Origin of the sequence: Blautia massiliensis (ex Durand et al. 2017) (assembly GCF_001487165.1) — a bacterium.
Classification (GTDB): domain Bacteria; phylum Bacillota; class Clostridia; order Lachnospirales; family Lachnospiraceae; genus Blautia_A; species Blautia_A fusiformis.
In genome coordinates this window covers 743,267-800,937 of record NZ_LN913006.1, presented here as the reverse complement: position 1 = coordinate 800,937, position 57,671 = coordinate 743,267, and the positions used below count along the sequence as shown (strand labels likewise).

56 protein-coding genes and 1 riboswitch (2 of these 57 running past the window's edge) are annotated in these 57,671 nt (G+C 42.9%); of the genes, 11 read left to right on the top strand and 45 right to left on the bottom strand.

From position 1 onward, the window contains the following. From ribE to BN3261_RS04545, 20 genes are all read right to left on the bottom strand, one after another. Window positions 1–133: the beginning of a riboflavin synthase gene (gene ribE, locus BN3261_RS04640; protein ID WP_004844978.1), read on the bottom strand. Its footprint begins 521 nt before the window's first position; the window shows 133 of its 654 coding nt (coding positions 1–133); its start codon is at window positions 131–133; its stop codon lies off the left edge, out of view. Further along, a complete protein-coding gene (ribD, locus tag BN3261_RS04635) occupies window positions 115–1,242 on the bottom strand; it encodes a bifunctional diaminohydroxyphosphoribosylaminopyrimidine deaminase/5-amino-6-(5-phosphoribosylamino)uracil reductase RibD (RefSeq protein ID WP_059085571.1) in 1,128 nt (375 codons plus the stop codon). The genes ribE and ribD overlap by 19 nt, the downstream gene beginning before the upstream one ends. A 275-nt stretch (window positions 1,243–1,517) precedes the next feature. Next, a riboswitch (FMN riboswitch) is annotated at window positions 1,518–1,632 on the bottom strand. A gap of 119 nt (window positions 1,633–1,751) precedes the next feature. Beyond that, window positions 1,752–2,519, bottom strand: coding sequence for a zinc ribbon domain-containing protein (locus BN3261_RS04630; protein ID WP_059085570.1), 768 nt, complete (start codon window positions 2,517–2,519; stop codon window positions 1,752–1,754). A gap of 183 nt (window positions 2,520–2,702) precedes the next feature. Then, on the bottom strand, window positions 2,703–3,641 hold the full coding sequence (tsf, locus tag BN3261_RS04625) for a translation elongation factor Ts (protein WP_015524668.1): 939 nt from the start codon (window positions 3,639–3,641) through the stop codon (window positions 2,703–2,705). A gap of 36 nt (window positions 3,642–3,677) precedes the next feature. After that, entirely contained in the window at window positions 3,678–4,421 is a 744-nt protein-coding gene (rpsB, locus tag BN3261_RS04620; RefSeq protein WP_044960678.1) for a 30S ribosomal protein S2, read from the bottom strand. 179 nt (window positions 4,422–4,600) lie between these two features. Further along, window positions 4,601–5,368: a pseudouridine synthase gene (locus BN3261_RS04615; RefSeq protein WP_059085569.1), complete on the bottom strand. Its 768-nt coding sequence runs from the start codon at window positions 5,366–5,368 to the stop codon at window positions 4,601–4,603. Further along, complete coding sequence (locus BN3261_RS04610) at window positions 5,368–7,551, bottom strand: DUF6449 domain-containing protein (protein WP_059085568.1); 2,184 nt, start codon at window positions 7,549–7,551, stop codon at window positions 5,368–5,370. Before BN3261_RS04610 ends, BN3261_RS04615 begins: the two co-directional genes overlap by 1 nt. Beyond that, window positions 7,526–8,428 carry an ABC transporter ATP-binding protein gene (locus BN3261_RS04605; protein WP_059085567.1) on the bottom strand — a complete coding sequence of 301 codons (903 nt, stop codon included), beginning with the start codon at window positions 8,426–8,428 and terminating at the stop codon, window positions 7,526–7,528. Before BN3261_RS04605 ends, BN3261_RS04610 begins: the two co-directional genes overlap by 26 nt. Continuing rightward, window positions 8,421–8,795: a GntR family transcriptional regulator gene (locus BN3261_RS04600; RefSeq protein ID WP_015524662.1), complete on the bottom strand. Its 375-nt coding sequence runs from the start codon at window positions 8,793–8,795 to the stop codon at window positions 8,421–8,423. Before BN3261_RS04600 ends, BN3261_RS04605 begins: the two co-directional genes overlap by 8 nt. 279 nt (window positions 8,796–9,074) lie before the next feature. Beyond that, a complete protein-coding gene (locus BN3261_RS04595) occupies window positions 9,075–9,869 on the bottom strand; it encodes a CPBP family intramembrane glutamic endopeptidase (RefSeq protein WP_235812341.1) in 795 nt (264 codons plus the stop codon). 32 nt (window positions 9,870–9,901) lie between these two features. Continuing rightward, a complete protein-coding gene (locus BN3261_RS04590) occupies window positions 9,902–10,549 on the bottom strand; it encodes an HAD family hydrolase (RefSeq protein ID WP_059085566.1) in 648 nt (215 codons plus the stop codon). Window positions 10,550–10,595: 46 nt separating this feature from the next. Further along, window positions 10,596–11,579 (bottom strand): hypothetical protein, encoded by a 984-nt coding sequence (locus BN3261_RS04585; RefSeq protein WP_059085565.1) that lies wholly within the window; start codon window positions 11,577–11,579, stop codon window positions 10,596–10,598. Continuing rightward, on the bottom strand, window positions 11,557–12,822 hold the full coding sequence (locus BN3261_RS04580) for a serine/threonine protein kinase (RefSeq protein WP_199874100.1): 1,266 nt from the start codon (window positions 12,820–12,822) through the stop codon (window positions 11,557–11,559). The genes BN3261_RS04585 and BN3261_RS04580 overlap by 23 nt, the downstream gene beginning before the upstream one ends. Before the next feature lie 249 nt (window positions 12,823–13,071). Further along, window positions 13,072–14,838, bottom strand: a complete 1,767-nt coding sequence (argS, locus tag BN3261_RS04575) for an arginine--tRNA ligase (protein WP_059085563.1) — start codon at window positions 14,836–14,838, stop codon at window positions 13,072–13,074. A gap of 39 nt (window positions 14,839–14,877) precedes the next feature. Next, complete coding sequence (locus BN3261_RS04570; RefSeq protein ID WP_015524658.1) at window positions 14,878–15,747, bottom strand: DegV family protein; 870 nt, start codon at window positions 15,745–15,747, stop codon at window positions 14,878–14,880. 284 nt (window positions 15,748–16,031) lie between these two features. Beyond that, the gene (gene ptsP, locus BN3261_RS04565) at window positions 16,032–17,648 is read right to left on the bottom strand and encodes a phosphoenolpyruvate--protein phosphotransferase (RefSeq protein ID WP_059085562.1); all 1,617 of its coding nucleotides are present in this window, start codon (window positions 17,646–17,648) and stop codon (window positions 16,032–16,034) included. A gap of 269 nt (window positions 17,649–17,917) precedes the next feature. Then, window positions 17,918–19,180, bottom strand: a complete 1,263-nt coding sequence (locus BN3261_RS04560; protein WP_059085561.1) for an ABC transporter permease — start codon at window positions 19,178–19,180, stop codon at window positions 17,918–17,920. 21 nt (window positions 19,181–19,201) lie between these two features. Further along, entirely contained in the window at window positions 19,202–21,283 is a 2,082-nt protein-coding gene (locus BN3261_RS04555) for a hypothetical protein (RefSeq protein ID WP_059085560.1), read from the bottom strand. 4 nt (window positions 21,284–21,287) lie between these two features. Continuing rightward, window positions 21,288–21,959, bottom strand: coding sequence for an ABC transporter ATP-binding protein (locus BN3261_RS04550; protein ID WP_015524653.1), 672 nt, complete (start codon window positions 21,957–21,959; stop codon window positions 21,288–21,290). Next, window positions 21,956–23,398 carry an efflux RND transporter periplasmic adaptor subunit gene (locus tag BN3261_RS04545; protein WP_021650386.1) on the bottom strand — a complete coding sequence of 481 codons (1,443 nt, stop codon included), beginning with the start codon at window positions 23,396–23,398 and terminating at the stop codon, window positions 21,956–21,958. Before BN3261_RS04545 ends, BN3261_RS04550 begins: the two co-directional genes overlap by 4 nt. Window positions 23,399–23,616: 218 nt before the next feature. On the opposite strand from BN3261_RS04545, the gene BN3261_RS04540 reads away from it, so the two are divergent. Then, complete coding sequence (locus BN3261_RS04540; RefSeq protein ID WP_059085559.1) at window positions 23,617–24,750, top strand: hypothetical protein; 1,134 nt, start codon at window positions 23,617–23,619, stop codon at window positions 24,748–24,750. A gap of 84 nt (window positions 24,751–24,834) precedes the next feature. Here the strand turns inward: BN3261_RS04540 and BN3261_RS04535 are convergent, their stop codons facing one another. From BN3261_RS04535 to BN3261_RS04460, 16 genes are all read right to left on the bottom strand, one after another. Then, complete coding sequence (locus tag BN3261_RS04535) at window positions 24,835–25,590, bottom strand: sulfite exporter TauE/SafE family protein (protein ID WP_021650384.1); 756 nt, start codon at window positions 25,588–25,590, stop codon at window positions 24,835–24,837. Window positions 25,591–25,596: 6 nt separating this feature from the next. Then, window positions 25,597–27,396, bottom strand: a complete 1,800-nt coding sequence (aspS, locus tag BN3261_RS04530) for an aspartate--tRNA ligase (protein ID WP_015524642.1) — start codon at window positions 27,394–27,396, stop codon at window positions 25,597–25,599. A gap of 77 nt (window positions 27,397–27,473) precedes the next feature. Further along, window positions 27,474–28,727 carry a histidine--tRNA ligase gene (gene hisS, locus BN3261_RS04525; protein WP_059085558.1) on the bottom strand — a complete coding sequence of 418 codons (1,254 nt, stop codon included), beginning with the start codon at window positions 28,725–28,727 and terminating at the stop codon, window positions 27,474–27,476. Continuing rightward, entirely contained in the window at window positions 28,660–29,295 is a 636-nt protein-coding gene (locus tag BN3261_RS04520) for an HD-GYP domain-containing protein (RefSeq protein ID WP_268872673.1), read from the bottom strand. Before BN3261_RS04520 ends, hisS begins: the two co-directional genes overlap by 68 nt. 21 nt (window positions 29,296–29,316) lie before the next feature. Beyond that, the gene (gene hemZ / locus BN3261_RS04515) at window positions 29,317–30,846 is read right to left on the bottom strand and encodes a coproporphyrinogen dehydrogenase HemZ (protein ID WP_059085557.1); all 1,530 of its coding nucleotides are present in this window, start codon (window positions 30,844–30,846) and stop codon (window positions 29,317–29,319) included. Next, entirely contained in the window at window positions 30,818–31,447 is a 630-nt protein-coding gene (locus tag BN3261_RS04510) for an MBL fold metallo-hydrolase (protein WP_059085556.1), read from the bottom strand. Before BN3261_RS04510 ends, hemZ begins: the two co-directional genes overlap by 29 nt. Before the next feature lie 22 nt (window positions 31,448–31,469). Continuing rightward, on the bottom strand, window positions 31,470–33,794 hold the full coding sequence (locus BN3261_RS04505; RefSeq protein WP_015524639.1) for a RelA/SpoT family protein: 2,325 nt from the start codon (window positions 33,792–33,794) through the stop codon (window positions 31,470–31,472). 78 nt (window positions 33,795–33,872) lie between these two features. Next, window positions 33,873–34,397 (bottom strand): adenine phosphoribosyltransferase, encoded by a 525-nt coding sequence (locus BN3261_RS04500; RefSeq protein ID WP_021650378.1) that lies wholly within the window; start codon window positions 34,395–34,397, stop codon window positions 33,873–33,875. A gap of 202 nt (window positions 34,398–34,599) precedes the next feature. Next, the gene (gene recJ, locus BN3261_RS04495; protein WP_059085555.1) at window positions 34,600–36,318 is read right to left on the bottom strand and encodes a single-stranded-DNA-specific exonuclease RecJ; all 1,719 of its coding nucleotides are present in this window, start codon (window positions 36,316–36,318) and stop codon (window positions 34,600–34,602) included. Between the two features lie 166 nt (window positions 36,319–36,484). Then, window positions 36,485–38,908 carry a protein translocase subunit SecDF gene (locus BN3261_RS04490; RefSeq protein ID WP_059085554.1) on the bottom strand — a complete coding sequence of 808 codons (2,424 nt, stop codon included), beginning with the start codon at window positions 38,906–38,908 and terminating at the stop codon, window positions 36,485–36,487. A 15-nt stretch (window positions 38,909–38,923) separates the two neighbouring features. Further along, window positions 38,924–40,288: a thioether cross-link-forming SCIFF peptide maturase gene (gene scfB, locus BN3261_RS04485; RefSeq protein WP_129975275.1), complete on the bottom strand. Its 1,365-nt coding sequence runs from the start codon at window positions 40,286–40,288 to the stop codon at window positions 38,924–38,926. Between the two features lie 143 nt (window positions 40,289–40,431). Beyond that, window positions 40,432–40,572, bottom strand: a complete 141-nt coding sequence (gene scfA, locus BN3261_RS04480; protein WP_015524633.1) for a six-cysteine ranthipeptide SCIFF — start codon at window positions 40,570–40,572, stop codon at window positions 40,432–40,434. Between the two features lie 82 nt (window positions 40,573–40,654). Next, window positions 40,655–41,005, bottom strand: a complete 351-nt coding sequence (locus BN3261_RS04475; RefSeq protein WP_059085553.1) for a TIGR04086 family membrane protein — start codon at window positions 41,003–41,005, stop codon at window positions 40,655–40,657. 50 nt (window positions 41,006–41,055) lie between these two features. Beyond that, on the bottom strand, window positions 41,056–42,780 hold the full coding sequence (locus BN3261_RS04470; RefSeq protein WP_059085552.1) for a hypothetical protein: 1,725 nt from the start codon (window positions 42,778–42,780) through the stop codon (window positions 41,056–41,058). 208 nt (window positions 42,781–42,988) lie between these two features. After that, window positions 42,989–43,582, bottom strand: a complete 594-nt coding sequence (locus tag BN3261_RS04465) for a YdcF family protein (RefSeq protein ID WP_059085551.1) — start codon at window positions 43,580–43,582, stop codon at window positions 42,989–42,991. A 144-nt stretch (window positions 43,583–43,726) separates the two neighbouring features. Next, window positions 43,727–44,491 (bottom strand): N-acetylmuramoyl-L-alanine amidase, encoded by a 765-nt coding sequence (locus tag BN3261_RS04460; RefSeq protein ID WP_044960663.1) that lies wholly within the window; start codon window positions 44,489–44,491, stop codon window positions 43,727–43,729. Between the two features lie 226 nt (window positions 44,492–44,717). On the opposite strand from BN3261_RS04460, the gene BN3261_RS04455 reads away from it, so the two are divergent. The 3 genes from BN3261_RS04455 to BN3261_RS04445 all read left to right on the top strand — a co-directional run bounded on the left by BN3261_RS04455 (window position 44,718) and on the right by BN3261_RS04445 (window position 47,496). Further along, complete coding sequence (locus BN3261_RS04455) at window positions 44,718–45,695, top strand: ABC transporter substrate-binding protein (RefSeq protein ID WP_044960660.1); 978 nt, start codon at window positions 44,718–44,720, stop codon at window positions 45,693–45,695. Between the two features lie 89 nt (window positions 45,696–45,784). Then, window positions 45,785–46,699, top strand: a complete 915-nt coding sequence (locus BN3261_RS04450; RefSeq protein WP_015524626.1) for an ABC transporter permease — start codon at window positions 45,785–45,787, stop codon at window positions 46,697–46,699. A gap of 2 nt (window positions 46,700–46,701) precedes the next feature. Then, the gene (locus BN3261_RS04445) at window positions 46,702–47,496 is read left to right on the top strand and encodes an ABC transporter ATP-binding protein (RefSeq protein ID WP_021977269.1); all 795 of its coding nucleotides are present in this window, start codon (window positions 46,702–46,704) and stop codon (window positions 47,494–47,496) included. Window positions 47,497–47,659: 163 nt separating this feature from the next. Here BN3261_RS04445 and BN3261_RS04440 read toward each other — a convergent pair whose 3' ends face one another. The 6 genes from BN3261_RS04440 to BN3261_RS04415 form a co-directional block, all read right to left on the bottom strand. Continuing rightward, window positions 47,660–48,592, bottom strand: a complete 933-nt coding sequence (locus BN3261_RS04440; protein WP_015524624.1) for a DUF5688 family protein — start codon at window positions 48,590–48,592, stop codon at window positions 47,660–47,662. 306 nt (window positions 48,593–48,898) lie between these two features. Continuing rightward, on the bottom strand, window positions 48,899–49,369 hold the full coding sequence (locus BN3261_RS04435) for a low molecular weight protein-tyrosine-phosphatase (protein WP_044960656.1): 471 nt from the start codon (window positions 49,367–49,369) through the stop codon (window positions 48,899–48,901). Window positions 49,370–49,584: 215 nt separating this feature from the next. After that, window positions 49,585–50,799 (bottom strand): site-specific integrase, encoded by a 1,215-nt coding sequence (locus BN3261_RS04430; protein WP_022214379.1) that lies wholly within the window; start codon window positions 50,797–50,799, stop codon window positions 49,585–49,587. A 104-nt stretch (window positions 50,800–50,903) separates the two neighbouring features. Further along, complete coding sequence (locus tag BN3261_RS04425; RefSeq protein ID WP_021650362.1) at window positions 50,904–51,125, bottom strand: excisionase; 222 nt, start codon at window positions 51,123–51,125, stop codon at window positions 50,904–50,906. 423 nt (window positions 51,126–51,548) lie between these two features. Beyond that, window positions 51,549–51,821, bottom strand: coding sequence for a helix-turn-helix domain-containing protein (locus BN3261_RS04420; RefSeq protein WP_059085550.1), 273 nt, complete (start codon window positions 51,819–51,821; stop codon window positions 51,549–51,551). Then, a complete protein-coding gene (locus BN3261_RS04415) occupies window positions 51,808–52,245 on the bottom strand; it encodes an RNA polymerase sigma factor (RefSeq protein ID WP_005426505.1) in 438 nt (145 codons plus the stop codon). Before BN3261_RS04415 ends, BN3261_RS04420 begins: the two co-directional genes overlap by 14 nt. A 504-nt stretch (window positions 52,246–52,749) precedes the next feature. Here BN3261_RS04415 and BN3261_RS04410 point away from each other — a divergent pair. Continuing rightward, window positions 52,750–53,109, top strand: a complete 360-nt coding sequence (locus BN3261_RS04410) for a helix-turn-helix domain-containing protein (protein WP_015524620.1) — start codon at window positions 52,750–52,752, stop codon at window positions 53,107–53,109. Window positions 53,110–53,172: 63 nt separating this feature from the next. On the opposite strand, the gene BN3261_RS04405 is transcribed toward BN3261_RS04410, so the two are convergent. Next, window positions 53,173–53,508, bottom strand: coding sequence for a hypothetical protein (locus tag BN3261_RS04405; RefSeq protein ID WP_059085549.1), 336 nt, complete (start codon window positions 53,506–53,508; stop codon window positions 53,173–53,175). Between the two features lie 171 nt (window positions 53,509–53,679). On the opposite strand from BN3261_RS04405, the gene BN3261_RS04400 reads away from it, so the two are divergent. From BN3261_RS04400 to BN3261_RS04395, 3 genes are all read left to right on the top strand, one after another. Continuing rightward, complete coding sequence (locus BN3261_RS04400; protein WP_015541275.1) at window positions 53,680–53,943, top strand: helix-turn-helix domain-containing protein; 264 nt, start codon at window positions 53,680–53,682, stop codon at window positions 53,941–53,943. Between the two features lie 94 nt (window positions 53,944–54,037). Next, window positions 54,038–54,211, top strand: a complete 174-nt coding sequence (locus tag BN3261_RS17645; protein WP_005426514.1) for a hypothetical protein — start codon at window positions 54,038–54,040, stop codon at window positions 54,209–54,211. After that, window positions 54,198–54,536: a type II toxin-antitoxin system RelE/ParE family toxin gene (locus tag BN3261_RS04395; protein ID WP_019162149.1), complete on the top strand. Its 339-nt coding sequence runs from the start codon at window positions 54,198–54,200 to the stop codon at window positions 54,534–54,536. Before BN3261_RS17645 ends, BN3261_RS04395 begins: the two co-directional genes overlap by 14 nt. A gap of 47 nt (window positions 54,537–54,583) precedes the next feature. Here BN3261_RS04395 and BN3261_RS04390 read toward each other — a convergent pair whose 3' ends face one another. Continuing rightward, entirely contained in the window at window positions 54,584–54,943 is a 360-nt protein-coding gene (locus BN3261_RS04390) for an MmcQ/YjbR family DNA-binding protein (protein WP_019162150.1), read from the bottom strand. 400 nt (window positions 54,944–55,343) lie between these two features. On the opposite strand from BN3261_RS04390, the gene BN3261_RS04385 reads away from it, so the two are divergent. Together BN3261_RS04385 and BN3261_RS04380 are read left to right on the top strand one after the other, a co-directional pair. Next, window positions 55,344–55,685, top strand: a complete 342-nt coding sequence (locus BN3261_RS04385) for a plasmid mobilization protein (protein WP_005426517.1) — start codon at window positions 55,344–55,346, stop codon at window positions 55,683–55,685. Continuing rightward, window positions 55,634–57,013: a relaxase/mobilization nuclease domain-containing protein gene (locus tag BN3261_RS04380; RefSeq protein WP_015541272.1), complete on the top strand. Its 1,380-nt coding sequence runs from the start codon at window positions 55,634–55,636 to the stop codon at window positions 57,011–57,013. Before BN3261_RS04385 ends, BN3261_RS04380 begins: the two co-directional genes overlap by 52 nt. Before the next feature lie 23 nt (window positions 57,014–57,036). Here BN3261_RS04380 and BN3261_RS04375 read toward each other — a convergent pair whose 3' ends face one another. Then, a complete protein-coding gene (locus BN3261_RS04375; RefSeq protein WP_019162151.1) occupies window positions 57,037–57,450 on the bottom strand; it encodes a winged helix-turn-helix domain-containing protein in 414 nt (137 codons plus the stop codon). A gap of 118 nt (window positions 57,451–57,568) precedes the next feature. Here BN3261_RS04375 and BN3261_RS04370 point away from each other — a divergent pair, with 118 nt between their 5' ends. Further along, on the top strand, window positions 57,569–57,671 hold the beginning of the coding sequence (locus BN3261_RS04370) for a BlaI/MecI/CopY family transcriptional regulator (protein WP_026077000.1). 272 nt of this gene lie beyond the right edge of the window; only the first 103 of its 375 coding nucleotides appear in the window; it begins with the start codon at window positions 57,569–57,571; the stop codon falls past the right edge of the window.

The following is a 57,671-nucleotide window of genomic DNA, read 5'->3' as shown; positions in this document are numbered from 1 at the left end:
CATTCACAGCAATACTGTCACCGATCCTTGTCCCTTCCAGGACTTTCCGGGCTTTCACTGCCAGGATCCCTGATTCTCCTGTCAGCTGTATATAACGGACTTTTCCTTTCTCTTCTACGATTCCTGTAAACATGATTCCTCCTGTTTTTTCTCACACACCTGACATCTTATCCGGATGTCCTCACCGATCTGGCAGATATCTGTATATTTCAGTTCTACTGCTTCAGACGGGAATTCAACTCCGATACCTTCTACCGGTGTCTTCCCGGCCACACCACCAAACAGCTTTGGTGCCACAAAAGCCTGTACTTCCTTTACAATTCCGGCTCGCAGGGCACTGTCATTTAACGTACCGCCTCCCTCCAGGAGGATGCTGTCAATACCCCTGTTTCCAAGATCTGTCATCAGCTTCTTAAGGTCTATCTGATCCTTTTCATCCGGACAGTAAATGGTCTCAACTCCCATGGTATGTAATATTTTTATTTTTTCTTCTGTATTTTTCTGATCTGCATAAGCCACGATCGTCCGGTACTTTTCCGCACTTTTTACGATCTGACTGTCCGGCGGGATCCTGAGCTTACTGTCGCACACAATCCTGACAGGACTTTTCCAGCCTTCTACCCGGACGTTTAACATCGGATCATCTGCAAGCACAGTTCCAATACCTGCCATGATCCCCATGTACTGATGCCGCATATGCTGTACTTCTTTTCTTGCCGCTTCTCCGGTGATCCATTTTGATGCTCCTGTCTTCGTTGCGATCTTCCCATCCAGTGTCATGGCATACTTCATCACCACGTATGGGGTTTTCGTAGTAATATAATGGAAAAACACCGGATTCAGCTGATCACATTCTTCTCTCATAAAATCTTCAACTACTGTTACACCGGCTTCCCTTAACATCTGTACACCTTTTCCTGCCACTTTCGGATTCGGATCTCGGGAACCGATCACCACTTTTCTGATCTTCTGTTCAATGATCGTTTCCGTACATGGAGGTGTTTTTCCATGATGACAGCAAGGCTCCAGTGTAACATAAATCACCGCACCTTCTGCTGGTTCTGTAAGAGAAGCAATAGCATTACGTTCTGCGTGAAGTTCTCCATACTTTTTATGATAGCCTTCCCCGATGATCCTTCCGTCTTTTACGATCACTGCCCCTACCATCGGATTGGGATTCGTCCAGCCTTCTCCTTTTTTGGCCAGCTGAATCGCCCGAAGCATATATTCCTGATCCGTCATTTCTATTCCTTCTTTCTTATTCCTGTTCTTTGTCTGGTACGCTAAGGCTTTTAGACCTGTGCAATCGGATTCACAGACAAGTGAGTGGTATATTTATTTCAAAAACGATGTGCCAAATACAAAAAAAGCCTGCAGAAATATCTGCAGGGTGGAATTGATCTGTTACATATGATCAATAAATGAATGTCTGATTATTTCCTACATAAAAAGCTCTGAAATGGATCACCATCTCAGAGCTCTGATACTACATTCATTCATACAAAAATCAACTGTACTATCATCTTCTTCCATCCAGACTATACTGTCGGCCCCGGAATCTCACCGGATCATACCTTTCGGCTCGCGGGCTCTACCGCCGGTAGGGAATCACACCCTGCCCTGAAGATATTTTTTTGTTTATTTTAATACTTTATCTGTTATTTGTAAAGCGGAATTTTTATTTTACTCATTCCATGCGGAATATTATCAGTGAACGGTAACGAAACTAATCACTAATCCGCATACTATACTCATCTTTTTTTGTATATAACCAATTCAGGATTTTCACCGTCTTTCTCATATGTACATATCATAATAAAATCCATATTTGCCAGAATACCGAAGTATCTGTCCCCTCCGAATTCAGATTCCATTTGATTTCCCAGATAAGTTTTCTGGTCATCCAGAAATTTCACTTTTTGTCCATTTGGCAGTGCATATTCCAGATTTACATATTTACCTACAAGTGCATTCAGTCTGTCTACCCTTGGAAGTCCATCTATATGTAAATCATTTATTTCATTTATCAATTGCTTTTTAAACTCTTCAAACTGCCCATTGTCACTAAGTTCCTCATACCTTTTCCAGTAATCTAACTTTGGAAGCATTTCTTTCAGATAAGTGCGTGCCTGTTCTTCGGTAAAGCTTTCATTTACCATATTCTTTACACAAACATCAATCAATTCATCCATATCATTATATGTGTATGTTCCATCTGCATAGCACCACTTACAATACTCCTCATTTAATGTGCCATCCTTATCACGTCCCAATATGGAATCATCATCAATTGGCATCCCGCAGCACTGGCAGATCAGCTTTCTCGGTTCTCCCAAAAGCGTATTGATCGAGACATCAAATTCTTTCGATAAGAGCTTAAGTGTATCAGTATTCGGAACGGTATCTCCATTTTCCCAGCGTGATACAGCCTGTCTCGTTACCATGATTTTATCTGCCAGCTCGTCCTGTGACATTCCTCTTTCCGTTCTAAGTTTTAAGATTACATTTTTTGTTTCCATAGCCGTCACCTCCATTATCCTATTATAAAGATAGATCCATGTTCTGAAAAGCAACTTCCTGTTACTATAGTCTATCCATATTTTATAATGTAGTATATGAAGTGGATAATATAAGAAAAACCCTTGAAAATACTGGATTTTCAAGGGTTTTATGGATCTTATTAAAGATCTGCAGATATCAGATTATTTACCCATCTGCTTTGCAACTTCCTCAGCGAAGTTCTCTTCTTTCTTCTCAAGACCATCGCCTGTCTCGTAGCGAACGAAGCCTTTGATCTGGATCTTAGCGCCGTTCTCTTTTGCTACCTGCTCTACGTATTTAGCAACGGACTGTTTTCCGTCCTCTGCTTTTACGTATGTCTGGTCAAGAAGGCAGATCTCTTTGAGCTCTTTCTTGATACGTCCTGTGATCATTCCCTCGATAACCTTAGCCGGTTTCTGGGACTCCTTCGGATCGTTCTGGATCTGAGCCATAAGGATCTCTTTCTCATGCTCGATATAGTCAGCGCTTACTTCCTTGTCGCTTGTGTACTGCGGTTTCAGAGCTGCGATCTGCATAGCTACGTTCTTAGCCATCTCTTTAACAGCATCGTTAACAACATCTGTCTCAACGTCTACAAGAACGCCGATCTTTCCACCCATATGAGTGTAGGAAGCGATGAATCCGTTCTGCTCCTCAACCTGAGCAAATCTACGGATGTTCATGTTCTCGCCGATTACTGCGATCTGAGCTGCAAGAGCCTCTTTTACAGTCTTAGTTGTATCAAGTGCCCATGCCTCAGCAAGGAAAGCATCGATATCAGCTGCTGTTGTGTTAAGTGCCTGTGCTGCAACATCTGCAACATAGCTCTGGAATTTCTCGTTCTTTGCAACGAAGTCTGTCTCAGCATTAACCTCAACAACGACTGCTTTCTTTCCATCCTCTGTTACCAGAGTTTTGCAAAGACCCTCTGCTGCGATACGGCTTGCTTTCTTCTGTGCTGTAGCAAGACCCTTCTCACGCAGGAACTCAACTGCTTTATCCATATCGCCTTCTGTAGCTGTAAGAGCTTTCTTACAATCCATCATTCCGGCGCCGGTCATCTCTCTTAACTCTTTTACCTGTGCTGCTGTAATAGCCATTGTTCGTTTCCTCCTGAAATATTCTGTTTATACGAATTATTCCTCTGTAGCTGCAAACTCCTCAGACTCAGCCTCGATCTCGCCATCTGCCTCAGCAGTTCCCTGCTTAGCCTCGATAACAGCGTCAGCCATCTTGGAAACGATGAGTTTTACTGCACGGATAGCATCGTCATTTCCCGGGATCACATAGTCAAGCTCTTCCGGATCACAGTTAGTATCGCAGATACCGATAAGCGGGATTCCAAGTGTATGAGCCTCCTGTACGCAGATTCTCTCTTTCTTAGGATCTACGATAAAGATAGCATCCGGGATTCTCTTCATCTCTTTGATTCCGCCAAGGTTCTTCTGAAGCTTAACAAGCTCTTTGCGAAGCTCGATAACTTCTTTCTTAGGAAGTACGTCGAATGTTCCGTCAGCTTCCATTGTCTCGATCTCTTTCAGTCTTGCGATACGGCTCTGGATTGTCTTGAAGTTTGTAAGCATACCACCAAGCCATCTCTCATTTACGAAGAACTCTCCACAACGCTCTGCCTCTGTACGGATAGCATCCTGAGCCTGTTTCTTAGTTCCTACGAAAAGGATGTGTCCACCGTTGGCAACGATATCTGCTACTGCATTGTAAGCATCGTCAACCATTCCTACAGACTGCTGAAGATCGATGATATAGATACCATTTCTCTCTGTGTAGATGTACGGAGCCATTTTAGGGTTCCATCTTCTTGTCTGATGTCCGAAATGAACACCTGCCTCTAAAAGCTGCTTCATTGAAATAACGCTCATGTCTTTTCTCCTTTTTGGTTAAATTCTTCCGCACAGGTCGCCTTCTCTCTGGACCCATCCTCACACCGTAGGGCACCATCCTTATAGAATCGCCGTGCGTGCTTATTTTTGCAACTTCTGAATTATAGCATAGAAAATCCCCTTATGTAAAGGGGATTTTTCCAATTTTTTTCTGTTTTTCAGCGGTTTCCGGCAGACTTCAGAAGCTCCAGCTCTTTTTCGGTGAGTGAACGATATTTTCCTGTCGGAAGATCTGAAGGAAGCTCCAGCGGCCCCATGGATAGTCTTTCCAAATAAGTTACTTTTTTTCCCAGTGCCTCCATCATCCGTTTTACCTGATGGAATTTTCCCTCGTGGATGGTAAGTCGGATCTCAGATTCCCAGTTCTTACCGGCTTCTGCAGATTCTGTACCGGACTCCCAGGTAGAAAGGATCTCCAGCCTTGCCGGTCGTGTGAGATCTTTTTCCCCGATATCCACGCCTTCTGCCAGCTTCACGACATCTTCTTCTGTCACTTTCCCGGATACTTTTGCATAGTAGGTCTTATCCACATGCTTTTTCGGAGAAAGAAGCTCGTGTGCCAGAGGACCGTCATCTGTGATCAGAAGAAAGCCTTCTGTATCTTTATCCAGGCGTCCCACCGGAAAAAGACCCTTTCTTCTGTCTTTCTCTTCAATGTAGTCAAGAACCGTTTTATCTCTGAAGTCCTCCGTTGCGCTGACACAGCCTGCCGGCTTGTTAAAAAGATAGTATACATATTCCGGTGCAGCATGGATCTCCTGCCCGTTCATAACCACCTGATCTTCTTCTGTTACTTTCAGCTCCGGTTTCTTCACAGATTTCCCGTTAACCTGCACCTGACCCTTCTGTATGTATTTTTTTACCTCGCTTCTTGTACCTGCGCCGGCATCTGCCAGAAATTTATCCAGCCGGACTGGTTTTTCCATTAATCATTTACCTCCCATTCTGTTACATGGGCTGCCTTTGCATCTGCTTTGATGAAATCCGGGATCTCTCCGGTAAATGTCATATAAAGTCCGGAATCCCCGCCGGTGCTCTCCTGTCCTTCCAGAACCACTTCCATTGTGGCATCTGCATTCCAGATAGTCCATCCGTTTACCAGCTGTGATGGACGGATACATTTTTTCAGAGCTTCCAGCTGTTCCTTTTTATCGTAACGGACTTTATAACCGTTCTCTGTTTCTTCAAGATCCGAAATGGGCTCAGTGTCGGAAAAAACCTCATCATCTTCGCCGGCAGCTTCGGAGCTGAAGTAATAAACATCAATATACTCAACAGACAGCTCATCCATAGAAAGAGGATATCCTGTTTCTTCCAAAATTGCAAGTGTTCTCTTATATGACGGATACACCAGAACGGAGGTAGACACATTCTCTCCTTCCTGCACAGCCGGTACATTCATTCCCCATTCATCCATGTAGCCTTCTGACGGAATTCCCGTATAATCGAACATCAGCATTGCACATGGCTGGTCTTTTACTGTCTGACCGCCGTTTTCCAGAATGTCCTTTCTCAGTGCCTCTGCCAGTGCCTGACGCTTCTCTGCATTTTTTTCAAATAAGGTTTGAATATCTCCGTCACAGAAAATACCGGTGACCTCTTTCAGATACTGTTTGTCCAGCTGAAAAAATGAATATCTGTCTTCTTTCCATGTCTGCTCATCATACAGGGCTTCCATAAGATTCTGTGCCTGTGCAGAGGATACAATATAGCCTCTGCATACACTGAATCCCTGTTTATTTATGTAGCGCACATACATGCGCCTTCCTGATTTTTTTCCTTTTTCATTCTGAAGCCTGATATCCTTCAGACTGTTATATAATGCTTTACTTTTCATCACCGGCTGATCCAGCAGACCGGAACTATTGTCTGAGGTGGCAGTATACCGGATCTTATAGATTCCGTTTTCTTTTTTTTCCACATTGCAAAGCTGCTCTGTATATGAAAGATTGCTTACATTTATCACAACTCCCTGAAGATTGTCATAAGCCGGAAAATAACTGTCATATCCCAGAAGATCCATTTTCATGGTCAGCGCACAGATTGCCACAACACCTCCAAGGATCATAAGCTGCACTTTTCTGCGGAAAAATCTGCGAAAATCCATTTCATAGATCACTTCCAGAATTCCATGGACCAGGATCGTTCCCAGTATCATTCCGAAGATCCACCATGCTGTTTTGGATGAATCTTCCGGAATCATATAAAAGATCAGACCGATCCCCAGTCCGAATGGTATTGTGATCAGGGCACTTAAGACCGGCTCCATCCAGGTATATACCAGAGCTTTTCCGGTATTCTCTGACCTTCGTCTGCAAAATGCCATCCAGGAAAGTGCTGCCATGATAAACAGCGTGAGGATCAGTATCAGCAAATGCTTTCCAAAGCTTCCGCTGCTGTATCTATCTATAAAGCTTACGATCACCATAAGAGGAGATCCCAGATTCCGCACTGCTGCCAGAATTCCGTAACTGCCCTCGTACCAGGTATCAAAAAATAAATGTCCGCTTAACTGCAGCATCACTGCCAGAACGATACTGTAGGTAAACAGCCCTGCCCATGCAAGTGCTCCCATCAACATGGTACCGGTGCAGGCGATCACCAGCACTGTGGAAAAATACACCAGAAGATACATCAGGAGATGGAGCACCAGCAGGATCAGTGCCTTTTTCATAATGGAAAGGCTGTAATATCCTCTGGCTGCCCCGATGCATACCGCAGCAAATTCCATGATCACATATGGCACCAGATAATAAAGAACAGCCAACAATACTCTGTGCAGAAACAGTGCACTTCGCTTTACCGGAAGGCTGTGATAGAAATCCACTTTTCTCGGGGAATACAGATACCAGAAGCCGCTTACTGCTGCAAAAAATGCGGTTACCGCAGCCACAGCTGCTCCCATTGTGAGAAAGTCACTGCTCCACAGGCTGGAATACAGATAGGAAAGCTGACTCTGAGTATAACTGCGCTCATTCCATTTTCCCATCAGAATAAGTTCCGCTACCGGAAATGCAAGGAGAAATGCGATCATGGCAAATGCCGGGATCCATCTTTGTCCTTTGGAAGAGGATTTCATATACTCACTGGAATAAATTTTTGACTTCATAGCCTGCCACCTCCGTTTCGCTGATAAATATTTCTTCCAGAGTCAGTGGGAGCACTTCGCAGAAAAGAGGATTTTTTGCCTGTATCTTCTCCATGATTTCTCTTCTTGTTCCCCTCGCAGTAATAAGCAGCAGGGAGCCCTGATGCTCTGTTTTCAAAACCTCCAGCTCTTTCTTTAATTCTTCTTCTTTCTTTTTGTCAGTAAGTACACACTGGATCTTATGGATGTGGAATTTCATATCCTCCAGATCTCTGGAAAGGAGAATTCCTCCCTGATGAAGAAGCCCGATGTGATCGCAGATATCTTCCAGCTCACGGAGATTATGGGAAGCGATCACCGGCGTAAATTCACGACTCATGATCTCCGATGCAAAAATACTTTTTACTGCCTGGCGCATTACCGGGTCCAGGCCATCAAAGGTTTCATCACAAAACAGATATTTCGTTCCTGTACTGATTCCCAGGATCACCAGAAGCTGTTTCTTCATTCCCTTGGAGAAAGTGCTGATTTTTCGTTTTCCATCCAGATGAAACTGCTTCATCATTGTCTCAAAACGCGCCTGCTGAAATCCCGGATAAATACAACGGTAAAATTCTGCCATGTCCAGAGCATTGTAATTTGCCGGAATATATGCATCGTCCGGTATGTAGAAAAAATGCTCTTTGATCCTTTCATTTTCAAAAACCGGTTCTTCATCCATCAGCACCTCTCCTCTGTCCTGACGGATGATCCCGGCCATGATACGGAGCAGAGTACTTTTTCCCGCACCGTTGGAGCCGATCAGTCCAAAAACCTCCCGTTCCCCGATATCCATGGTGACCTTATTTACTGCCTGTATCTTACCAAAAGCTTTGCTGCAGTTTTTTATCTCAATCATTGTTTCCCTCCTTATAGCATAAGCGGATCACACCGATCATTTCTTCCTCCCCTACTCCCAGAGCCATTCCCTTTTCTGTGATCTTTTTCAGCTCACTTAAGGTTTCTTCCATACCGATCTGCCTGATCCTGCTGCTGTCTGTGACAAAACTGCCTTTTCCCTTCACCGGACAGATCAGCCCCTGCTGCTCCAGTTCCATATATGCCCGCTGGATGGTATTGGGATTGATGGATAATTCCACGGCCAGCTGCCGCACAGACGGCATCTTGGAAGATGGCTCCACAGCTCCTGACAGGATCAGCATCCGGAATTTCTCTACGATCTGCTCGTAAATGGGACGTCTGTCCTGATAGTCCAAGAATAACATACGACGCTCCTTTCTCTGTAATCTGTGTATTAAGTGTATTAATTCTTTTAATACACTTATGATAGCACATGATACAAAGGTACGCAAGAAATGGTCTCTTAAATAAATATAAAATCTATATAAATTTACCGGCAGCAAAAGATTCCGGCATATTTTTATAAAAAAATCTGTAATGGCATCCTTATACTATGATTCCACTACAGATTCTCTGTAAAGCAAATATTCATCTATCACTCTGCCTGATCCAGTAGCAGGCAGATATTCGTGATCCACATTGGATCAAACAGCCCGGTAGCCACGTTTTTCTCCCCGGCGTGCAAAATACTGATATCCTCCAATCATCGTTGCCGCAAAAACACCATAGATCATCAGAAGGCTTCCTGCTCCGGCTTTTTCCACCAGAGTCTGGGCATATTCACTGAAAATAAGTATCCAGGTATTGGCTCCGATGTGCATCAGCACACTGGTCCACTTATTACCGCCCATCTCCAGAAACCACGCAGAAATCCCTCCCAGAACAAACGCATACACAGCCTGCAGGACATTTCCGTGATAAATTCCGAAAAACGCCGCAGAGATCACAGCGGAAAACAGTACAGAAAAGTGATCCCGAAGTCGCAGATAGATCAGCCAGCGAAAGATCATTTCTTCTGCAACAGGCGCTATGATCCCCATCCAGAAGATCATCATAAACAAACTCTTTCCTGAGGTAATCTTCGTCATCGTCTCTCCATAGCTAGATGAGATCCAGTTCTGCAGGATCGCCACCAGCACATTGGCATACTGGGCAAATCCGGCTCCAGCAGCAAGAAGAAGCAGCATTTCAGGAATAGATAGCCTTTGTTCCTCAACGGAAGTCAAACCGCCGATCAGCCTTCCTATACGATCCTTCCGGTAAAAATATACTGCTGGAAACATAACCAGCACTCCGGTAAGTCCGGTGATCACCAGCGTATAACTATAGTACCTTTCCTGTGCGTTGCCGACATGCCCTGCCAGCCAGAGAAGCACGGCGCTTCCGAGGATCTGTCCGATAAGATAATGGATTCCTGCCGGATAAAGCTCCCTCCACACTATTTGAAAAATATTCTGTCTGTGCAGAGGGGTCAGACGAAAAAATTCAGAAGTTCATCTGCGGAAGCTACGATCTGAAGAGGCTGTGCCTTTTCCAGTTCTTCTCTGCTTCCATATCCGTAAGATACAGCCACACACTGGATCCCGCATCGTCTGGCTCCGAGAATGTCATGTTCTCTGTCGCCCACCATGATTACCTGGTCACGGTGGTCAGAAAGGCTCATTCTTTCCAGAGCTTCCTCGATCACCTGAGATTTGGTTACTTTCGGTCCATTGAGGTCCGTCCCGGCGATCACCTCAAAATACCGACTCAGATTAAAATGGTCCATGATCTGTGTTACGTAAAAGGTCGGTTTCGCAGACGCCACAGCCAGTCTGTAGCCACGACGTTTCAGTTCTGCCAGAGTGTTTTCCACGCCCGGATAAACGGTATTCTCATACATTCCTTTTTCTGAATACCGCTCTCTGTAATATTCAATTCCCTTCTGTGCTGTCTCTTTATCAAATCCCGCATATTTCATAAACTGTTCCAGAAGCGGCGGACCCACAAAAACCTTCAATGGCTCCAGCTCCGGTGCCGAAACTCCAAGTTTCTCCAGTGCATACTGTACAGATTTCGTAATCCCCTCTCCGGATTCTGTCAGTGTTCCGTCCAGATCAAAAAAGATTGCCTTATACATAAATTCCTCCTGTTGTATAAAATAATCAGTAAGTATGCCTATTGTATCACTGTTTTTCTGGTAAGTCCATGGTTTCATAGTACAGCTTCCCGGATTTCACAAAACCCATGAGTTCTGCTTTCCAGGGATTTCTGCTTTTTTTCGGTAATTCCGCCAGAAGCTTTTTTCCTTGCCAGTAAAAATCACATTCTTTTCCATTGATCCGAAATGAAAGGATCTGGAACGGAATATCCGGACTGATCTCTATCCGGATCCTGTTACCGTCTGTTTTCATTCGGATCACCGGTTTTTGCTCTTTTTCTTTTTTCCTATCCGACGTTCCTGTTGGTTCTGTCCGATAGTAAGATAATGCCGGATTTTGCTTCTTCTCACTCCTTGATGCATCTGTCACTGACTTTCGAACTGGTTTTTGAGTCAACGTTACAGATGGACTTGCTGTCACTGTCTGTATGGGGATTGGTTGTTCAGTCAGTATTGGCAGTTTTGTTGGTATCGGCGTTTCCGTCAGTTTTTCCGCAAGCGTATCAGCTATCTCTGCTTCTTCCGGAATAGTTATCCCCGGATTTTCATCTTGTCTGATATCCGGTTCCTGAACTTCATAGCCTTCTCCCCCGACCCCCGGATCTTCTCCATTTTCCATAAAGCTTTCTTCCTGAGAACGTACCTCATCTGTCTGAAAATCTAAATTCCATTGTGCAGACTCCTCCTGATCATTCTCTGATTCTGCCCAGGCAGCGGAATACTCCTCAGTATTTCCTTCTTCTCTGTTCCAATTACTATCATCACTTTCTTCTCCTGCATAGCTTTCTTCCCAGTCTTCCGGCAGCTGTCCGGTTCCTTCTCCCACATTCATATCAAATCCGCCGGTATCAAAACTATCCATGCCTGACACATCAAATCCATAGACAGCAATGGAAGGGATCATCCAGCTGCATAAAACCAGCAGAAACAAAACAATAAAACAGGTTTTCCTACTAGTAATTTTCATTTCTTTTGGTTTTTTCTGATCACTTTCTCTTCTTTTTCTCATTGATCTCCTCCCAAAGCTGCAGATTTCTGCTTTCACTGTCATCCAGTAATTCCGCTTTTTCTTTCTCTTTATAATCTTCCCACAGCTTTCTGCTGGCCTCTTTCTGACCGGTCCGAATAAGAAACATTCCATATTCTCCGTAAGCCACAGGATATTCTGCATCATACAGAAGAAGATTTTCATAATATAAAGCCGCTTTTTCCGGTTCACACAAAAGCTCCGCATTCCATGCCAGCAATAGCTCAATACGACGCTGCTGTTCTTTTTCCCCATAATTTCTACTTAACCTCTGGAGTCTCTTTTCCGCTGCCATACAGCACTTTTCCCGATCTTTTGAGTCTTCCGGATACTGTCTGGCTTCGTAATACAAATCTGTTACTTCTGAGATCGCCACAGAAAATTCTTCCGTTTTCAGCAATCCTGCTATCAAGATCAGTGTTCCTATCAGAATCCCTGCAGCTGCCGCTTCCAGAAATCGTTTTCTCCAAGTGATCATCCGATATCTGTTTTCCAGCTTTTGGATTTTCTTCTGAACCACTGACATATCCGAATATCTGTATTTTTCCTGTTTTCTGGTACATCGGAACAGGAGCAAGAAAAAATCCGGATATAAAATCCACTGCCATTTCTTTTTTCCGCAAAGCTTTTCCAGGGTCTTCCCCAGAGCATAAATATCACTTCCCGGTCTTAAGTAGCCCTGATACTGCTCCGGCGCCGCATAGCCTTTCGTTCCTTCACAGATCTGTTTTCTTTTTCCATGATCGAACATGGCACTTCCAAGATCTATCAGATACAGATGCCCGGTTTCAGAAAACATAAGATTATCCGGTTTCAGGTCCCCGTAACAGACCGGTGGCTTCCGACTGTGAAGATATTCCAATACTCTGGCAATCTCCTTTCCCAGAGCAAGGATTTCCCGTAAAGAAAACCGTTTTCCTGAACGGAGAAGTTCTCCCAGCGACTGACCCTTGATATATTCCATGATCAGATAACAGTACTCCCCTGTTTCCACATAATCGATAATCTTCGGTATTGCAGGATATTCCAGATGCTGCATGAGTCTGGCTTCTTTTTTCTTTGCGATCGGTATCTCTTTCACTGCACGGCAGATACCAAGCTCCATATCTTTTGCCAGATAAAGGCTTCCACCTCCGCCATGTCCAATTTGTTCTACAATGCAATAACGTTCTTTCAGAACATTTCCGATCAGACAGATCACCTTCCTCTCATTTCTGTCAGACAATATTTATGCTTACATTTCTTATTGATTTGGGATAATCCGGTGAATTCCGGTTTGAAAAAACAGATAACTTATAGTCAGGCAGATATTCGTGATCTGCCCTCGTTTAGGATAAGTCCTATTATAGCACGTCCTGTTCTTTTTGCAAAGAACTTTCTATATAAAAAAGTCCGCCGGATATAGCAGACAAAAATGTCTCTTTATCCGGCGGTCTGTCATTATTCATAGTGTTTGTATCTGCAAAGCTATACCTTACATACGATCCGGTGCAGAGAATCCAAGAAGATCGATGCTTGTCTCAAGCACTCTTCTTGTAAGCTGGAGCAGCTGAAGGAAGGATTCCTTCTGTGCCTGATCCTCTTCGCTTAAGATCTTGGTCTCATGGTAAAAGCTGTTAAATGCATTGGATACCTCATAGATATATGCACAGATCTTATGTGGTGCTTTTTCTTCAAAAGCGTTCTCAACCATTGCCGCAAAGCCGGAAAGCTGAAGCATCAGGTTCTTCTCACTGGCATTGACTGCCGGAAGGATCTTACCTGTACTTAAATCTCCCCCCTCCTGTACATAACGGTTCAGGATCGACTTAATACGAACGATAGTATAAAGGATATACGGACCTGTATTTCCCTCAAAGGATGTAAAGCGGTCAACATCAAAGATGTAATCCTTGGTCGCCTGGTTGGAAAGATCTCCGTATTTGATTGCGGAAAGTCCTACAATCTTGGCAGTATCCTTTGCATCTTTATCTTTTACACTGCGATTCTCCACGATCTTACGATACATTTCCTCATCAATATCTGCGATCAGGTTCTCCAGACGCATAACACCGCCTTCTCTTGTCTTAAACGGTTTACCGTCTTTTCCATTCATGGTACCGAAACCAAGGAAGGAAAGCTTGGTCTCCGGATTTACAAGACCGGTTTTTCTTGCGCAGCGGAATACCTGGATAAAATGCAGCTCCTGACGCTTGTCAACAACATAAAGGATCTCATCCGGCTGAAAGAGTTTCATACGCTCTACGATAGTAGCAAGGTCTGTGGTCGTATAGAGAGAAGCTCCGTCTGATTTCAAAAGCATACATGGAGGGATCTCCTTGGTATCACTCTCTTCTTTTACATCTACAACAAGAGCACCCTGGTCCTCATAGGCAAATCCTCGCTTCTTCATATCCTCTACCATATCCGGAATGTATGGCTGTGCATCGGATTCTTTTTTCCAGAGGTCAAAGTCTACGTTCAGATTCGCGTAGTTTCTCTTAAGGTCTGTTACAGATACATTCATGATGTGGTTCCAGAGAGCCATGTATCCGGGTTTACCCTGCTGAAGAAGGTGGGTTGCCTCCAGTGCCTCATTACGGTAAGCCTCATCCTCTTTGGACTTCCCACTGGCACATGGATAGATCTCTTCCAGCTCGCTGATAGTAAACGGTGCTTCTGCCGGATATTCACCGGTAAAGCTGTCATCAAAATATACCAGCTCCGGTTTCCGGTGTTTCAGCTCGGTGATGATCAGTCCCATCTGAAGGCCCCAGTCTCCAAGATGTACATCACCGATCACCTTATGTCCTACAAAACGTCCGATACGCTTGATGCTCTCACCGATGATCGCAGAACGGAGATGTCCTACGTGAAGCGGCTTGGCAACGTTTGGTCCGCCATAGTCGATAATGATCGTCTTCGGATTCTTGGCAGTCTCAACAGAAAGCTTCTCGTCCTCTGCCATCTTATTCATGTATTCTGCAACAAATTCCGGTTTCACATCCAGGTTGATAAATCCAGGCTTTACAACTTCTGCTCTGGAAAAGATCCGGCTGTCTGACAGCTGTGCTACCACATCATCAGCGATCATAAACGGTGCCTTGTGATATGCTTTGGCTCCTGCCATAGCACCGTTACACTGATACTCACATAAGTCCGGTCTGTTGGAAACAGTAACTTTTCCGTAGGACGGATCATAACCTGCTTTTTCAAATGCTGCGGAAAGTTCTTCCGCCATCTGTTCCATAATCTTCTTCATGTTTCAAACTCCTCATATCTTTGTTTCTGTATTTTATGCTTATAACGTCACTTTTCTTGAACATGCGACTGCAAGGGCACCATAACCGATATGGCAGGCAACACTTAAAGAAAGGGGATCCATATGTATCTCCATTCCCGGAAATACCTCCTGGATCTCTTTTTTAAATTCTTCTGCTTCTTCCAGATTTCCTGTATAAGCAGCCTGAAGACACATCTCACCGTCAGATGCGTATTCCTTAAAACGTGTTTCCCAATCATTCTTCATTGCCTTCAGCATGGCACGTTTGGCCTGCTTCTTGCCACGGACCTTGGCGTAGGCATCCAGCTTCTCTCCCTGGATCTGAAGTACAGGCTTCAGGTTCAGAACCGTTCCGATGGCTGCTGCTGCCGGTGTGATCCTGCCACCTTTTTTCAGATATTTCAGGGTGTCAAGTGTGATATAAATACTGGAATCGAGTTTCTGATCTGTAAGGATCTTCTTGATCTCTGCAGCACTTTTTCCTGCCTCGGCAAGCATCTTAGCATCCATTACAGACTGTCTCTGTGTTACGGAAATCCGCTGATTGTCCACTACCTGAACACGACCATTATAATCAATAGCAAGTCCCATTGCAGTAGAACAGGATGCACTCAGTCCGCTTGACATCGGAATATGAACGATTTCCTCATAATCTCTCAGAAGCTTGTCCCACAGATCACAGAGATCAGCCGGACTTGGCTGAGATGTGGAGATCGGTTCATCCTTCTTAAGCTTCTCATAAAACTCTTCCTGTGTGAGAGTTACACCTTCAAGATACATTTTTTCATTAATATAAAACGGCATCGGTATCACATAAACGCCAAGCTCTTCTGCCTGGGCCTGTGTGATACCGCTGTTGCTGTCTGTTACAATGGCAATTTTGCCCATTCTTTTCTCTCCTCCTGGTCTGTTATCTCACAGTTCAAAGAATTAATGCATCAGCCCCTGATGAACTAATTCTTTGAACTGCTGTAGAAAGCCATGATGTTAGTGTATCATATTTTTTTCTATATCACAATTGGAAATTTTCTGTGACCTTCGCTCACAAAAAATACCTCGCGGAATATTACCAGTGAACAGTAACTAAAAAAACAGCTGCCATACAAATATTTATGCACAGCAGCTGTCACACTATTTATCAAAAATATCCTTATCTATTTATGATCTGTGTTTTATTTCATTTCTCTTACGATCTTTCGAACCGGAAGAACAAATGTCGGAGATACGGACAACTCATCCAGTCCCATCTCTACAAATCTCTCAGTAAGTGTAGTGTCCGCACCAAGCTCACCACAGATTCCGGCCCAGATACCTTCTTTGTGTGCATTATCCACAACCATCTGGATCATACGGAGAACTGCCTCATGATGGGAATCATAAATGTTGTCAAGCTTTGCATTCTGACGGTCAATAGCCAGTGTATACTGGGTCAGATCATTGGTTCCGATACTGAAGAAATCAACCTCTTTTGCAAGAAGATCACTGATCATAACAGCTGCCGGAGTCTCGATCATGATACCCTGCTCCACGTCATCACGGAACGGGATCCCCTGTTCCTTAAGCTCTGCTTTTACTTCTGCTACAATGGCCTTGATCTGCTTCACCTCTGTTACAGAGATGATCATCGGATACATGATGGAAATATTTCCGAACATGCTTGCGCGGAAAAGTGCTCTCAGCTGTGTCTTAAATACTTCCGGACGGTCCAGACAGATACGGACCGCACGATATCCCATTGCAGGGTTTTCCTCATGCGCCATATTGAAATAATCGATCTGCTTGTCCGCTCCGATATCCAGAGTACGAATGATAACTTTTTTGCCGGCCATATTCTGAGCTACGGTCTTGTAAACCTGGAACTGCTCTTCCTCTGTAGGATAGTCTTCTTTTTCCAGGTATACGAACTCACTTCGGAAAAGTCCGATGCCTTCCGCATCATTGGCAAGTACATTCGCAACATCACCTGTACTTCCGATGTTGGCATAAAGGTGGAGCTTACGACCGCTCTTGGTAACAGTTTCTTTACCTTTCAGTTCTTTGAGCATTGCACGCTGTGCAAGTTCATCGGCACGCATATCCTCATATTTTTTAAGGGTCTCTGCATCCGGCTCAACGATCAGATTTCCGCTCTTTCCGTCTACGACTGCCATCTTACCGTCCATGGACTCATCGTATTCAATATTGATCAGCGCCGGAATATTCATGGTTCTCGCAAGAATCGCAGTATGTGAGTTAGAAGAACCTTTTCTTGTGACAAAAGCAAGAACCTTGCTCTTATCCATCTGTACAGTCTCACTTGGTGCAAGATCCTCTGCAACTACGATCACCGGCTCGGATGCTTCAAGCTCTCCATCTCCATGGCCGGAAAGCACACGTACCAGACGGTCTGAGATATCCTTTACATCAGCTGCTCTTGCTTTCATATAATCGTCGTCCATCTGTGCGAACATTGATGAGAAGTTATCACCAGTTGTTGCAACCGCATATTCTGCATTTACAGACTCTGTACGGATAATGTTGTGGATGGAATCCAGATAGTCATCATCATCCAGCATCATCTGATGAACCTCAAAGATTGCCGCTCCGGACTCTCCAACTTCCTGAAGAGCCTTGTCATAAAGCTTCTGAAGCTGTGCCACAGCCTGCTCTCTGGCTGCCTCCACACGCTTTACCTCTTCTTCCGGATCCTCCACGTGAACACGTTTAACACTGGCGTCAACTTTCTGGAGGATTGAGATCTTACCGATCGCAATACCGGAAAATACAGATTTACCTTCCAAAACCTTCATGAAATTATCTCCTTCTGTTTTTATATTTGCCCACTTATGATGTATTATATCACACTATCCAAAGATTCTGCCACGATTTTTTTATGATCTCTAAAAAACCTGTAAAAACTCTATTTATACTTTCTTTTTTTGTCATATATACAGCAAAAGTGACAAAATAAAGACCGCAGAGCTTCATAAAACCTGAACAATACTTTCAGATATAAAAATAAGCATCTGCCGCCGGAATCCTTCCGGCAATTGCAGATGCTATATGTATGTATATCTTTTTATTCACTGCGAAGGGCATCGATCGGATTAAGATTAGCTGCCTTTACAGATGGGAGAAGTCCGAAGATCAGACCGATCAGCATGGAAAATACCACAGAACCGATAATTGCCGGAACGCTGATGGCTGTTGGTGCTCCTGACACCTGAGACACCATTTTTGACAGGATGATCCCAAGGACCACACCAATGATTCCTCCGATACTGGTCAGCACCGAAGCTTCCGTCAGAAACTGTCCCAGGATCACTTTTTTTCTTGCTCCGATAGCTTTTTTCAGTCCGATCTCGCTGGTACGTTCTGTGACAGATACAAGCATGATATTCATAACACCGATACCACCAACAAGCAGGGAGATACTTGCGATCCAGATCAGCTGCTGATTGGTACTTTCGCTGAGCTTCTGGAGATTCTTAACCTTCTCCATAATGTCTTCCGCTTTATATTTAAAGTTCGATTTGTTTTTTTCATTCTGGATTCCTGTATTCAGAATATCCTCTGCTGCTTTTCCTACAGAACTCATATTATCTGTGCTGTCTGCACGGACTGTCACATTTTGCGGCTGATCAAATTTAAATGCAACAGGCCAGGTAGTATCCGGGATCATCACGCTTCCCATGATCGTCTGCGAATATTCCTCGTACTCAGAAATCGTATTGATCTTCGGCATGCTGTCCTCACTCTGAGTGATCACACCTACAATGATATACGGTTCTGATCCCACCTCAATGGTTTTCCCTACAGGGCTCTCACTTCCGAAAATATTCTGTGCAGCATTGGAATCCACAAGAGCAACCTTTCGGTAGCTGTCATAATCTTTTTGTACAAATCCCCGCCCGGACTGGACCAGGTATCCCATCGTTTTCAGATAATTGCTGTCGATCCCGTACACGGTTCCGCCCTGAAAGCTTGTGTTTTTATAATAAACACTGGCAGACTGGCTACTGTAATAAAATGTAGAACTGATCACATGATCCAAGTCTCCGATCGCCGTTTTCTGGGAATCAGAAATAACCGGCGGTTTGGCCGAGTTTCCGTAAGAACCATAATCCATATCGTATGTACTGTCTCCGTCATAGAGCATAACCTGTACGGTATTGTTTCCGGACCCGATCAGATCTTCCTTGATCTGCTCACTGGTACCTTTGATCGTAGATACAATTGCAATAATAGATGCAATACCAATAATAATACCCAGCATGGTCAGAAAGGATCTCATCTTATGTGACCATATTCCCTGAAAAGCCAGGCGTATATTTTCAAACATGAAATTTCTCCTTCCTGTTATTTATTCATTGTACATATCATCCAAAGTCACTTCTTTTGTCTTGGCTCCCTCCTTCACGGCATCACCATATGGGAAAGCAAGAAGATCATCGGATTTCAGACCTGAAGTTACAACTGCATAATATCCGCTGTTCACAATGCTTCCCACTGTGATCTGCTGCTTTTTCAGTGTTCCCTTCACATCTTTGTATACATAGCTGGTTCCATTTTCCGTACGGATAAATGCCTTCATCACAACCATACTGCCTTCGGCAAGTTTATTTGACTTCAGAGATACCGTCACATAATCCTGGTCGGTAAACTGCAATGAACGATCTGTGATCTCTGCATTAAAGGTGTAATACGATACATTGGGATTAGAATCTCCACCATAATAAGCATTTGAAGAATCCACCGGGTAATCGGATACATTCAGTACCTTCGCCTCAAAGCTGCCGGAATTATAACTGGTACACTGAAGAAGTGTTCCCTCCTTCATTTGATCCAGCATCAGTTCGCTGACCGTTCCGGTAACATAAAAACCATCTTTGCTTTTTACTTTCAGAAAAGCATCTCCATTATAAGAACCTGTGACTTCATCTCCGATGTAAGCAACCGTTCCATCCAGTTTGCTTGTTATCAGCTTGTTTTTTATTTTGTTCTCCAACTTAGTGATTTTCAGATTATTTTCCTCAATATCCAGTTTCAAACTTGCGATCTTGTTTTTCTGGATCTTGATCGCATCCTCTCTTGACATGGTTGTGCCATCAGTACCGTCATCTCCATCACCGCTGTCATCCGGTATCTCATCATCATTTTTGTCATATTTGGAAGCCTCGTCCAGTGTAAATTCTGTTTCCGCATACATATATACCGGATTTTCAAGAAGACTTCCATCGATCAGATAATATCCTGTACAGGAAAGTGTTCTGTCCTGAAAATCAGCAATGGTATCATTCTCATGAAACTCCAGCTGGAACCAGCTGCCGCCTTTCTGGACCACTTTGGTTCCATCCTCACTGTATCCCGCCATTCTGTTAAAGAAAGATCCCATCACCGTAACTTTGCCTTTGGCACTGCTTACAAGAAAAACATAGGGATCTTCTTCCGTACCGGTTCCTGTAAACGGCTGAGAAGTATAATCCAGCTTCTGATAAAATTCCGGTTCACCATCTGTGATCCCCGGAATTTCCGGTTCTGTTATATTGGGATCAGGAAGCTCATTGGGTCCCAGTGTGGGAGTCGGTGTCGGAGATACCGTTGGGGTGTCATCTTCTCCGGAACCCCAGTCCGTAGTCTCTCCGTCTGTAATATCATTGGCAGTAGGATCCTGGTAGGTCGGATCCATGATCAGATCCTCATCGGATGCAGTTGTATCCTCTTCCATATCCGCTGTGTCATCTCCGGTCATCTGCTCTGTTTCACTGTCCGTCGTTTCTCCGGACGGCATTTTTTCGGTAACTTCCTCTGCAGAATCTTCAAGATCTCCTTCTGTATCTGTAAAGGCACTGAGAAGTAATGGCCTGGAGGAAGCCGCTGCAAGATAGCTGCCATCTGCAGTAGCCGCGGAACCGGTAGTTGACTGCATATCCTCGTCTCCGTCACTTCCGGAAGGTGTATCTGTATTTGTCATTTCTCCGTCATTTCCTGTATCACCACCTGTAAGATTCAGGTCCGTATCATCAGTACTGTCTGTACTGTCTTCGATGGGACCTCCATTCTGAAGACTTGTCAGACGGTTCTGTGCTTTGGTCAGATCCTGCTCCTGCTTCTGCTGTTTCAGCTTTGCAATATTCAGTTCCATCTCTACAAGTGTCATATCAAAGGAGATCAGATTATCGCCTTTTTTTACATCATCACCCTGGGATACATATATTTTCTCGATGATCATATCTTTATCCATATTTACATTCTGAGAAACATTCGTGGTGATGGTTCCATCCAGTGTTGTCTCCGAATACCAGTCCGTCTGAAGATTGCTGACGCTGGTTACCGGCACCTCTGTTACCTTGGATTCTTTCACATGCATAAGCCCTGTGTAGATTCCTCCGGCTGCCAATGCCGCAACCAGTACACCAACGATCACTCTCTTCACCACTTTCATTCTATCACCTCTTTTCCTGCAGCTCACCGTCACGGATCATAACAACCCGTTTGGCATGTGCCGCGATCTCCGGGTCATGTGTGATCATCAGCACAGAAACTCCCTCATCGTTCAGCTTCTGAAACAGTTCCATAACCTGTGCTCCCGATTTCGTATCCAGTGCCCCGGTAGGCTCATCTGCCAGCAAAAGCTTGGGATTGTTTACGATCGCTCTTGCAATAGCCACTCTCTGCATCTGTCCTCCGGAAAGCTGGTTGGGCTTAAAATCCACCCTGTCGGCAAGGCCTACACGCTCCAGAGCTTTTCGCGCACGTTCCCGGCGCTCCTTTTTGGGAACCCTTGCATAATTCAGCGGCAGTTCCACATTTGTCAGCGCACTCTGCCTTGGAAGGAGATGAAAGCTCTGAAATACAAATCCGATCGTTTTCAGACGGATATCTGACATCTCATTCTCTGTACATTTGGCAATATCTTCTCCATTCAGAAGAAAAGTTCCCTTGGTAGGTTTGTCCAGGCATCCGATAATATTCATCAGTGTAGTCTTTCCGGAACCGGAAGGTCCCATGATCGCCACATATTCTCCCTCCTCCATGGAAAAATCTACATCTTTCAATACAGGTACCGTCATTTTCCCCTGTTGATAATCCTTATATATTCCTTTTAAATCCAAAATCATTCTGTCGGCGCTCCTTCCATCGGAACAAGGTCATCTCCCGAAGAAATATCGTCTGTCGCATCCATCATGTCACTGTCGATCGCTCCATCTTCGATCATTTCAGGCTCTGAGCCATCACTTTCCGTGTACGCAGAATCATCAATACTTTCATCATCCTCGGAATCATCCCACATCGCCGCTGTAGTCTGATCTGCAGTACCTTCTGTGACAGACATACCTTCTTTCAGCTCATCTGTCGGAAATGCGATCTTATCTTTTTCAGAAAGTCCGTCTGCGATCTCATATTCCCCAAGATCTTCATCATACTGTCCTAATATGACATCTCTCTTCTCCAGCTTGTTCTGACCGTTTGCGATCCAGACATATGGGCTGTCTGTATCCGCATCCACGATAAAATAATCGTTCAGCCAGATACCGGACTTTTTCTCATCCTGTCCTTCGTCCGGTTCAATATACACATGCTGCCCCAGCATCAGACCCTCAGATGAATCCAGATTCACATAAAACGGATAGGTACTGGATGATGTCTGATCATCACTGGCACTGGACATTCCGAACATTGCCATATCCGAACTGCTGTTGCTGGTAGAATTATCCAGGTCAACAGAGCCCATGGTGCCCTTCCAGGTTTTTGAAGAATCCACCCTGGAACGAATGATCACAGGAGTTCCCTCTATGATCGAATCACGGTTTATTTCATTTACCGTTCCCTTTACACGATAAGCACCTGTACTCAGGATCGTGATAAATGCATTGCCGGAGCTGTTTCCGGAACTGGAATCTGTGGAATCCGTCGTGCCTTCTGTCAGCGTATCCTCCACGCCCTCAGAATCATCACCGCCCATCTTGGAGGTATCGATCTTCTGAATCACTCCATCAATCTCACTGCGCACCTCGGTATTCTGCGTTGCCTGGGAAAGCTTATCGATCTCTGCCTGTTTGCTTTTCTGATCATATTCATTCTTCTTGAGATTCATTTTCTGTGTTTCGATCTCTATTGTATAGGAAAGCTGATTATCTGCTGTAGCTTTCTTTTTCTCAGCTTCCAGTGTAGTGATCTGATCAGATATACTTAACTGTTCGTTTTTCAGGCGGTCCAAGGCCAGCTGTGCTTCCTGAAGACTTTGCTGGATACTTCCAAGATCATACTGAAAAAGAAGCTGCCCTTTCTTGACTTCCTGACCGGTCTTTACCTGAACTTCTTTTACCTTTCGGCCGCTTTCGATCTTTACCTGAACCGTTTCCTGCGGTTCCACAACACCTGCATATCGGTTTTCCACTCCGGAATCCATTTCCGAAAGCTTGCTTATCTTTGTTACATATACAATATCGCTGCCTCCTGCGGACCCTGCATGATGTGTATAATAATACCATCCACCGGCTCCGATACCGGCTGCAAGTACAAGGACTCCAAGTGCGATCAAAATACGTTTTTTCATATCTGTCCCCTTTTCTCAGCATCGTACTGAAACTATCTGTTGCTTCAAACATCATAGCAGATTCACTCTAAAAAGAAAAGTCCCTGAAGAAAACGATGCAGATTTCACAGATTTTTCATAAAAAAGTCTCCTTTTTCTCCATTTTTGCGATATTTTGACTTTCGGTACTTTATCTGCTAAAATGTTGTAATATAACTTTTTTGAAAGGAAAGAATAATATGAAGACAGTGAAACATCTGCTGGCTTTCTTGATGATCATTCTTCTCTCAGTTTTTTTATGTAGCTGCTCCCAGTCGGCCAAAGCTCATGCGGAGAAGGCGATCAAAAAAGATCTGGATCTTCTTAAAAATCTGGACTCTGAAACAACCATGCAGTACATATCCTATCAGGAACTGTTTCCGGATTCTGATGACAGCACAAAGCTTTCTGCTGACATAAAAGAAGTATTTTCTCTCTTCTTTCAGAATTTCGATTACAAAATCCTGGGTATATCCGTTGATAGCGACGAAAAAAATGCTTCTGCGCAGCTTAAGCTTACTACTCTGGATGCTGAGGCTCTTGCCAGTGATTTTGTTTCTGCAAGCCTTCAGGAAGAAATACTAGAAACCGCCTCCGGTAAAGAAAATGATAACGGAAATTCCCTGGAGCAGCGTTATCTGCTCCTGTACAAGCTCCTCAAGAATAACACGTACAGTTCTGCAGAACGCACTACTTCCATCCAACTAAACAATCTTGGATCTTCTTCAGAACCTGACTGGGAGATTACGCACAGTTCCTCTCTCGAAAATGATCTGGTCGGTGGCCTTATCACCTATCTGTCCGATCCTGATCTTGTGCCGCCTGCCGAAACGCTTACCGTCTATCTGAAAACGCTTCAAGAAATGGATGTAAAGCAGATGGCTAATTATTTGGGGCTGGATTCCATTCTGAACACTTCAGATTCGGCAAAAAACGCCATTGCCTCTGCCCTTATGGAACAGTTTCACTCCTGTTTTAACTACAAAATATCAAGCACCTCTGTTTCCGGATATCTTGCTGAAGTGGACGCAGAGCTTACCACATTTGACAGTAATTCCATTCTTACACAGTACGAAAAAGAATTGAATACTTATCTGGCTTCTGCTGATGCAGTGATCGACGGTTCCCAGAAGCGTTACAACAAATCACATGAACTGCTTCTGGACAGTATCAGGAATAATCAGGCAACCATAACTGCCACTGCTACCTTCCATCTCACAAACGATGGTGCATCCTGGAAGCTTGAGAATGCAGGTACCGAACTGGGCAATGCCATCTTCGGAACTCTTACCGCTTCACCGGTTCCTGAAGATTCTACCGAAGATAACGAATAAAGAATAAAAGCTAGAAAACCCGTGAATATCTGCTTTCTCTGACAGGAAAGCGTGATCTTCACGGGTTTTTTATATTCTTCTTTTTTATATTCCGGATATGATCTTTATAAAAAGCAATGCAAGGACTATAAGAATAATAGGCCGTATGATCCGGCTTCCGTTTTTCATAACCATACCTGCACCGGTATAATGTCCTGCGATCGAAAACACTGACGCTGCAATTCCAAGCATGATCACAATCTTTCCGCTGAGCAGAAATACAACAAGAGCCGCTACATTAGAAGAGAGGTTGGTAACCTTCATGGTACCGGATGCTTTTGCCACACTCATTTTTCCCAATCCTGTAAACAAAAGCAGGAGAAAAGTTCCTGTTCCTGGTCCATAAAATCCATCGTAGCATCCTACAGCAAGAGAGCATACGGCACAGAGCAGGATCTGTTTTTTTCTGGCGATCTCGCCACCCTTCTCATCCATATTTTTCTTGCGCAGCACATAAAAAGCAACCACCGGAAGAACAGGGATCAGCATATAACGCAGGAGCTTATCACTGGCTATAAGAGCAAGGTGAGCTCCTATGGAAGATCCCAGGAGTGCCATTGGAATACATGGAAGCACCAGGATCCAGTCCACAAATTTATTTTTGCACAGACGGACAGTTGAGATCAATGTTCCTGTTGCTGATGACAGCTTGTTGGTGGCAACAGCATTATGTACAGGAACTCCGGCCAAAAGATAAGCAGGCAGGGAGATCAGTCCTCCCCCGCCTGCTACAGCATCTACAAATCCGGCAAGAAATACAAGTGGGCAAACGATCAGAAATGTATAGATTGTCGGCTGCATGATTTTTTATTCTTCCTCTTCTTTCTGCGGCTCAAGGTCAAGTCCCAGCTCATGAAGCTGTGCCTCACTTACCTGGCTAGGAGACTGAGTCATCAGACAGGAGGCATCCTTAACCTTCGGGAATGCAATAACATCACGGATCGTATCTGCCTTTGCCATAAGCATAACAAGTCTGTCAAGGCCATATGCAAGTCCTGCGTGTGGCGGAACTCCATATTTGAAGGCATCCAGAAGGAATCCGAACTGCTCATGTGCAGCTTCTTTTGTGAAGCCAAGTGCCTCAAACATTCTTTCCTGAATATCATCCTGATGGATACGCACGCTGCCACCGCCAATCTCATTTCCGTTAAGAACGATGTCGTATGCTTTTGCACGAACCTTTCCCGGATCTGTGTCAAGAAGCGGAAGATCCTCCTCCATAAGCATGGTGAACGGATGGTGCATTGCTGTAAAACGGTTCTCCTCCTCGCTCCACTCAAGAAGCGGGAACTCTGTTACCCATACGAAACGATACTCATTTTTATCTAAAAGATCCATCTGTTTTGCAAGCTCAAGACGGAGTGCTCCCAGTACATCGTATACCAATTTTGTCTTATCTGCTGCAAAAAGAAGAAGATCTCCCGGCTTGCCGTCCATAGCTTTTACAAGAGCATCCATCTCTTCATCTGTCATAAACTTGGCGAAAGAAGATTTTCTGGTTCCGTCCTCTGCAATGGCAATGTATGCAAGACCTTTTGCACCATAACCTTTTACGAACTCAACAAGCTTATCGATCTTCTTTCTCGGCATTGCGCCCTGACCTTCTGCATTGATACCACGAACACTTCCGCCGTTCTCAAGCGCACCTGTGAACACACCAAATCCGCAGTCTTTTACGATATCACTGACATCATGAAGTTCCATACCGAAACGCATATCCGGCTTGTCGGAACCAAAACGATCCATAGCTTCCTGCCAGGTAATTCTCTGGATTGGGAGTTTTACATCGATATCCAGAACTTCTTTGAACAGGAATGCAAGATATCTCTCGTTAACATCGATAACATCGTCTACATCAACAAAGGAAAGCTCCATATCGATCTGTGTGAACTCCGGCTGACGGTCAGCACGAAGATCTTCATCACGGAAGCATCTTGCTATCTGGATATAACGATCAAATCCGGAGCACATCAGAAGCTGTTTGTACAGCTGCGGAGACTGTGGAAGGCCATAGAAGCTTCCCGGATGAACACGTGATGGTACCAGATAGTCTCTGGCTCCCTCAGGAGTACTCTTTCCAAGCATCGGTGTCTCAATCTCAAGAAATCCCTCTTCTGTAAAGAACTGTCTTGTAAGCTGGGCAACCTTGCTCTTCATCATGATATTTCTCTGAAGATCCGGTCTTCTTAAATCAAGATAACGATATTTAAGTCGGATCTCATCTTTTGTCTTGCTATTCTCCTCGATCGGGAATGGAGGAACATCTGCCTCAGCAAGAACACGGAGGGATTTTACACGAAGCTCGATCTCGCCAGTTGCAAGATTCTCGTTTACTGCTCCTCCACGTTTCTCTACGGTACCGGTTACAGCAATAACAAACTCACTACGCAGTTTACCTGCTTTTGTAAAGCCTTCCTCGTCAATGCTGCCATTCTCAAAAATCAGCTGCATGATCCCGGAACGGTCACGAAGATCCACAAATACAAGACCTCCTTTATTTCTGGCTTTTGCCACCCATCCCATTAATGTTACTTCTTTTCCGACCATCTCTGTGGTCACTTCTGCACATCGGCAAGTTCTGTGCAGTCCCTGCATGCTTTCAGCCATCTCTTTATCCTCCTCTGACTATTTTTTTCATAGTCATTTTAATTTACTCTGCTATCTCCGTTTTCAGACGGGCAGTTTCAGTCTCTGTTGAAAAATTCTACATACTCTGTATAACCATCTGCTGCCAGCTGGTCTTTCTGGAATTTTTTGTTCTTTTTCATGATAGAGATATTGATCTGTGTACCTGCACTTCTTTCCTCAGTTGCCTGTTTCAGGATGTTCAGAAGCTTGTCTGCCGGCATGTTCTTCTCGATCAGATATGCTTTCTTGCCATTCTTGGTTGGAATCTCATAGCCTCTCTCAAGAAGCAGCATAACGATTCTCTCAAATCCAATGGAGAAACCACAAGCACAGGTATTATTTCCTGTAAATTTACCGATCATCTCATCGTAACGTCCGCCTCCACCGACGCTTCCGCCGAACTCATCCATGGAAATCTCAAAGATCGGACCTGTGTAATAGGACATTCCACGTACCAGTGTAGGGTCAAAGGACATTTTGAAGTCTGCTGTTTTTACAGATTCTACAGTGTTGATGATCGTTTCAAGATCCTCTGCAATACCTGCTTCCAGAACATCAGAAAGTTTTTCTTTAATATAACGGACACCCTCAACATCGTTGGTGATCTCACGGAAAAGTCCAAGATAAGTGTCAATGCTCTCTTTCGCAAAGCCCTCTTTCTCAAGCTCCTCTGCAACTCCCTCGATGCCGATCTTATCCATCTTGTCAAGAATAATAAAGACAGTATCAAAGCTCTCTGCCGGGAATCCGCTGTACTGAGCCATTGCCTTCAGGATCCTTCTGTCATTGATACGGATCGTAAAGTTATGGAAATCCAGTTTTCCAAGAAGTGTTGTAGTTGCAAGTACAAGCTCGATCTCAGCAAGATAGGTCGGCTCACCCAGGATATCGATATCACACTGCATAAACTGACGGAAACGACCTCTCTGCGGACGGTCAGCTCTCCATACATTTCCCATCTGAAGTGCCTTAAACGGAGCCGGAAGCTCGTTTGCATTATTGGAATAATATCTGGAAAGCGGTACGGTCAGGTCATAGCGAAGTCCGGAATCTGTCAGATCATTCTCTGTTTTTGCAGTATCCAGTTTCAGTTTCTCGCCTCTCTTCATAATCTTGAAGATCAGCTTTTCATTTTCACCGCCCTGCTTGCTGCAGAGATTCTCAATATGTTCTACACAGGGAGTTTCAATTGCGGAAAAACCAAAGGTTCCGTACGTCTCTCTGATCATATTAATCACATAGTTACGGATTGCCATTTCCTTCGGTAAAATGTCCTTCATTCCTGTAACCGGTTTCTTTTTTAATGCCATAGTTTCCTCCTTTATGAATCACCCTCTGAAATGCAAGAAACACCTGCATGTCAAAGTTTTTAATCTCATCGATCATCAGTCTTAAAACTTCATCATTTTCCAGAGCTTTCCGATATGGTCTGTCCATACTCAAAGCCGCATATACATCACATACTCTCAGGATCCTTGCACCCATAGGGATATCCTTTCCGCTTCTGTTGCTGGGATAACCGCTGCCGTCAAAATTCTCATGATGATAAAGAATACTTTCCAGAACATAATCGGAATATCCCTGGTCTTTCAGGATCTCATAACCTAATGTGGAGTGCATGCGAACATATTTCAGTTCTTCAATGACCATCGGATTCTGCTCTTGGCCATTAATGTATCCTTCCAGTTTCAGCTTGCCTATATCATGGAGCATTCCGGCAATAGCCAGCTGATAACATTCTTTCTCACCAAGACCAAGCTCCTTTGCCACATCATAGGCAAGGTTACTGACAACAACCCCATGTTTCAGCTCTGCGGAAAGATCCATTTCCAGGATCCGGTCCTGCGTAATTTCACTTATCTTCTGTACGCTTTTCAAGGATCCGTCTCTCCTTTCCGTCTACAGCCATTTTGCAATGCCATCGCGTTTTCTCTCGATCATTTCATCGATACGTGTGATATAATTGACAACATCCTTCACATTCTCCACACGCTCAATGCGCTGTCCGTGATCAAACACAAGCTTGGAGGAACCACCTGCACCCAGTGCGATGATCGGCTGCTTTTCCTCCATAATCAGTATATTGTAAATCCCTGCTTTGTCAACCTCAGAATACCCGACGTTCTCAAAATTCCCCTTCATATTCTTCTGTCTGTACAGATAATAAGGACCCATTCCCATCTCGTAGGCCGTTTTCATAGTCAGATCCATGATCTCCTGATTGTTTTCAAAGGTCATCTCCTGGTATTTATCACGGAAAATATTCAGTCTTGCCGCACGCTTCACAGCAAGAGAATGTACGGTCAGGCTGTCCGGCCCGAGAGCTTTTACCTCGTCCAGTGTATGCTGCACTTTTGTGATATCTTCGCCGGGAAGACCCACGATCAGATCCATATTGATATTGTCGAATCCGGCTTTTCTTGCCAGATGAAACGCATTCTTTGTCTGTTCTACTGTATGACGTCTGCCAATGATATCCAGGGTTTCCTGATTCATGGTCTGTGGATTTACAGAAATCCTGGTAACCGGAAACTCCCGGATCGCCTGAAGCTTTTCCAAGGTTATACTGTCCGGTCTTCCTGCCTCAACCGTAAATTCTTCCAGCTCCTCACAGGGAAAATATTCCGTGATCGCGCCAAGAAGTCTCCGAAGCTGATCCGGCTCCAGTGTGGTAGGTGTTCCCCCACCGATATAGACCGTATCCAGCTTCCGGTTTTTCATCATCCCGGAAACAGCCCGGATTTCCTTTACCAGCGCATCCAGATACGCCTCCACATATTTACGCCATCTCTCCAGCGGATAGGAACTGAATGAACAGTACAGACAGATACTCGGACAGAAAGGAATGCCAACATAAAGGCTGTAACCGTTTTCATAATCAATGTTTTTCAGGATATCCCGCTCACGATTTGCGATGGTAACTGCAAGAGCTGTTTTCTCCGGACTTACCAGATACTGATTTCTCATATATCTGGCGATCTCCGTATTTTTCATTCCGGACTCCAGCATTCCCATAGCCATTTTCACAGGACGGATGCCTGTAAGATTTCCCCAGGGAAGTGTCTTTCCTGTAGCTTTGGAAAGCATCTGATACAGGGCGTATTTGATCGCGTCTTTATTTTTTCTGCGGATATCATGGGCATCATTGCAAGAAATAAGGGCATCCGAAGCTTCTCCACTGGATTGCCCTTCTATCACAGCCCCATGAGCTGTTTTTTTCTCTATTCCGTTGTTGTAACTGATGGTATAACCTTCTTCATCACGTGAGACCCGGAAGCGGATATCATAATCCGCATCATCCTCTTCATAAAGAGAAACGATCTCATTTCCGGGATAAAACGCTTTGATCAGTTCATACACATCATGCTCAAAATCTCTGTTCTGAAACAAAATGCCAATCTTATACAAATGGATTATACCTCTTTTCATAACCAATGGTTGTGGATGCGTCATGCCCCGGAAATACTTCTGTATCCTCTGGCAAAGTATCCACAAGCTTGTGAAGGCTTCTTACGATCTCAGCAGAACTTCCGCCAGGAAAATCGGTTCTTCCCACAGAGCCGCAAAACAATGTATCTCCGCTGAAAAGCACACCTTCGTCTTTGATATAATAGCAGCAGCTTCCTTTGGTATGTCCCGGTGTGTGGAACATCTGGATGGAAAATCCGGCCGCTTCGAAAATCTGCCCGTCATCCAGAAGAACATCCGGCTTAATTGAACAGGCACTTCCATAAACAGCAGTCATATTTATCGTGGGCTCTGCCAGCATCACTTCTTCCTGCATGCATGCATAAACCGGGATCTGATATTTTTCCTTCACTTCCTTTACAGCCATGATGTGATCAAAATGACCATGTGTCAGAAGGATCCCCACCGGTTTCCCCTGCATAAGAGATACTTTCTGAAAAACTTTTTCTGCATAGTCTCCCGGGTCTATGATCAGCAGTTCTCCGGTCTCTTTATTTTTCAGAAAATAGCAGTTGGTAAACACCTGGCCCAGCACACACTGCTGCATTTCAAGTTTACTCATAAAAATTCCTCCGTTTATCGGGTCAGCCCGTTGTTCGCTCTACATCAAGAACACTTTCAACCTGACGGATCTTTTCGATCAGAGAATTCAGTTCCTGTTTGCTGCATACATTAAAGGACATGGAAATCGTGGCGCGTTCCTGCTTGTTGGTACGGCTGTTAATGGAACGAAGATCGATCTTCCTCTCTGTAAAGATCTTGGAAATATCCACCAGAAGTCCGGTACGGTTATTTGCATAAACCTGGATCTCCGCTTCGTATTTCTCGGAATCCGCTCTGTCCGGCATCTGCCACTCTGCTTCAATGAGACGTTTCCGGTCAATCTCAGGCATGTTGAGCACATTCACACAGTCTGTACGATGAATGGTGATCCCTCTTCCTCTTGTTACAAAGCCTACGATCTCATCTCCCGGGATCGGACTACAGCATTTGGAAAAACGAACTGCCACATCATGAATGCCTTTTACTACAATGCCACTCTTACTCTTGGCAATGTGAAGCTTCTCCTGTGATTCGGAAGCTGCCTCCAGGACCTGTTCATCTGTAAGATTCTTCTTATGCTCCCTCTCATAGGCTTCTACCAGCTTGTTAAACACCTGACCTTCTTTCAGGCCGCCATGTCCGATCGCTGCCAATACAGAATCCCAGTCTCGGAAACCATATTTATGCATTACCGATTCCATATACTGTGGCTTGGTATATATGCCTGGTTTAAAGCCCTTGGTCTTGGCATACTGATTCAGCATGTCCTTACCCTTCAGGATATTATCTTCCTTCAGTTCTTTCTTAAACCACTGGTTGATCTTATTCTTAGCCTGTGTGCTCTTTACGATCTTCAGCCAGTCACGGCTGGGGCCCTGAGAATTCTGGGATGTTATGATCTCAATACGATCACCGTTTTTGATCTTATATTCAATAGGAACAAGTTTGCCATTGACCCTGGCACCTACCATCTTGTTTCCTACTGCACTGTGCACGCTGTATGCAAAATCAATAGGTGTAGAACCATTTGGGAGTGTTTTTACATCTCCCTGGGGAGTGAAACAGTAAACACTGTCTGCAAAAAGATCCAGATCATTTTTCAGAAGGCTCATGAACTCCCGGTTATCGGACATGTCGCGCTGCCACTCCAGGATCTGGCGCAGCCAGTTCAGCTTCTCTTCCTCACTCTTTCCAGGTTTCTTACCATCGGAAGTTTCCTTATATTTCCAATGAGCTGCAATACCGTATTCTGCGGTTTTATGCATTTCAAATGTACGGATCTGGATTTCGAAAGGCTGTCCGTTAGGACCGATCAGCGTTGTATGCAGAGACTGATACATATTGGCCTTCGGCATTGCGATATAATCTTTAAATCTACCGGGGATCGGCTTATACATCTCATGGATAACACCAAGAGCTGCATAACAGTCCTTCACAGTATCTACAATGATGCGTACGGCAAACAGGTCATAAATCTGATCAATGGTTTTATCCTGATTGACCATCTTCTTATAGATGCTGAAGAAATGCTTCACACGGCCATCCACCTGCGCCCTGATATTGGCATCCTCCATATGCTGCTTTACCTGTTTCACGATAGAGTTAACAAATTCCTCACGGGCACTTTTGCGAAGAGCAACCTTTTCTACCAGATCATAGTAAACATCCGGCTTCAGATACTTAAGAGAAAGATCATCCAGTTCCACCTTGATCTTGGAAATACCAAGCCGCATCGCGATGGGAGCATAGATATCCATGGTTTCTCTTGCTTTCTCCTGCTGTTTCTCTGGTCTCATATACTGCAGGGTACGCATATTATGAAGACGGTCCGCAAGCTTGATCAGGATAACGCGGATATCCTTAGCCATTGCAAGGAACATCTTTCTTAAATTCTCAGCCTGAACCTCTACCTTGTCCTTGGAATAGGACAGCTGTCCCAGCTTGGTAACACCATCTACCAGAAGTGCTACCTCAGAACCAAATTCCTTTTCCACCTCTTCATACGTCATCCAGGTATCCTCTACCGCATCATGAAGAAGGCCTGCCACTATGGTTTCCTTATCCAGCTCAAGATCCGCAAGGATGATCGCAACACAGAGAGGATGAATGATATAAGGTTCACCGGATTTACGTTTCTGATCCTTATGTGCCTCACTGGCCACTTTATAGGCCTTTTCGATCATGGAAATATCTGTAGACGGATGATATTTCTTCACACTTTTTATCAGCTCCTGATAAAGAACCTCAGGGCTTGTAAAATCATGCATGGATTTCACCGCCGCATCTGCCTTCCGGACAGACTCTCTTTTTTCTTCTTCCTTCTGTATCTCAATGTTTTGTTTTTCCGTATTTTTTGTCTCTGCCATTAAATCCCACCTGCCTGTGCACAATTTCATACTGCCGTATGACTACAATAGTTCACATCCCCTTCCACCGACAAAAAATTATTTTCCGTCGTAACAGATCACAGATGCCACATTATAACCTTTGAGACGCTCACGTCCCTTCAGACCTGCAAGCTCCATAAGGAAAACCACCTTGACAACCTCGCCGCCAAGCTCCTCCACAAGCTTGATGGCTGCTTCCACGCTTCCGCCCGTAGCGATCAGGTCATCCACAATAACAACTTTCTGTCCCGGCTTGATGGAATCCTTATGCATCTCGATAGTTGCACTTCCATACTCCAGCTCATAGGTTCTGGAAACGGTCTCACATGGAAGTTTTCCTGCTTTGCGGACCAGAACAAAGGGTTTGTGAAGATTATATGCGATCGGCATACCAAAGATAAAGCCTCTGGATTCAAGACCTGTAATCACATCGAACTCCTCACCCTCCAGACAATCCTGCATAGAATCAATGGCAAGCTGTAATCCATCCGCATCCTGAAGGACGCTGGTAACGTCACGGAAAATAATCCCTGGCTCTGGAAAGTCCGGGATACTTCTTACATATTCTTCTATTTTTTTCATAATAACCTCCAATGATTTAATTTGTCAATCAGATGTTAGATAGTATAGCACTTTTTCTGTAGGGAATCAATGTGCAACCCGACAGAACTCGCGGAATTACGACAGGCCCTGGACTGCATATTGCCCAGTACAGAGCCTTCTTTCCCGTTTTACAGTCAATTACTCGCTGTCAGGATCTGCATTTTAGTGATACCTTCTCCTGTTATTCTGTAATATAATTTCGGATTACGATCTGTAAGGTCTCTCTTCCCTGATAACGGTTGATCTCAGGATAATATGTGACCGCAATACTTCCACAGTTTTTTATTCTATCAACAAATTCATCTGCTTCTCCAAAATATACTGCTTCCACTACACAGCCGGTACTGTCTGACAGCTGAAGCTTTGCCACATTCCTATTTTTGCCAAGAATACGGCTGCTTAAAACCCGAAGTCCCTTCTGTGCAAAAATCGGTTTGGTATTTCCCTTTCCAAAAGGCTCCAGCAGGGATATCTCTTCCACAAGTTCCTTATTTATATAGGAAACCGGCATTGGCACATCGATCAGGATCTTTGGAGCCAGATCCTTTTCTGTCAGAGTACAGTTTTCGTTTAACCGTCTGCGGAACTCTTCCACATTTTCTTCTTTAATGGATAATCCTGCCGCCATAGGATGACCGCCATACTGTTCCATCAGATCTCCGCATTTTACCAGTTCCTCAAACATGGAATAGCTTTCTATAGAACGTCCGCTGCCTTTCACCATTGTTTCACCTTTTGTCAGGACAAAGACCGGTTTATTGTACTTTTCCCGGATACGTCCCGCAATAATTCCGGCCAGGCTTTCGTGACAGTCCGGTAAATAGATCACAAGAACCCTGTCCTGTCCAATTTCTGTCTCTTCCACAATACGGATCGCTGCTTCCTTTCCCTCTTCTGTGAGAGCTTTTCTGCTTTGATTCAGCGCAGTCAGATCACCGGCAAGTTTTGCTGCTTCATCTTCCGTCTCCGCACAGAGCAGTTTCAGGGAACGTGCAGCGGTATCCAGTCTTCCACTGGCATTGATACATGGTCCCAGCACAAACCCTACATGATAGGCAGTGATCGGCCCATCCTCCAGGCCATTGGCACGGATCAGTTCACGGAGACCTTTGTTAGAAGTGTGGGAAAGTCGTTTCAGGCCTTCCTTTACAAGGATGCGGTTTTCACCCTGAAGATCCATCACGTCTCCCACCGTGGCAATGGCTCCTAATTCCAGAAAATCTTCCAGCTCTTTTTCCGGAATCCCGCATGCCTCATAGAGAGCTGTCACCAGCTTCAACGCAACAACTGCTCCGCACAATCTTTTCTCCGGATAATTACAGTCCGGCTGTTTTGGATTTACAATGGCATCAGCCGGCGGAAGGATCAGTTCTCTTCCATCTTCCGTTTCTTTATAGGGAATTTCATGATGATCGGTTATTATCACCGTCATTCCCTTCTCTTTAGCCATAGTGATTTCATTGTACGCCGCAATTCCATTATCACAGGTAACAATTACGTCAATCCCATCATTCACTGCTCTTTCGATCAAGTGCTCATGGATTCCATATCCATCTGCCACACGGTCCGGAATATATGTATCTGCCAGAGCTCCTGCACGCTTCAGTCCTTTGATCAGAATGAAGGTCGATACTACCCCATCAATGTCATAATCGCCTATAATACGGATGCGTTTTTTTTCCTTTATTTTATTCCGCAGGATCTCCACTGCCTTATCCACATCTTTCATCAAATGCGGAGAAGCCAGTTCGTCCACCTTTCCATAAAGATATCTGCGAATTTCATCCCTGTCCTGTACATCCCGGTTTCGGATCAGTCTGGCGATCACCGGATCAATTCCGAACTCTTTTCCAATTGCAGTAAAATCCGCCCGTTTTGCAGCAACAACCCATCGTTCCATGTTGTTTCCTCCTTGATGCTTTGCCGCTTTCTTTCTTCAAAGCAACACAATAACCGTATTGTAACTCATACTCCTGCATAGCTGCAAGTTTTTTATGCCACACAAAAAAACGTTCCGCCAGGAAATATTCTTTCCCGGTACGGAACGTTTCTGTTATTCAGCAATTTTATTCAGATTTCTCCTCATCATTCTGCTGCTTTGCTGCCTCCTGCGCTGCAAGGCGCTCGGCAACTCTTTTACGGTTTTTCTTCTTCGGCTGCTGAGCTGTCTGCTGTCCGGATGGCTGTTTTACCTTTTTCTCAGATTTCTCGGAAGAAATCTTTGCGGAAGCTGCTACAGCTGCCGGTGCTGCAACACGATTTTTTCTGAATGTTTTCATGGTGTACCACAGAGCACCAGTGATGCATACAGAAGAATATGCTCCACCGATGATACCTACCATCAGCGGTGCTGCAAATTCTTTAATTGAGGAAACACCCATTACATAAAGAATTGCAACCATTACAAATGTTGTCAGGGATGTGTAAATGCTTCGTGTCAGAGTTTCTGTAACACTGGTATTTACGATCTCTTTCAGTTTCTCATCCTCAACTTTCTTTCTGCCTCTCATATTCTCACGGATACGGTCGAAGATGACAATAGTAGCATTGATGGAATAACCTACGATCGTCAGCATACACGCAATAAATGTATTTCCCACAGATGTTCTGGAAATAACATAAAACGCAAGTACGACCAGGACATCATGAAGAAGTGCAAGTACTGCACTGCTTGCAAAGCGGATATCCTTGAAACGGAACCAGATGTAAAGAAGCATGAAGATCGCAGCTACGATAACCGCTACGATAGCGTCTCTTCTCATCTCATTGCTGACAGTAGCGGAAATATTCTCCGATGTGATCAGACTTGTATCTACATCAAAATTTTCCTCCAATGCCTTATTCAGTGCTTCTCGTTCCTTAAGATCCAGAGAACGTGTTTTGATCACTACCTGATTGGTTCCCTGCACCTTGGTCGGCTGTACATTCTTATCACCTGTCACTGCCTCAACAACCGGTGTTACCTTGGAATCGATCTCCTTGATATCCATCTCTTTATTGAAGGTTACATTGGTAGAAGTACCACCGGAAAACTCCAGACTGTAATTCATGGCTTTGTCACCGATCACATTACTGTGGACCAGCATTCCTACAGGTCCGCAAAGGATCAGGATAATGGAAACAGCAAAGAAGATTTTTCTCTTTCCAACGAAATCCACAACCTTACGTTCCTTGGCAATGCCATAGAATTTCGGGTCACGAACACCAATTGCGTATACCGCATTAACAACAAGCCTGGATATAACCAGTGCTGTAAACATGGAGATCACGATACCCATTGCCAGCGTGTAGGCAAACCCCTTAACAGAACCGGAGCCAAGCCACATCAGCACACAAGCTGCGATCAGTGTTGTGATGTTTCCATCAAAAATAGCGGAAAACGCTTTGCTGAATCCACTTTTGATCGCTGCATGGACAGAAAGGCCTGCCGCGATCTCCTCACGGATTCTGGCGTAGATGATAACATTGGCATCCACTGCCATACCAATGCCCAGGATGATACCTGCAATACCCGGAAGCGTAAGGGTGATATCAAAGGCATTCAGTGTGATCAGCATTAAGGTTGTATAAAGAACCAGTGCAACAGATGCAACCAGACCTGGGATACGGTATGCGATGATCATGATCAGCATAACGATCACAAGACCGATCGCTCCGGCTTTTACACTTGTTGCGATGGCTTCTTCACCAAGCTGTGCAGCAACTACGCTGGAACGAAGCTCGGTAAGCTCAAGACTTAAGGAACCGATTCTTATGTAAGAAGCAAGATTCTGTGCCTCTTCTGTACTTGCCATTCCGGTGATCTGAGCTTTTCCGCCGGAAATCTCCTCATTTACATTCGGAGCGCTTAAAACCTGATCGTCATATACGATTGCGATCTGCTTTCCAACATTTGCCTTGGTAGCTTCCGCAAATTTGGTTTTTCCATTCTTTGTAAGAGTCAGACTGACTGCATATTTCTGGGAGCTTGTGGATGAATCCTGATAAGCACCTCCCTCAGCGTCTGCAACGTCTGTACCTTCCAGCACAACAGATCCGGCTTTCTGGATATCCTCAATACTTCTTGCAAGAACATATCCACTCTCACTGTTTCCTGTTGTAAAATTCTGGTTTCCGTCTGCATCTGTCTGATCGATAAAATACAGAGAACCTGGCTTTCCAAGTTCTTCCAGGATCGCATTTGCATCTGATACTCCTGGAATCTCAATGGTGATACGGTTGGAACCTTCCTGATATGCCTGTGCCTCAGTACTGTACTGAGAAACACGCTGCTGCATCTTGTAAACAGTATCGGACATGTCTTCCTTGCTCGGATTGCTGTCCTTAGCCTGGTATGTGATGCTGACACCGCCGGCAAGATCAAGTCCGGTGTTGATATTCTTAGCCGAACCTGTTCCTGTAGGACCAATGCCTACCGCAGCCACATAGCAGAAGAATACTGTGACAATTGCTGTCAGAAGCAGCACTGCAATTCCTCTACTTTTCTTCATTTTCTTTTTCCTCTCTTATTCCGCCAAAGCGGCTTTTATCATGATAGCGCACTCCACACGCTTCCTCTGGAGTTCGCATCCGATCTTATAATTTCCCCGGATATCTCCGCCGAAATGGTAACCATTTGCCGCACAGCCGCCGCTGCAGTAGAACCTGGCAAAACAGTCTTTACAGTCCGGTTTCGTATAGACGTTACATCTTCCAAAGTCTTTTACGATTTCAGGCTTTGTGATTCCCTCGTCTACATTACCCATAAGGTACTGTTCCTCACCCACAAACTGGTGACATGGATAAAAATCTCCCCACGGAGTAACAGCCAGGTACTCGGTTCCTGAGCCGCATCCGGAAAGTCGTTTGTATACACACGGACCACCGGTAAGGTCTATCATAAAGTGGAAGAAGTTGAATCCTTTTCCCTCTTTTTCTCTTTTGATCATTTCTTTTGCAAGAATATCATACTGTTCCAGGATCTGTGGGATATCCTCCTCACGGATCGCATACTCTTCTGTATCTGCTGCCACGACCGGCTCAACAGAAATCTGCTTGAAGCCAAGATCTGCCAGATGCAGAACATCCTGAGAGAAATCAAGATTATGATGAGTAAAGGTTCCTCTTACATAATACTTGTCCTGATTTCTGGATTCCGCAAATTTCTCAAATTTCGGCATGATCAGATCATAGCTTCCTGCACCCTTACGGAACGGGCGCATGTAGTCATGAACTTCTTTTCTACCGTCCACGCTTAAGACAACATTTCCCATTTCCTTATTGCAGAATTCCATCACCTCATCATTTAAAAGAACGCCGTTGGTTGTCAATGTGAAGCGGAATTTTTTGTTATGAAGTTTCTCCTGTTCTCTTCCGTATTTCACAAGATCCTTTACAACCTGCCAGTTCATAAGAGGCTCGCCGCCAAAGAAATCCACTTCCAGATTCTTTCTGGAGCCGGAATTAGCGATCAGGAAATCCAACGCTTTTTTTCCTACCTCAAAAGACATCAGCGCACGTCTTCCGTGATACTCTCCTTCTTCTGCAAAACAATATCTGCATGCCAGATTACAGTCATGAGCAATATGAAGGCAAAGAGCCTTTACAACGGTCTGGCGGTTTTTGGTAAATTCATCAATGATATTCTCATAAATATCTTTTGTAAAAAGCATTCCCTGTTCCTGAAGCTTCTTACATTCAGTTACAGAGGTTTCCACATCCTCTTTCTTAAAACGGTCGCCAAGCTTCTCAGCAATGGCAGCCGCTTCCATGCCTTCTTCAAGATACGGCAGCACCTCATAGGTTACTTCATCTACTAGGTGGATACAGCCGCTGTTGATATCCAGCACAATATTATATCCATTACTTTGATAACGGTGAATCAGACTCATCTTCCCGCAATCCTTTCTAAAATTCTTTTATAACCCGACAAAACGCGCCCTCCGGCGCGTTTTGCTGGATACCTGTTACTTTCAGATAAAACAAGTGAAGCAGCGGATCTCCCGCTGCTTTCCACTCATTCAACGGCTGCTTCTTATTTGTGCTCGCAGCTCTGGTTTCCTACTGTACAGGAAGTCTTGCAAGCAGACTGACAGGATGTCTGACATTCGCCACATCCACCCTTCTTAACCGTGTTCTGAAGGTTCTTTGTATTTAATGTCTTGATATGTTCCATGATATATCCTCCTTTATGTATTCTATTCTTCGCCTAGTATAGCATAAAATCATCGATTTTCAAAGCATTTTTTTGTAAGCTTTTACGACAGCATCCCACCAATGGCTCCGCCACCAAGACACATGAAAAAAGTAGTCAACGCATGGGCAAAGGTCATATCCCATTTCCCCTGTGCCAGAAAAGATACCAGAAGCAGCAGAACATAATAGGAAAGCCCGGTAACGATCCCCCATATATATCGGTCTTTCCGTATGATCTTTCCCGCCATAAAACCTCCGACCAGGCAGGATACTACATAAATAATAATGATCCCCACCGCCGCCATCCCTCCTCCAAATCCAAACTGAAAGAGCAGAAACGCCAGTATCAGAAGAAAAAGTCCTGTCACTCCATAGGCTAGCAGCAATGATCGTAATATTGCTTTTCCCTTCATAAAAAAGCCCTCCCACAGTCATTATATGGGAGAGCTTTTTCTCTTATTCATTACTTCTTTCTTTTCTTAAAAAACACTGCTACACCAGCTACAACTGCCGCTGCCACAAACAAGATCACAAACGGAAGGATCTGAGTGTTATCTCCGGTATTTACCTGTTTCTTGGATGTTGTTGCAGAAGACTGTTCTTCAGCCTCATTCTCCGCCGTATCACTGTTCTGAGAAGAAGACTGTTCCTGATCTGTGCTATCTGAAGTCAGATTCTGAGATGTCTCTGCCGTATTGGTGTCTGTACTGTCTGTTTCTGCAGAATCTGCAGTACCTGAAGATGCAGTATCCGAAGATGAAGCATCAGCTGCAGGTGTAACCGTTGCACCGGTATTGCTTTCAGCATCTGGCCCTACCAGAGATTTACTTCCAGCGATGCCAAATGGACTGAATGAATGTGTACTGAAAGTCATTGTGTCACCATCCATGCTTGGAATGATGGTCTCCATTGCGCCATTATCAAGAAGGTGTTCAATAGAATATGTATAGCCGGCCTTTACAGGTACAGTCACACTGATATACTCCCCGTCCGGAATTTTATACTCTGTATTATTCTGTGTATCCCAGAGTTCAAACTCATAGGATTTAAAGATTGTTGCATCTTCTTCATTGGTAAACTGATAGTCCTCACCACCAGAAACACGAAACTGTACATACCACGGAAGATCGATTCCTGATACAGTTATTCCATCACAGGTATGATTTTGAGACGCAATTTCCTCTTTTTCTGTTTCTGTCAGATCGGTAGCTGCATTCTGAGGGCGTTTATCCTCTGTATCATCTTTCCTGTCAAAAATATTATCCTTGTTTTCTTCAGTATCAGGAGTCTCCGTAATTTCCGGGATCGCGGTAATTTCAGCATCGTTATTTTTTTCATGATTCTCATCGTCTCTATTCTCAGATGCTGCATCAGGATCCATACCATCTTCTGCCGCCGGAGTTATCGTTACAGCAGGAGTTTCCACAGCTTCTGCTTCTTCCCCATCCTGAGTTTTATTATCCTCAGATGGTGCAGCTGTTACCTCCGGAGCTTCTGTTATCTCCGGATCCCTTTTTTCCTCTCCACTGGCATCTGCTGCATCTGTTGTATCTGAAGAATCTGAAGAAGACTGCTCCGTTTTTCCTGTTGTCTCCGGATCTTCTTTATTTTCCTGGGCACTGTCATCCTGCAGACCTTCGTTCTTCTCCTCATTCTCTGCAGTGCTGTCCTCTGTTTCTTTTACAGAAGTATCTGCATCACTCTCATTGACGTCGGTTCCATTTTCCTCTTTATCATCGGTTCCATAGGATTCTCCTGAATCTGAATCAGAAGAATCGGAACTTTCCTCACTTCCGGAATTTTCCTCTGTACTGTCAATGCTGCTGACCACAACTGTCACGGAACCTGTAAGTGTTCCTGAATTACTGTCCCACCCCGGAAGGCCTGAAAGGTCAGCACCTGCAGCAGGTTTGAACACTACCCCACAGGATTGCACACGTTTGTCCGGAACATAAGAACTATCTGCCCAGGAAAGAGTTCCATACGCATTAGATGGGAGCGCAATGTTAGCAAGAGCTGTAGGGCTGTCAATAGTTATATTATCCGGGATCACAGCACCGGATTCTATACCTGAAGAGTTCTCCGCATATGCCGGAAAGGTCTGTCCTCCGATCAGTGTCATGGACAATGCCGCTGCTGCCAGTATTGAAAAGCTTCTGCTAAATGTAATCTTTGTGTTCTTTTTCATAATAATCTGCACCTCTATATTCAAAATCTAAGATTCATATTTGCCTTTTGTCAAAAAATTCAGTTATATAAAATATCGAACGCATGTAACATGCGCTCGAACCAATATTTCTCCAAAAATTAATATCTTGTTAATCTTTCGTAACAGATATTTCTTTTTTTCGTCAAATGCATTATAACACAATTCTTTTTTTTACGACACCCCTAAATTAATTTTTTTTGAGCATCAATGAAAATTGTTTAATTATTCTAGTTATTTCCCTCATTACCTCATCAATTCCATCATTTGTCATAATCCACGTATTTTTATCTATAGAATCCACACAACACGAACTCACAAAGAATTCCGTATCCGGATAAAGCAACTTGTAATACATCAACGCACGTCTTGCATGACAGGTTTTACAGCAGAGAATCGCCTTTTTGATATCCAGGTATTCTCTGTCTGTTACCTGCCGGGAATAAATTGCGTTCTCATAAGTGTAGGTTGCCTGATCTTCTTTCAGAATCGCTTCTTCCGGTACACCATTCTGCATCAGAACATCTTTCAAAAAATCCCATTCCGTTTTGTATGTCCCACAATAACATTCTTTCTTGTCAAGAACTCCTGTAAATCTCCCTGCTGTGATACTGCATCTTCCACTGGGCAGGATCTTTGGTGCAAACCCATTCCTGTAAAGCTCCGCTGCTTTTTCCGCCATTTGAGGATATCCGTTTCCCGGAACAAAGATCACATCCGCTTTTTCCGGCTTATCTTCTATAAACATGAAATCTTCTATCTGTTTCAGAAACTCTTCGTACATTATTTTCTATGTCCTTTCTTTACCATCTGCAGCTAAATCCCGGATCAAAAGATATTTATCTGACAGGTATCCCTTATCCAGCTTTCTGTATTGCCTAATCATATCACTCTTTCGTGGCAGATGCACTAATAGATCATCTGTTTTCTATTTTGTAACGATCACTGTGCTATATCCACTGTCCCTCAGCCTTTGTTCCATATTGACCGCATTTCCAAGCTGCATATATGCTCCTACCTGAACTTTGTAAAGATCATTCTCTCTCAGGATAAACGCCGGAAATCCCTGATCTGTCAGCTGATACAACATCCTGTCTGCATTTTCCCGATTTCGAAATGCTCCTGTCTGTACCCGATAATACAATGGCTCTTCCACCGTTTCCTCATTCAATGTTCCCAGAATGGCATCTGCGATGCTTCTGGCAATCTCTTCGAATTTTTTTTCAAAAAGCTGATTATCCTTTTCCGAGTTTATAAATCCGGTCTCGATCAAAAGTGCCGGCATTTTTGTGCGCCGGAGCACTACCAGCCCCGGACGTTCTTTTACGCCCAGTTCCCGAAACCCCAGTTCTCCCAATGCTCCCAGGATATTCTGTGCCATCTGATATTTAATGCCTTTCTTATCATAGATCAGTACTTCAACTCCATTGTATTGTTCCGGCTTGGAACTGCTGTTGCGATGAAAAGAAATAAAAAAATCTGCTCCAGCTTCATTTGCAGCTTTCGCTTTTTCAAAAGGAGTCTGATAAATATCTGTAGTCCTGGTATAAACCACATCCACGCCATTCTCTTCCAGGATCTTTCCTACTGCAAGGGTCAGTTTCAGATTGTCATCCTTTTCCTTACGATCTTTATAAACAGCACCCGGATCTTCTCCACCATGTCCGGCATCCAGAACGATTTTATATGCCATGTTCTTTCTCCTTGAGAATTTCATTCACAATATGATATGACTGTATGTTTTTTCCTGTGCCTGCATTTCATTTCATGCTTTATTTTGTTTTCCGAATCTGTTTACTCAACATATTTTCACGTTAATTCTTCTTGACTTTTAAGCGTTAAAGTGTTATATTAACACAATCAGTGTTGTATTTTTAAATAATCCAAAAATGCAGCAACATCGTGAGGAGGAAAACAATATGAAAAAGCGTATTTTAACAGCTGTACTCGCAGCAGCTCTTGTAACAGGAACCTGTGCTGCCACAGTAAGCGCCAAAGAAGAAAAGACTTACACAATAGGTATCTGCCAGCTGGTCCAGCATGACGCACTGGATGCCGCAACTAAGGGTTTTGAGGATGCCATCACTGAAAAGATGGGTGATTCCGTAAAATTTGACGAGCAAAATGCACAGGGTGATTCTAATACCTGTTCTACCATTATCAACAGCTTTGTTTCAGAAGGGGCAGACCTGATCCTTGCAAACGCAACCGCATCTCTTCAGGCTGCAGCTGCCGGAACTTCCGATATCCCGATCCTTGGAACAGCCGTTACCGAATATGGTGTCGCTCTCGGAATCGATGACTTTGACGGAACAGTAGGCGGGAACATTTCCGGTACTTCTGATCTTGCTCCTCTTGATGAGCAGGCCGATATGCTCCATGAGCTTTTCCCGGATGCAAAAAATGTCGGACTTCTCTACTGCTCAGCAGAGCCAAACTCCCAGTATCAGGTAGATACAGTAAAAGATGCTCTTGAGAAGCTTGGTTATACCTGTGAAGATTATGCATTCTCTGATTCCAACGATCTTTCATCCGTTGTTACCACAGCTGCCAATGACAGTGATGTAATCTATGCACCTACAGATAATACTGTAGCATCCAATACTGAGATCATCAACAACATCTGTCTTCCGGCAAAGGTTCCGGTAATCGCTGGTGAAGAAGGTATCTGCCAGGCATGTGGTGTTGCAACACTTTCCATCAGCTACTATGATCTTGGATACAAAACCGGCGAAATGGCAGTCAGCATCCTTCAGGATGGTAAAGATATCTCCAAAATGCCGATTGAATATGCACCAAAATTCACAAAAGAATACAACAAAGACATCTGTGACGAGCTTGGTATTAAAATTCCGGATGGATATGAAGCAATCGAAACAGATAAAACAGCTGAATAATCGGTAAAAAACCTATTATACACTGATACAGCGAGAAGGGAGTTCCCCTTCTCGCTGTTCGTGCATAAAAAAGAGGAGGATAATTTAACATGCAGATTATGAGTTTAATAACCGCACTTCCAGGAGCTGCCGCACAGGGGCTTATCTGGGGAATCATGGCGATCGGTGTGTACATTACATTCCGCATTCTTGATATTGCGGATCTTACCGTTGACGGAACTTTATGTACAGGCGGCGCTGTTTGTATCATGATGATGCTCAGCGGACACAATGTATGGGTGTCCATGCTGGTTGCAACAGGAGCCGGACTTCTGGCCGGTCTTGCCACCGGTATTTTTCATACCTTTATGGGCATCCCGGCTATCCTTGCCGGAATCCTGACACAGCTTTCCCTTTACTCTGTCAACCTGAAGATCATGGGAAAAGCAAACCAGGCGATCAATGTTGATAAATTTAATCTTCTGGTATCCCTTCGACGTGTCAAGGGTGTTGCTCTAACACAGAATACGCTTTTTATCGTAGCAATTATGATCATCATTCTGATTGCAGTCCTTTACTGGTTCTTCGGAACTGAACTCGGATGTTCCCTGCGTGCGACCGGATGTAATCCAAGCATGTCCCGTGCACAGGGTATCAACACAGACCGCAATAAGGTTCTGGGACTAATGCTTTCCAACGGACTTGTTGCTCTTTCCGGCGCTCTTCTCACACAGTACCAGGGATTTGCAGATATCAACATGGGACGTGGTTCCATCGTTATCGGTCTTGCTGCAGTAATTATCGGGGAAGCGATCTTCAGCCGTATTTTCCGTAACTTTGCACTGAAGCTGTTAAGCGTTGTATTTGGTTCTATTCTTTATTATCTGGTACTTCAGATTGTTATCTGGATGGGAATTGATACAGACCTTCTGAAAATGCTTTCCGCACTCGTCGTCGCATTGTTCCTTGCTTTCCCATACTGGAAGGGCAAATACTTTACAAAAGCCAAACAGGGAGGTAAATGATCATGCTGAAACTGATCGATATACATAAAACATTTAATCCGGGCACCATCAATGAAAAGGTTGCTTTAAACGGCGTGGATCTTCATCTGAACGAAGGTGATTTTGTTACAGTCATCGGAGGAAACGGTGCCGGAAAATCCACTATGCTGAATGCAGTTGCAGGTGCCTGGCCTGTAGATTCCGGAAAGATCATTATCGGTGGAACCGATGTCACAAAACTTTCCGAATATAAAAGAGCCGCGTATCTTGGCCGTGTATTCCAGGATCCTATGACCGGAACTGCTGCAACTATGGGAATTGAAGAAAATCTCGCTCTTGCCAAACGCCGCGGAAAATCCCGCCTTCTCCGTCCGGGCATTACCCGCCAGGAACGGGAAGAATACCACGAACTCCTGAAGATTCTCGGTCTTGGTCTTGAGGACCGGCTCACTTCCAAAGTCGGACTCCTCTCCGGTGGCCAGCGTCAGGCATTGACACTTCTGATGGCAACTTTAAAGAAGCCTCAGCTTCTTCTTCTGGATGAGCACACTGCTGCTCTTGATCCGAAGACTGCAGCCAAGGTTCTCGAGATCACAGACATGATCGTAAACCGCGATCATCTGACAACCATGATGATCACCCATAACATGCGTGATGCAATCACTCACGGCAATCGTCTGATCATGATGTGGGAGGGAAAGATCATTCTGGATATCCAGGGCGAAGAAAAGAAAAAGCTTACAGTCAAAGATCTCCTGGACAAATTCGAAGAAGCCAGCGGTGAAGAATTTTCCAACGATTCCGCACTTCTCAGCTAAACCACAAAAAAAGAACTCTTATAATAGTTAGACAAACAGCATAACACATGGAAAGAACCTGGCCGGAATTTCATTCTTTATGATGGATTCCGGCCTTAATTTCTGTTCTAATGCCCAAATAACGATAAACTCAAAGCACTTCCATATGTCACCTCTCTTTAGCTCATTTCAATTCCACAGAGAATTCACCACTCCTTCTGCTGTATCGATAAATGGAAGATGTCAGATAATCCTCTTCCGGAGTTGCTTTCTCGAGCGTATCACTTAGAACTTCTTTCAAATCTTCCGGATAAACCACATCCGCATTATGGACCATTACTTCATGAACACTGGTAAAAACCAGATACAGGTCTGACCCCAGAAGTTCAGAAAGACGTCTGGCTACCCCGGGCAAAAAGATTGCTGCCGCTCCATTAGTACGCTTTTCTGTACTCAGGCAATTCCCGGCAATCCCTTTATTTGGATGGTATGTTCCAAGGATATCCATGAAATTATCTCCTTCATATGTCTTATCAAACAGCATTTTTTCCCAATGATAGATTCTTGGTGGACTGATAAAATATGTATTTATTAAAGCAGCTTCGAAAACAGTATCCGCATCTTTTCCCCATTTCTCCACAAAGCTTTTCTTGATCTTTGCACTCAGAACATATCCTTCTTTTTCTCCTGCAAGATAATAAACCACTAAAGCAATATCTCCGATTTTGTGATGAACCAACTCCTTCAGTATAGTCCTGTTTTTATCTGCATTCAGAAGTCGAATAAAAAGTCTGCTTTTTACCTTCTCATAATCTTTCAGATCGTCCAAATCACATAGCACACAATTTTCACTGACTTTTTTTATCTCCCTAATACAATCATGAACGATATTTTCAAAAGAATGTTCCTGACAGTACCTTTTATAAAGCTCTTCTGTATGCAACCCGCAGACTGTTTTTGCCTTTTCCATATGACCACTCTCTACAAATAGCCTATCTCCCAAACAGCCATATTTTTCTCCATCGTTTGAAAAATAAATTTCTTCTTCCTTCAGATCCATAGCCGCAAGAAGGAGCTTTCTCAGGTCCGTGACAAAAGTTTCATAACTTTTTTCCATATTTAATTTCCTTTCTGTGAAACAAAGCGGACGAATGTCCTGACAAAATCCTGTGCGCTCTCACAACGACGCACAAAATGATTCTGATCTGATAACATGATTAGATATTTCTGTGGAAAGAACTTCCACTGTAGAATTGCAGAGAGCAGATTTCTCTGCTGAATCTGAGTTGCTTGCTGTATGGACAAGTATAATAGAAGTTTTCAGATTTGTAAAGAAGTTTTCATCGACAGAAAAAGCAACTTCCGCTGCCTTTTGCTGTCATACCTTTTGTATTGTTTCAGATTTGTGTCTCATTCCGAAATATCAGTAATGGATTTCTCCATGTTTCTCCAGATAATCCAGAAATCCCTCACAACCTTCCTGTATATCTTCATAAGTTTCATCAAAATTTCCTGTATACCAAGGATCCGCAATATCCCGTCCTGATCCGGCAAAAGTCAGAAACTTATAAAGCTTCTCTTCCGGGTCATTCTTCAGCATCCTGTTAAGATTACGCATATTAGCAGAATCCATACCAATAATATAATCGGATTTTTCATAATCCGCCCACGTAATCTGCTTCGCTCTGTGCGGAACCAGTGGTATTCCCACTTCTCTCAGCTTGTTCACTGTTCCTCTGTGAGGCGGATTCCCAATCTCCTCTGTACTTGTTGCAAAACTGTCGATCAAAAACTGATCTGAAAGGCCGAGCGTTTTTACTTTGTGCGTAAAAACACTCTCGGCCATGGTTGATCTGCAGATATTGCCGTGGCAGACAAATAACACTCTTATCATTGCTTAAAACTCCTTGAAATGCTGTATTTACGCTGTTTACAGGTATTTTCCGATAATCTTCAATCCTGTCATTTTCCTGTATATCACAGCATAAATTCGTATATTTTCTTATCCAAATTTAGTAACTTCTTAGTAATAATCAGCCTGGAAAACAGGCTTTCTAAGAACCTTATAATCAGATTATTTTTAATTCTTTTTTCTATTATTTTATCATACTATGCCAGTTTTGCAATCCTATTCATCTCTTCTTTTGCATCAATTAATCCCAGATGCGTATATACATTTAACGTAACCCCTATATCAGAATGTCCCATTAAATATTGGAGTGCTTTCGGATTCATTCCAGCTTTCGCCATATTGGAACAATATGTATGCCTGCATACATGAGGCGTGATCTTTGGCATTTGTTTCTCATGAGTACGATTATACTTTCCTAACGCCCATTGAAAATGTTTTTCCCAATGGAGTGCTACCTCAGGCATATCTTTTTTATCCAGGAATAGAAATCGACTATATCCATCTATAATCGGCTCAACCCTTACTTTTTTACGGTTTTTCACAATCTGTTCAAAACATTCATAAACTTCATCTGTCATCGGTAACATTCGTGTTCCACTTGAAGTTTTGGTATCTTCAATGACGTACTGCATTCCTCTGGTTCTCTGAAGCTGATGATTCACATTGATTTTTCTCTCCTGAAGATCAATATCTTTCACTGTCAATCCACAAAACTCAGAAATACGCAGTCCAGTCTTAAACAAAATAAACATTCCATTATAGTATTTTGAGTAATGGTCATCATTTCGGATAAACTCCAGAAATAACTCTTCCTGTTCTTTTGTAATTGCCTGTCTTGTAACACTGTCATTTACGACAACTGTACATAATTGAAATTCAAAAGGATTCTTGCGCAGTAAATCATCTTCAACTGCCATCTGAAATGCAGGTCTTACAATTCCACGCACACTGTGAATGGAACTGTATCCTCTTCCATCTGCTTGCAGCTTAATAAACCATGCTTTTGCATCCGACAATTTTATTTTATCTATTCTTCTGGTTCCGAATTCTTCTTTTTTTATTATATTGATCACAAAATCATAGTTCGCCTGAGTGTTATGACGAACCCCCTTTTTTTGTCCAATGTATTTTTGAACCAAATCTAAAACTGTTAAATTTCCTCCGTAAGGTACTATACCATCATGTAAATCTCTTTGGATATTTTTTTCTTTTTCCCTTAGAGCTAAGCATGGTCTGCATCCAGTTGGCAGAGAATCTGTTGGCTCTAATTTCCAACTATACAAAAACTTCTGCTTTCCATAACAATCTGTATATACAAACGCATATCTTCCATCTTTTCTCTGACTTTCTCCGTTTCGTAAAATTCGACCTTTTTTATCCCGTCGTTTTTGGTCACGTTTTGTTTTACCCAAACGTCTTCGCCCCTTTCCACGAAGAAGCCCTAGCACGATATAGGTATTATATCATACCAGGGCTAGCATTTCCACTTTAAAGTGCTAAATTGTTCGTATATTTTTTACAAAGACGTAGTCTGATCCAGAAAGGCCTCAAATTTCTTACGGTTAATCAATGACTTACACCCCACCTGGACTGTAAAGCAACATTCTGAATTTAGATGTTCCGAAATAAGCATCCTTATTTTCTTTTCACCTATTCCAAAATATTGCACTGCTTCATCCACCGTAAGCATATATTTTTCCCAAATTGGAATCTTACCTTTTTCAATTTTAATCGCCACTCTTCTCTCCTCCTTTTCTCTTTGGACAAAACATTTTTATCTGCCCATGACAATTTACAATTTTATACACTGTCATCGGCAGATAAAATTACAATACAGGTGGCAGTTCAGTACTCTGCCCACATCGGTTTTGCACCGTCATTATATATGACCAGATTTTTTCTGGAAGTATCATTATCACAGATATGCTTCGTCGCCCTGTGCAGTTGCTGCACATTTTGTCAAATTCTTCTCGCTCCATACCTTTACTTCAATGTTATATTTCAGCATTTCCTCGTATTTACTCCATTAACAGAGCAGATATATCATGGCGGATTTACCTAGTGGCTCTACATATCTTCACGTCCTGTATGTAAAACAATATACAATTTTCAAGGTACAAAATTCCTGAAGGGGAAAAGGAATCTATATTAAATACTCCCTTTACTGATTACTTTTCCTTACATATGATTTCGTATCAAATCCCAAGGTCTTAGTAATCAGTTTTGCTTCCAGGCGTTGACGCAGAGTTTCATCTACACAGTAATGCACCTGTCCAAATTCGTCAAACATTTTTCTGGTAGCCAAAACTGTTATGTACCCTTCATAATGCTTCAACACTGCCTGGATTGCCTCAGTATCACCAGTTGATGCTGCCTCAATAACATGGAATGGCAGCAAATCAAATGTGCATTTCTGTTTTTTACTTTTTTTCATTTGCAGATTCCTCCATATTTTTTCTCATCAGTTCCAGTGATCGTCTACGATGCTCATTAATTGTGCTGCGTACAAGATTCATTTCTCTGGCAATGTCTGCATCACTCATATCCATAAAATATGATAATAACACAACATTCCTTTTCTTTTCAGTAAGTGTCTGCAGTGCTTCAGCAATCAATGCATCTTTGACTTCTATGTCGTAACCCAGAACCTGAAAACGATGTGTTTCCATTTCATGCTCATCCATTATAAAAAGTCTGCTCAACTCCTTTTCTGATAATTCTGACAACATCACTTCATACTTCTGGCGATATGCCATATGCTTTTCATAATTAATAACTTCACTTTTCAATGCCAGCTTGCACAGAGAATCAAACTGATGTCTGACTGTCTGCTCATCTTGAAAAGAGGATTGCTCCATAAGAGTTCACCTCCTTCCCCGCCGGTAGGCAATAAGCAAAGTTCTTGCTTCCCCTTCACACATATCCCAAACGGATGAGTGCATTTGTCGGGGTGTGGGAAGAAATTTTTAAAAAATTTCTTAATAAATACGAGAAAATTGTTTTTCCTGTATTTTGAGGTATATAAAAAACGTCCTAATGGGTAGTTTTTAGCCCATCGGACGCTATTTATATCAAAAGATAATATTTTGCCATCATTTCTTGTGGCGTATAATTCACTTTTTGAGGTAAAGAAATTTATTTGCTTTTTTGAACTATTTATCTATTTCATCCGTCACGTAATGACGGATGTGATACCAGACAATAAAATTCTTAATCTTTCCAATACCTCCGGATCTGTTTTACGGAAATTCAGAATTTTATATGTCTTTTAAAAAGTGAAATATCACCCTCTTTTTTAGTGAAATATTAGTTCATTTTCTTTCAAGAAAGGGAACTATACACTAAACATGGAGGTGTATCATATGCCAAAACAAACAGATAAAGAACTGGGATTGTTTTTTAAGAACGCCCGACACGAGCAAAAATTGACTTATGAAGAATTAGCTGAAAAAGCAGAAATGTCCAGCCGATATTTAAAGGAAATTGAAAATGGGGGCCGAGTTCCCAGTTTTCATAAAATCAGAAAACTGGTACGCGCTTTAAATGTTCCTCCTGAACCATTGTTTTATCCAAACAATCATACAGATAATCTTGATTATCAACGCCTGCTCATGTACCTGTCAAAATGCAACGATGAGCAAATTACCGCTATCCTTGCCATCGTAGAAGCATACCTGCGCACATACAAAATTCCTACAGACCACGATAAACAAGATCCCTGAAATTCATTTGAATTCTATCTGAATTATTCTGAAGAAGCGGTATGGTTTCCCATACCGCCACTCTTAACGTGCGTATTTTTCCATCATTCTCTTAACATTCGTGGATTTCTTTATTGCCCCTATATTAATAAGAAACTCAACTACATCCATCATTCCCTGGTAATAAGCCCGCTGCTCCTCTTCATAATGGAAATGTTCTAACTGATTCAGATATTTATTCCAGAAATTCTGCTCACGCTCTGGGATTTTTTCCAGATGTAGTGGCAGCTTCTTTTGTATTTGTTTCAAATTCTTCTCTGCTTCTTTCCATTCTTCCGGCTGTACTGTATATTCTCTTTCTCCGGAGTCACAGCGCAATTCCTCAAACAAATTCGATACTGCTTCATAAAATTCATTCATCTTCTTTCCACCTCTCACTAGAATTATTTCTCATTACAGGCAGCATTATCATTTTCTTATTTCAAAAATCAAATAAACTTTCCAAAAACTTCATCTTTAGAAGTATAGTAACAATATTTTTCCTTAAAATCAATAATAATACTTCATCTTTAGAAACTTTTGAGGATCAGAATGATTATTTATTGGGATAAAAAAACGAACAGTAAAAACAGAATAGGACAACGGGTAAAAGAATTACGAAAGGCTCATAATCTTACTCAGAAAACACTCGCTGCCAAATTACAACTTGCAGGATATGATTTTAATGATCTGGCAATCCTGCGAATTGAACAAGGCACACGTTTCGTTCCCGACTACGAAGTTGTCGCACTGGCCGAAGTATTTAATGTTTCCTGCGAATATCTTCTTGGTCTGACGGACGCTCCTGCAAAATAATTCAATTGTATTGCTGCCCATTCTATGCTAAACTATGGATAGATACTTCTGAACAACATACACTATTTATAAACCGTATGATTGGAGTGATTTCATGGAATTAACAAAAAAAGTCCCTACAACCGATAAAAACCAGGAAAACAATCATCTTCTCCGCATGTTAGACCGGGGAATTGATGATATGGAAGCTGGTCGTGAATTGCCACTGGAAGATGCTTTTCGCAAAATCACAGAATTAAGGGATGCACGAAGAAATGCAAGAATATAAAATTATTTTAACCTGGGAAGCAATTTACGATGTCACAGACATTGCAGATTATATTGAAGAAGAATTCGGCCAGCAACGTGCTGACCGTTTTCAATCTGATCTGAAAGAACAAATGCAGAATTTAGGCCAGTTCAGTACTGCCTTTCCCCGAACTCAAATTCTGTACAGAGGATATTCCATACATAAAAGATCTTTTCCGCCATCTATTATTTTTTATATTATAATGGAAGAAACAAAAGAGATTCATATTCTCCGAGTGTTGCGCCATGAACGAGATTGGGAAAATATCCTGTTGCAAAGATCAACTTATACATATCCAGAATGAATACCTGGGAGCCAATCAGAGATTTTTCTGAAAGGCTTCCTTTTTTATTACTTCCCACTGTCAATTAAATCATAACTCATATCCAGAAAATCCAGCGTCTTAGCTTCACTGACAGAATCATCCAAAAGAATCGTAATCCAGTGTTGCTTATTCATATGATACCCCGGTAAAAATCCATACGTTTGAATAATCATCCCAACCAGATCAGGATCACATTTTACATCCAGGATGTCAATGTTTCCATCTTCTTCTAATCCCAGTATTTTCTTTTCCACTACCATAATTATAGCATACCATTTTCCATTTTTATGTCGAAGCACCGCAGAATCAGGATCTTTTTTCCATAAATATTCCGGTTCAGTTCCATATTGCTCTTTTACATATTGAAAAATTTCTTCACGTTTCAAATTTATCCCTCACTTACGATTTCTTTCTCTGATTATACGCTATCAGGATTGTATTCTCAACCACTTCTCACAGTTCTATTTATGTTTTATAGCTTTTGCATAGCCTGCTTTGCAGGCTACACCCCAAAAGAAGCAAGCACTGCCAGTGTCATGACACCTGGCTCATTTTGTCAAATTCCCTTTCCGGTTCATTCTACCAAAATGTATCAGGGAGTATCCCTGGCCCTCTCATATTTTATAATTTCTTAATTTGACGCTTCCGCCTACTCCTGTTAAAATAAACTGTAGACACATCTATCCAAAACATCATACAGTCAAGTAATATAACTGTCATAACCGAACTGGTTAGACAGTTTTTTTGTACTCTTTTTTATAGAAAAAAACGAATTGGAGGATTTCAATGAGCAAACGTACCAGAATTCATCCCGTACAATTTTATTTGAATGATGACGAACAATACATTTTAGAAGAAAAATATCGTCTTTCCAGGATGAAAAGCAAATCTGCCTTTCTACGGAAAATGATCTTATATGGATTTGTATATGAAGTAGACTACTCTCATATCCGAAAAATGAATACCCTGTTGGGCAATATCAGCAGCAATTTGAATCAGATCACCCATCGTATAAACAGTACCAATACAGTTTACCCAAAGGACCTGGACGATATAAAGGAGTTAATGGAAAAAATATGGCAGTTACAAAAATCCATGGTATCAAAACAACCGTTAATAAAGCAATAGAATACATCTGCAATCCAGATAAAACTGACCAGAATCTATATATTTCTTCCTTTGCCTGCTCTCCCGAAACAGCCGTTCTTGACTTTAAATACACTTTGGATCATACACATGACTGCAGAGATCCGCACAATACAAATAAGGCATTTCATCTGATTCAGGCATTTTCCCCTGGTGAAGTTTCCTATGAAGAAGCCCATCAAATTGGCAAAGAACTTGCGGATCGCTTACTGGAGGGAAAATACTCCTATGTTCTGACAACACACACTGATAAAGGTCATGTACATAACCATTTAATTTTCTGTTCTGCAGATAACATCACTTTTTCTCATTACCATGACTGTAAAAAGAATTACTGGAAAATACGAAATCTCAGCGACACTTTATGCCAGGAACATAACCTGTCCACAATTATGCCAGATGGTAAAAAAGGAATGAAATACAATGAATGGGCTGCAAATAAATCTGAATCCAGTAAAAAAGCGCAGCTGCGAAAAGATATCAACCAGACAATCCGAATTGTTTCCACTTACTCAGAATTTCTTGCATTTATGGAAGCTAAAGGATATGAAATAAAAAACGCAGAATTTGGCGAAAGCAGCAGAAAATACATTACCTTTCGTTCTCCCGATATGTCCCGTCCAGTGCGTGGAAGTGCTAAATCTTTAGGAAAAAATTTTACTAAAGAACGTATCAAAGAACGCATTGAAAATAAACGTCAGAAAGCTATTTTTCCTTCTGTTCATAACAAATTAATAGATACCAATGCTCCCAATATAGCAGGAAACATTGGACTTCAGAAATGGGCAAATAAGGAAAATTTAAAAATTGTCTCTGCTGAATATAACAAGATGTTCACACATAATCTACATAATTTTTCAGAACTTGAAGACCGCATAGCCTTGTTACATATGCAGCAAAAAGAGGTAAATACCTCTGTTGTTTCTCTCGAGTCTCAGATACGCCATCTTCGAGAAATGCTAAAATATGCCGAACAATATCAGAAAAATAAAATTTACGACGACCATTATAAAAGCTCCAAAGATCCAGATCGTTATTTCCGTAAATATGAATCTCAAATTATTCTTTTCGCGGGTGCTGAACATATTTTACAGGAAAATGGTATAAACCTGAAACATCTTAATTCCAATAAGTTGCAAGAGCAAATTGCAGATCTTATTTCCAGAAAAGAATCTCTAAATACTCAATACGTTTCTTTTAAGCAAGAAATAAAAGAGTTGGAATTGATACATCAAAACCTGTCCAAATATCTCAAACAGGATGCTCCTGAAATACAAAGATCTTCTCATAACCAACTCCCTTCTTTGTAAAACCATAATAATAGGCAGCGATTTCACTCGCTGCCTAAATTCCCATTAAACCGATATCCTACACCTCGTACTGTTTGTATATATAATGGTTGTCCAGGATCATCTTCTATTTTTTCTCTGATATTGCAGATATGTCGCATAACCACATTATAATCACCGGAATAAGGTTCATTCCATACCAGATCATAAACCATTTCTTTTCCAAATATTCTACCTGGACTTTTCGCTAAAAAAAGTAAAATATCATATTCATATTTTGAAAGATGAACATCACTATCATTCTTTTTAACAATTCGTTCCTGTAGATATATTTTTAATTCTCCAAACCTTATAATTTCCGGTATGAATTGGTTTTTATGTTCCCAGCTAGTCAATATGTTTTCACTTATGCTTCCATTAGCATCTGTGATTCTCTCAATAATTTCTATCTTTTTCACCTTTATTGCCTCTACATTATTAATTTTATATTCTATATATCATCTGCCATTTGACTTTTTTCTTCTACAAGTAATATAATATATTTATTACATATGTAGGATTTAGCAGGAGGATTTTATTATGTCACTACCCCAGATTTCAGAAGCCGAATTTGAAGTTATGAAAATTGTATGGAAATATGCTCCCATCAATACAAATGAAATTACAGAAAAACTTACTC

Coding starts and splice junctions, on each gene's coding strand:
- ribD (WP_059085571.1), bottom strand. CDS start 1,242: ATGACGGATCAGGAATATATGCTTCGGGCGATTCAGCTGGCCAAAAAA.
- BN3261_RS04630 (WP_059085570.1), bottom strand. CDS start 2,519: ATGGAAACAAAAAATGTAATCTTAAAACTTAGAACGGAAAGAGGAATG.
- tsf (WP_015524668.1), bottom strand. CDS start 3,641: ATGGCTATTACAGCAGCACAGGTAAAAGAGTTAAGAGAGATGACCGGC.
- rpsB (WP_044960678.1), bottom strand. CDS start 4,421: ATGAGCGTTATTTCAATGAAGCAGCTTTTAGAGGCAGGTGTTCATTTC.
- BN3261_RS04615 (WP_059085569.1), bottom strand. CDS start 5,368: ATGGAAAAACCAGTCCGGCTGGATAAATTTCTGGCAGATGCCGGCGCA.
- BN3261_RS04610 (WP_059085568.1), bottom strand. CDS start 7,551: ATGAAGTCAAAAATTTATTCCAGTGAGTATATGAAATCCTCTTCCAAA.
- BN3261_RS04605 (WP_059085567.1), bottom strand. CDS start 8,428: ATGATTGAGATAAAAAACTGCAGCAAAGCTTTTGGTAAGATACAGGCA.
- BN3261_RS04600 (WP_015524662.1), bottom strand. CDS start 8,795: ATGTTATTCTTGGACTATCAGGACAGACGTCCCATTTACGAGCAGATC.
- BN3261_RS04590 (WP_059085566.1), bottom strand. CDS start 10,549: ATGTATAAGGCAATCTTTTTTGATCTGGACGGAACACTGACAGAATCC.
- BN3261_RS04585 (WP_059085565.1), bottom strand. CDS start 11,579: ATGAGAAAAAGAAGAGAAAGTGATCAGAAAAAACCAAAAGAAATGAAA.
- argS (WP_059085563.1), bottom strand. CDS start 14,838: ATGAAGAAGATTATGGAACAGATGGCGGAAGAACTTTCCGCAGCATTT.
- BN3261_RS04570 (WP_015524658.1), bottom strand. CDS start 15,747: ATGGGCAAAATTGCCATTGTAACAGACAGCAACAGCGGTATCACACAG.
- ptsP (WP_059085562.1), bottom strand. CDS start 17,648: ATGAAGGTTTTGGAAGGTAAATCTGTATTTTCCGGTATTGCGATCGGT.
- BN3261_RS04560 (WP_059085561.1), bottom strand. CDS start 19,180: ATGTTTGAAAATATACGCCTGGCTTTTCAGGGAATATGGTCACATAAG.
- BN3261_RS04555 (WP_059085560.1), bottom strand. CDS start 21,283: ATGAAAGTGGTGAAGAGAGTGATCGTTGGTGTACTGGTTGCGGCATTG.
- BN3261_RS04550 (WP_015524653.1), bottom strand. CDS start 21,959: ATGATTTTGGATTTAAAAGGAATATATAAGGATTATCAACAGGGGAAA.
- BN3261_RS04545 (WP_021650386.1), bottom strand. CDS start 23,398: ATGAAAAAACGTATTTTGATCGCACTTGGAGTCCTTGTACTTGCAGCC.
- BN3261_RS04540 (WP_059085559.1), top strand. CDS start 23,617: ATGAAGACAGTGAAACATCTGCTGGCTTTCTTGATGATCATTCTTCTC.
- BN3261_RS04535 (WP_021650384.1), bottom strand. CDS start 25,590: ATGCAGCCGACAATCTATACATTTCTGATCGTTTGCCCACTTGTATTT.
- aspS (WP_015524642.1), bottom strand. CDS start 27,396: ATGGCTGAAAGCATGCAGGGACTGCACAGAACTTGCCGATGTGCAGAA.
- hisS (WP_059085558.1), bottom strand. CDS start 28,727: ATGGCATTAAAAAAGAAACCGGTTACAGGAATGAAGGACATTTTACCG.
- hemZ (WP_059085557.1), bottom strand. CDS start 30,846: ATGAAAAGAGGTATAATCCATTTGTATAAGATTGGCATTTTGTTTCAG.
- BN3261_RS04510 (WP_059085556.1), bottom strand. CDS start 31,447: ATGAGTAAACTTGAAATGCAGCAGTGTGTGCTGGGCCAGGTGTTTACC.
- BN3261_RS04505 (WP_015524639.1), bottom strand. CDS start 33,794: ATGGCAGAGACAAAAAATACGGAAAAACAAAACATTGAGATACAGAAG.
- BN3261_RS04500 (WP_021650378.1), bottom strand. CDS start 34,397: ATGAAAAAAATAGAAGAATATGTAAGAAGTATCCCGGACTTTCCAGAG.
- recJ (WP_059085555.1), bottom strand. CDS start 36,318: ATGGAACGATGGGTTGTTGCTGCAAAACGGGCGGATTTTACTGCAATT.
- BN3261_RS04490 (WP_059085554.1), bottom strand. CDS start 38,908: ATGAAGAAAAGTAGAGGAATTGCAGTGCTGCTTCTGACAGCAATTGTC.
- scfB (WP_129975275.1), bottom strand. CDS start 40,288: ATGAGTCTGATTCACCGTTATCAAAGTAATGGATATAATATTGTGCTG.
- scfA (WP_015524633.1), bottom strand. CDS start 40,572: ATGGAACATATCAAGACATTAAATACAAAGAACCTTCAGAACACGGTT.
- BN3261_RS04475 (WP_059085553.1), bottom strand. CDS start 41,005: ATGAAGGGAAAAGCAATATTACGATCATTGCTGCTAGCCTATGGAGTG.
- BN3261_RS04470 (WP_059085552.1), bottom strand. CDS start 42,780: ATGAAAAAGAACACAAAGATTACATTTAGCAGAAGCTTTTCAATACTG.
- BN3261_RS04465 (WP_059085551.1), bottom strand. CDS start 43,582: ATGTACGAAGAGTTTCTGAAACAGATAGAAGATTTCATGTTTATAGAA.
- BN3261_RS04460 (WP_044960663.1), bottom strand. CDS start 44,491: ATGGCATATAAAATCGTTCTGGATGCCGGACATGGTGGAGAAGATCCG.
- BN3261_RS04455 (WP_044960660.1), top strand. CDS start 44,718: ATGAAAAAGCGTATTTTAACAGCTGTACTCGCAGCAGCTCTTGTAACA.
- BN3261_RS04450 (WP_015524626.1), top strand. CDS start 45,785: ATGCAGATTATGAGTTTAATAACCGCACTTCCAGGAGCTGCCGCACAG.
- BN3261_RS04445 (WP_021977269.1), top strand. CDS start 46,702: ATGCTGAAACTGATCGATATACATAAAACATTTAATCCGGGCACCATC.
- BN3261_RS04440 (WP_015524624.1), bottom strand. CDS start 48,592: ATGGAAAAAAGTTATGAAACTTTTGTCACGGACCTGAGAAAGCTCCTT.
- BN3261_RS04435 (WP_044960656.1), bottom strand. CDS start 49,369: ATGATAAGAGTGTTATTTGTCTGCCACGGCAATATCTGCAGATCAACC.
- BN3261_RS04420 (WP_059085550.1), bottom strand. CDS start 51,821: ATGAAAAAAAGTAAAAAACAGAAATGCACATTTGATTTGCTGCCATTC.
- BN3261_RS04415 (WP_005426505.1), bottom strand. CDS start 52,245: ATGGAGCAATCCTCTTTTCAAGATGAGCAGACAGTCAGACATCAGTTT.
- BN3261_RS04410 (WP_015524620.1), top strand. CDS start 52,750: ATGCCAAAACAAACAGATAAAGAACTGGGATTGTTTTTTAAGAACGCC.
- BN3261_RS04405 (WP_059085549.1), bottom strand. CDS start 53,508: ATGAATGAATTTTATGAAGCAGTATCGAATTTGTTTGAGGAATTGCGC.
- BN3261_RS04400 (WP_015541275.1), top strand. CDS start 53,680: ATGATTATTTATTGGGATAAAAAAACGAACAGTAAAAACAGAATAGGA.
- BN3261_RS17645 (WP_005426514.1), top strand. CDS start 54,038: ATGGAATTAACAAAAAAAGTCCCTACAACCGATAAAAACCAGGAAAAC.
- BN3261_RS04395 (WP_019162149.1), top strand. CDS start 54,198: ATGCAAGAATATAAAATTATTTTAACCTGGGAAGCAATTTACGATGTC.
- BN3261_RS04385 (WP_005426517.1), top strand. CDS start 55,344: ATGAGCAAACGTACCAGAATTCATCCCGTACAATTTTATTTGAATGAT.
- BN3261_RS04380 (WP_015541272.1), top strand. CDS start 55,634: ATGGCAGTTACAAAAATCCATGGTATCAAAACAACCGTTAATAAAGCA.